Source organism: Actinosynnema sp. NPDC059797, from assembly GCF_042732085.1.
Lineage (GTDB): Bacteria > Actinomycetota > Actinomycetes > Mycobacteriales > Pseudonocardiaceae > Actinosynnema.
This window is the reverse complement of record NZ_JBHWIE010000040.1, coordinates 1-44,826: the sequence shown is the minus strand read 5'-3', so window position 1 is coordinate 44,826 and position 44,826 is coordinate 1. Positions and strand designations below refer to the sequence as shown.

Below are 44,826 nucleotides of genomic sequence, written 5' to 3'. Positions count from 1 at the left end.
GTTCACGTGCTCGTCCGCGCCGCCCCCTTCTCCCACCTCGCAGCGTGAGGGCGGGGTCCCCGCCGGGGACCCCGCCCCGTCACGGGCGCCTCAGCTGGTCGGGAAGTCGTCCGGCGTGCGCATCCGCTCGCGGATCCACTGGCCCGCGGGCTTCAGCACCGACGTGCCCGAGAACGAGTTGCCGGCGCAGGTGCCCTCCTTGAACACCGCGCCCGACCGGAAGTCGTCGGAGAAGTTCCAGTTCGTCCAGCCGATCTTGTTGGCCGCCAGGAAGTCCAGGTACTTCTGGCTGTACGCGAAGTCGTTGGCGCCGTCGCCGGTGTAGGTCTGGGTGCCGAACTCGGTCACGAAGATCGGCAGCCGGGCCGCCGCGCGGGACAGGGCGGCGAAGTACTCGTCCTGGTGCGACGCCGCGTAGAAGTGGAACGTGTACATGAAGTTCGTGGCGTTGATCGGGTTGTTGACGATGTCCTGCTCGGAGCGGCCGTCCGAGACGCCGAGCGAGCCCCAGCCGTGGGTGCCGACGAAGACCACGCCGTCCGGGTCCTGGGCGCGGATGACCGGGATCATCTGCTCCGCGTAGGACTTGATGGCCGACCACGGCACGCCGTTGGGCTCGTTGGCGATGTCGTAGATGATGTTGGTCTTGTCGCGGTGCCGCGAGGCGACCTCGGTGAAGAACGTGCGGGCCAGGGCGAGGTTGGCGTTCGGGTCGCCCGGCGAGAGCTGGTGCCAGTCCACCAGCGCGTACAAGCCGCGGCGGGTGGCCTCCTCGATGTAGCCGTGCACCAGGTCGGTGAACCGGCGCGGGTCGGTCTCGTAGCCGCCCTCCTGCACGTACATCGAGATCCGCAGGACGTCGGCGCCCCAGTCGGAGGCGAGGGCGTCCAGGGAGGCGGGCTTGACGCACTGCGCGTACCACTGGATGCCGTGCGTGCTCATGCCGCGGAGCTGGATCGGCTTGCCGTACTTGTTGCACAGCTTGGTCCCGCACACGCGCAGCTGCCCGTTCACGTCGGCGGGGCGGCCGGGCGCCGGGCTGCCGGCGGTGACGTCGAGCCGGTCGAGGTTGGGGCCGCCGGCGGCGGTGGTGGCGGTGACGCGGACGCGGTTCACGCCCGCCGCCAGGGTGACGGGCGCGGTCGCGGTGCGCCAGGTGCTCCACGCGCCGGTGCCGGGGAACGCCACGCCGACCGCCTGGGCCGTCCCGTTGACCGAGATGGTCATCGGGCGGTTGGTGGTGGTGCCGTTGGCGTACCGGAGGGCCAGGGTGGCGGGTCCGGCCTGCGCGGTGACGGTGAACTCGACATGGCCGCCGGACGCGTTGTCGTAGTTGACGAAGCCGCTGCCGGTGTAGCCGGCGTGGTTGGACTCGACCACGCCGTTGGAGATCGCCGCGGCTTCGGCCTGGTGCTCGGTGGTGGACAGGGCGATCGGGGCCGCCGGGGCTTGCGGAGCCGCCGGGGCGGCCTGGGCCCAGGGCGCCGGCACGGCCAGCAGGGCGGACGCGGCGACGGCCGCGAGCCATCGGGGACGGGGTGCCACGGTGGTGCCTCCCACGGGTCTCGGGGGTGAACACGGCGGCGGCGGATCAGTTAGGAAACTTTCCTATCTGTTGTCGGGGATCACAGCACCCCCGCGCGTCCCTGTCAACGGTCCCCGCAGGTCCCGTCCCCGTACCGGTCGGGACCGGTACCCGCGTCAGTAGTCGTCGCCCCCGAAGAAGGTCTCCTCCAATCGGTCCGCCGTGCCCGCGAGCAGCGCCAGGGGCTCGGTGAACTCGTGGATGTCCAGGTGCGAGAGTGGCAGCGAGTGCCGCAGCACGACGTGGTCGCCCATGACCGCCGCCCCGCACGCGATGGTCGAGTTGCCGACCTCGGTGAGGAACGCCAGCAGGTCCACGTCCGCGGCCAGGCCGATCGGCGAGGCGATCTGCACCCACTCGTGCTGCCGGTCGAGCACCTCGCGGACCAGGATGATCACCTGCGTGCGCTCGTCGTCCTCGTCGAACTGCTCGAAGTTGAACAGGATGCGGATCTCGTCCTCGTTCTCGGAGATCACGTCGTAGGTGTCGTGGACGTAAGCGGCGAGGTCGCCCCAAGTGGCCATGCGATCACCCTACGGGCGCGACGGCCCCCCACACCGCGTCCGCCACGAGACCGACCGAGGACCGCAGGTCGAAGCCGTGCAACAGGTACCGCCGGGCGCACTCGTGCGCGGGTCCCATCACCACCGGGTCCAGCGCCCACAGCGGCACCGCGCGCAGCTCGCCCGCCGCCATCCCGGCCGCGAACCGGCGCGCCACCGGCTCGAACGCCGCGAGCTTCACCGCGGGGTCCGCCGACTGCGGCGCGGCGTAGAGGAACCGGGCCCGCCCCGGGTTCCCGACCACCCAGTCCAGGTACCGCGCCACCACCGCGCGCACGGCCCCCTCCGCGTCCTCGATCTCCAGCGCGGGCGCCAGCGCGGCCATGCAGTGCGCGAAGCTCTCCCCGTACAGCACCGCGAACAGGCCCGCCCGGCTGCCGAAGTGGTGGTAGACGCTGCCGTTCGACACCCCCGAGCGGGCGGTCAGCGCGCTGATCGTGACCGCGTCCAGCCCTCCCTCGGCGACCAGCGCGAGGGCCGCGTCGAGCACGGCCTGCTGACTAGTCGATCTCACACGGGCTAGAGTACCGCTCTAGAGCGTCGCTCCAGAGGAGGACACCTTGGCCCGCTCCATCCCCGACCTGCTCCGCGAACGGGTGCGCGCCACCCCCGACCGCGAGGCCCTGCGCCGGCGCGACGGCGACACGTGGACCTCGATGACGTGGGCCGAGGTCGGCGAGGAGGTCCGCAGGCGCGCCCTGGGCTTCCGGCAGCTCGGCGTGCGCGACGAGGCCCGGGTGGCGATCATGGCCGCGACGAGCGTCGACTGGGTCCTGACCGACCTGGCCGTGCTCGCGGCGGGCGGCGTGACGACCACCATCTACCCGAGCAGCACGCGCGAGGTCGTCGCCCACATCGTCCGCGACTCCGGCAGCGCCCTGGTGGTGGCCGACCCCGAGCTGGTCGACCGGGTCGACGCCAAGGTGATCACCCCCGACTGGGTGCCGGACGGCGAGCCCGCCGGCGACTACGACGCCATGGTCGACGAGCTGACCCCCGACCGGCTGGCCACGCTCATCTACACCTCCGGCACCACGGGCACGCCCAAGGGCGTGGAGCTGACCCACGACAACTGGCTGCACACCGCCGAGGCGATCGACGAGCTGGGCGTCCTCGGCCCCGAGGAGCTGCACTTCCTGTGGCTGCCGATGTCCCACGCGTTCGGCAAGGTCCTCCAGGTCGGCATGATCGCCACCGGCACGCCCACCGCCGTCGACGGCGACGTGGACCGGATCGCGGCCAACCTCGCCGAGCTGCGCCCGACCGTGGTGGCCGCCGCGCCGCGCATCTTCGAGAAGATCCACCAGCGCGTGGTCGCGTCGATGCGCGAGGCCGGCGGCGTGAAGGCGAAGCTGTTCGAGTGGGCGCTCGACGTCGCCGAGCACCCGACGTGGGCGCTGCGCAACAAGGTCGCCGACAAGCTGGTGTTCGCCAAGCTCCGGGACCGCGTCGGCGGCCGGATCAAGTACTTCATCTCCGGCTCCGCGCCGCTGTCCCTGCCGGTCGCGGAGTTCTTCGCCAAGGCGGGCATCACGATCCTGGAGGGCTACGGCCTCACCGAGTCCTCCGCCGCGTCCTTCGTCAACCGGCCGGGGTCGAACAAGCTCGGCACGGTCGGCCGGCCCCTCGCGGGCACCGAGGTCCGCATCGCCGAGGACGGCGAGGTGCTCATCGGCGGGCGCGGGATCATGCGCGGCTACCACAACCTGCCCGAGGAGACCGCCGAGGCGCTGGACGACGGCTGGCTGCGCACCGGTGACGTCGGCGAGCTGGACGAGGAGGGCAGGCTCCGGCTCACCGACCGCAAGAAGGAGCTGATCAAGACCTCCGGCGGCAAGTACGTGGCGCCGCAGGCGGTGGAGGGCCTGATCAAGTCCAACAGCCCGTACATCGGCAACGTGCTGGTGCACGGCGACCAGCGCAACTACTGCGTCGCGCTGGTCACCATCGACCCCGACACCGCGCCCGCCGACCTGGACGCGGACGCCGAGGTCGGCCGCGCCGTGGAGGCCGCGAACGCCGGGCTGGCCCGGCACGAGACGGTCAAGCGGTTCGCCGTGCTGCCGGAGGACTTCAGCGTCGAGGACGGCACCCTCACCGCGAGCCTGAAGATGCGGCGCAAGGAGATCGAGAACCGCTACCGGGACGTCCTGGACGGGCTGTACTCGGGCTGAGTGGCGGCCTGGGGGGTGGGCTCAGTGGCGGGCTGGACGGCGGGCTGGACGGCGGGCGGCGGGGCCGGCCTGGTCGCCGCCGCGGCGCACGCGATCGCCCACACCCCGGCCACCAGCACCGCGACCACCTCGGTGAGCACCAGCACGCGCTCGACGTAGCCGAGGGGGAACACGCGCCACCACGACCTGCCGGTGACGGCGTTGACCAGGATGGCGTACAGCAGCGGGGTGAAGGTGAGCGCGGAGAGCAGGCCGAACCGGAACGTCCAGCGCGCGTGGGCGCCCCACGCGGCGTCGCGCACCCAGGGCCGGGCCAGCAGGACCATCGCGATCGGCAGGCTGATGAACGCCAGCAGGCTGCCGAAGCGGTGGATGCTGCCGCTCACGCTCGGGCCGATCGACCAGTCGTTCTTGGGGAAGACCACGACCAGCGCCAGGCCGACCGACCACGCGGCGAACGCCAGCGCGCCCACCGAGTGCCACCGGGCCACCCCCCTCCCGACCAGCACCGCGAGGATCGCCAGCGAGCCGAGCACCAGCAGCACCACCCCGGTGTCGAACACCCAGCGGTACGGCCCGAGGGCGTACTCGCTGATGGTGCGGCGCAGGTGGAAGGTGGACTCGGTCAGCCGGAACAGGTCGAGGCCGCCGATGAGGGCCACGGTCAGCACGACGGCGGCCGCGCCGGCGAGGGCGACGTAGCGGGCCGGGGAACGGGTCGGCGCGGGGTCAGCGGTCAGCACACCGGACGAAACGGACGGTTGCCGCCGGGTGTTCCGGTGTTCAGGGAATCGACAGCTTCGACAGGTAGTCGCCGCGCGACTCCTCGATGTCGCGGGTCAGCGCCAGCAGCCCGGCGTCGGCGCCCGCGTGCAGCTCCGCCCTGGCCACGGCGGCGGACTCCTCGAAGTGCTTGCGCAGCAGCACGCGGGCCTCGGCGTCGAACTCCGCGCCGGTCAGCCGGTCGGCCGCCCGGAACTCGTCCCGCGTGATCATGCCGGGCATGTCGTGGCCCTCGTGCTCGCCGAGGTAGGTCTGGCCGGCCCTGGTCAGCACGCCGTGCAGCCGGGTCAGCTCGCCGCGGTGCCCGACGCCCGCGCGGGCGGCCAGCTCGGCCAGCGCCGGGTCCGCCGAGCGCGCCCGCACCGCGTCCAGCAGCGGCAGCGCCGACTCGGCCTGCGGGATGGCCAGTTGCACGTAGGCGGCGTCGGTCGGGCTCAGGCCGCCGGTCGTCGACGGCGTGGTGGGCGTCGTCGTGGGGGGTGGCGGGGCCGTCGTCGGGGCCGGGTCCGCGCCGCACGCGCCCACCACCAGCAGGACTACCAGGGAGAACAGGACCATCAACCGACGCACGCGCACTCCTGGGAAGGTCGTGAGCGCGTGGACGGGTCAGCCGGACCGCCGGACCACCAGGGTCGGGGCGAACACGACGGAGCTGATCGGGCGGTCCGGTCGCTCGACGCGCTCCACGAGCAACCGGGCCATCTCGGCCGCCATGTCCTCCACGGGTTGCCGCACCGTGGTCAGGGGCGGGTCGCACTCGACCGCGGGGCTGCTGTCGTCGAACCCGACCACCTTCACGTCCTCCGGCACCCGCAGGCCCCGGTGGCGCAGCACCGGCAGCGCGCCCGTGGCCATCAGGTCGGAGGCGACGAACAGGCCGTCGAACCCCCGCTCCGGGTCCGCCACCAGCCGGTGGGCCGCCGCGGCGCCGCCCTCGCGGGAGAAGTCGCCCTCGACGACCAGGGGTTCGGGCAGGCCGTGCCGGGACACCGCCTCGCGGAAGCCGCGCAGCCGGTCCTGGCCGGCCGGCGCCTCCAGCGGGCCGGTGATGGTGGCCACCCGGCGGCACCCGCGCGCCACCAGGTGGTCCACTGCCAGCGCCGCGCCCGCGGCCTGGTCGACGTCGACGTAGGTGATCGACATCGGCCGGACCGGGCGCGCGGCCAGCACGACCGGCAGGTTCGACTCGGTCAGCAGGCGCGGCAGCGGGTCCGCGTCGTGCGTGTGGATCAGGATCACGCCGTCCAGCCTGCGCTGCCGGACGTCGTCGACCACTTCCTGGTGGCCGCCGGGATCGGTGGTGGTCAGCACCAGCTGCACGCCCAGCGGGCGAATCACCGGCAGCACGCCGCTGACCACCCGGCCGAAGTACGGGTCGTGCAGCGTGCGCCCCTCGTCCGGGAGGACGAGCCCGATCGCGCCCGCCCGCCGGGTGACGAGCGAGCGCGCCGCGCGGTTGGGGGCGTACCCGGTCGTGGAGATCGCCTTCTCCACCACCTGGCGCAGCTCCCGGTCCACCGTGGCGACCCCGTTGACGACCCGGGACACCGTGGCCCGGGAAACACCCGCGACCCGCGCGACCTCTTCCAACGTGACTGGTCTGCGGTCCACGCCAGCCTTTATACCCGGCGGTGCGGCCCCACCTCCGTGGAACCGCACCCCCGGCGTCACTGGTAGACGCGGACGTAGTCGACCAGCATGCGCTGCGGGAAGACCGTGCCGGCATCCGGCGGACCGGGCCAGTCACCGCCCACCGCGTTGTTGAGCAGGATGAAGAAGGGCTTGTCGAACACCCACGGCCCGCGGGTCGCCTCCACCGTCGCCTTGTCGATGGTGAGGACCGTCACGCCGTCGATGCTGAACGTGATGCCCCGGCTGTTCCAGTCGGCCCGGAACAGGTGGAACGCGTTCGCGTAGTCCTGGCCGATGTCGCGCACCTGGCCGATGCCGCCCCCGCCGGAGTAGGCCGGGCCGTGGATGGTCTGGTACGCGGTGTTCGGCTCGCGGCCGAGGTGCTCCATGATGTCGATCTCACCGCTCGCGGGCCACGGCGTGCCCTTGAAGATGTCGGTGCCGAGCATCCAGAACGCGGGCCACAGGCCCTTGGTGCCGGACACCTTGATCGACGCCTCGAAGCGCCCGTAGGTCCAGGACGCCCTGCCCTCGGTGATGATGCGCGCCGAGGTGTACTGGCACGTGCCGCTGCCGCTGACCGGGTCGACCGGGCACGCCGAACCCGGCGTGACCTCCCGCCTGGCCTCCAGCACCATGTTGCCGTTGCCGTCGGTGAAGGCGTTGCGGTTGTCGGTGTAGTACTGCAGCTCCGCGTTCTGCCCGGTGCCGACCTCCGGCCGCCACTTGGCCGCGTCCGGCCGCGTGCCCGCCGGCGCGTTGAACTCGTCGCTCCACACCAGGCGCAGCGGGTCGCCCGGGTCCGGCGCCCGCGGCGGTGGCGGCGTGGGGCTGCCGCCGGTGCCGTAGACCTGGAACTCCCACAGCGAGTACCCGTACGGGCCGCTGCGCTTGGTCAGGTTCACCCGGACGTAGCGGCCGGTGCCCGTGACGTCCAGGGTCTGCTTGAAACCCGTGCCCGTCGTGGTGGTGTGCACCGTCGTCCAGCCCGAGCCGTTCTCCGAGGTCTGGACCTGGAACCCGGTGGCGTGCGCCGGGTCCCACTGGAGCACGACCCTGGTGACGCGGGCGGTCGCGCCCAGGTCGACCTGGATCCAGCCCGGGTCGACCCAGCCGGTGGTGGGGCTGGTGGCCCACCGGGTGGCCGGGTTGAGGTCGGTCGCCTTCGACGGCGTGCACCCCGGGCACGCGCCGTCGTCCTGGAACGACGAGGCGGTGGCGGGCTTGTTGTACGACAGGAGCTGCTCGGAGCCGCCGGGAGGTCCGCCGTCCGTCTCGACGCGGACGGCGAGCTCCCACAGCGACACGCCGTACTGCGTGGCGCGGGCCGTGGCGTTCAGGCGGAGGTAGCGGCCGGTGCCGGTGAAGGAGAGGTGCTGCACCCCGCCCGTGCCGGTGGTGGTGGAGAACACCGTGGTCCAGGCGTTGCCGTCGGCGGAGACCTGGAGCTGGTAGGCCGTGGCGTGGGCGGCCTCCCAGTTCAGCGTCGCGCCGCAGACCTGGCGGGTGGCGCCCAGGTCCACCCGCAGCCACTGCGGGTCGGCGAACGCGCTGGACCAGCGGGTGCCCGGGTTCCCGTCCACCGCGGAGGCGGCGGTGAACGGGCTCCCGGCCTCCACCGACGACGCCGTCACCGGTGCGTTGAGCGCCGCGTTGGCCGTGCCGCACTCGGCCGCCCGCGCGGTGACCGGGACGAGCAGCGGCAGGGCCAGCGCGGCGACGGCGATGAGCCGCTTCACGACGGGCGGCCGTCCGCGCCGCACTTGATGATCGGGTTGATGCAGTCGCGCACCCGGCGGGCCAGCTCGGCCTCCGGCCACGCGTTGAAGAAGTCGCCGTGCATCGTGTAGCCGGGTCCCGAGGCCAGGCGGAAGCCGGCCGGGCTGCCGCTCACCGGGTAGCGCAGCACCTGGCGGAGCTTGGGCACCGGCACCGGGTGGGTGGACGGGCAGGCGCCGCCGACCGGGTAGGACATGTGGGACTTGTGGTCGGCGGAGTCCAGGTCACGGCCGTTCCAGCACTGCGGGAAGTCCAGGTAGGACTCCAGCATCGTGCCGGCGGGGCAGGTGACGAAGTCCTTGGACGAGCCGACGTGGCCCGCGTGCAGGCAGGACCACCGGGCGTTGGAGGTGGGGTCGTTCACGCCGGTGGCCTTGGCGTTGCCGGCGATCATGCGCAGGCCCAGCGGGAAGGGCTGGATGCGCGCGGTGACGTCCTCGCGGACGCCCTCGCCGAGGTAGTAGAACGTGGTGCCGGTCGGCTCCACGGGCTGGTTGTTCACGTACAGGGTGGGCACCCAGTACGAGGACAGGTCGATGCCGGGGTTGCAGCTGCTCGTGCTCGCGAGCAGGGAGTTGACGGTCGACCGGGCGTTGGTGCTCCGGTTGCCGAAGAAGCTGTGCATGTGGGAGGCGCCGGGCAGGTTGGGGAAGACGATCGGGTCGTCGGGCAGGCGGTGGGTGTACGGGCACTCCGCGAGGAACTCGGCGACCCGCACGACGTTGGCCCCGACCTCCCCCCGTGCCCCGGGCGCGGCGGACCCGGGCGCGGTGACGAGGGCGAGACCGCACACGGCGGCGGCTGAGGTGGCGACGACCGTGACCATGCGACGCCATCGGCGAATGGTGGGGATCACGACTCCCCTTTCGTAGAGTTACGAGCGGGTTTCGGGAGAGCGCTCTCACAACGGAACGTAAGCTCACCCCCAGCACCAGTCAAGGAAAGAACCCGTTTCCGGTCAGACCGTAACGCCCGCCGAGAGAGCGCTCTCCGCTCCCCGCACCACACACCCGCTCGGAACGCATGACTCGCCGGTTCCGAACGTACGACTCACCTGACCGGAACGTACGACTCGCGATGCCTGACCGGAGGACACGCGGGGTGGAAGCGCTCCCACCCGGCGTGTCATGCGTTCAGGACGCGCGTGTCATGCGTTCAGGACCGGTGAGTCGTACGTTCGAGGTGGGTGAGTCGTACGTTCAGGCGTGGCGAGTTGTTCACTCGCGAGTAGGGCTAGAGGGGGAGGGCGGCGGGCAGGGCCTCGGGTGAGGCGCTCGGCCAGGAGAGGGGGTCCGGGCCCAGGGTGTGCAGTTCGGCCACCTGGAGGGCGCACCACGGGGAGATCGGGCGGACGCCCGCGAGGACCGCCGGGGCGAAGTCCGACCAGGGGACCCACTCGAAGGAGTCGACCTCGTCGGAGTTGGGGACCGGGTCGGCGGTGACCCGGCCGCGCAGGACCGGGCACATCTCGTTCTCCACGACGCCGTTCTCCATGACCGCCCGGTAGCGGAACGCGGGCAGCACCAGGTCGAGCGAGACGTCCGCCAGGCCCAGTTCGTCGTGCAGGCGGCGGGTGACGGCGGACAGCAGCCCCTCCCCCGGCGCCGGGTGGCCGCAGCACGAGTTGGTCCACACGCCGGGCCACGTCTTCTTGTGCAGCGCGCGCCTGGTCAGCAGCAGCCGCCCGGCGTCGTCGAACAGGTAGGACGAGAACGCCAGGTGCAGCGGGGTGGACGCGTGGTGCACGGAGGCCTTGTCGGCGACGCCGATCCCGACCCCCTGCTCGTCCAGGAGCACGACTTGTTCCACGCGCCCACCCTGCCACACGGGCGATCACCCCGCGCTCGCGAGCACCTCCGTGGAGCCCGGAGGCGCCAAGAGGGAGCCCGGGGGCGGCCGGCGCCGCTCAGGACTCCTTGCAGAACTCGCCGATGGGGATGCCCACGTGCCGCTGCTCGGTCGCGATGTAGCCGAGCAGCTCGTCGCCGCGCTGCAGCTCGGTGACGTTGCGGACCTTCCCGCCGGGGCCGAGCACGCGCACGTGCCAGTCGTCCTGCACGGTCAGGCTCACCTCGACGCCCTCGGGCGAGTGCGCGGTGATGGTCAGGATCGGGCGCGATTCGAGCTTGGCCCGGCCGACGGTGAGCTTGCGGGTGCGGCCCTCGGAGTTCACCGCCAGCACCGTGCTGCCCGAGCGCAGCTCGGACAGGTAGTTGGTGCGGTTGTCCGGCCCGAGCACGTAGGAGTGCAGGGCGCCGGCGTTGACCCGGAACGGCCGGGTCGGCATGTACGGCAGCGGGTGGGTCTCGCTGCAGCAGAGGATGAAACCGGAGGAGAACGAGCCGACGAGGATGCCCTCGTCCTCCTGGAAGTGGGACGCGGTGTCCACACAGACCCGGTCGCCCAGGCCGTTGTGGGTGATGCCCTCGACGGTGAGGGTGGTCAGGTTCAGCGGCGGCGTGGTCGCCTCCAGCAGCCTGGCCAGCTGGAACACCTCGGTGGCGTCGCGCGGCGCCATGAGCACGCCGTCCGAGCCGTGCTCCAGCACGTCGAGCACGATGGCCGCCTCCTCCAGGTCGGCGACGACCGTGACCAGCTTGCCGGGCGCGCCGTCGGCGGCGGCGATGACGATCTCCAGCGGGATCTTCGTCGGGTCGGTGAACCCCACGATCGTGTGACCGAGCTTGACCGCGGCGCTGCACGCGAGCTTGAGCGTGCGGTCGTCGCGCACCTGCACGAACGCCGCGTCGACGGGGAGCGGTTCTCGCGGGTCCTGGTCGTCGACGACCACGGCGACCAGGTGCGGGCTCTCCACCGGCGCCTCGGTGACGAGGACCTTGGCGATCGTCGGTGGCAGGGTGTCCAGCAGGGCCGGGTCGTCGGACACGACGCCGGCGATGCGGGCGTGGACGGCGGCGTCGACGACTGCTTCGCGCTGCGCTTCGGGCACGGCGCGCAGGTCGATCCAGGCGAACTTCAACGGTGCTCCAAGGGGTGTCGGACCCGGGCGGCGCGGGGTCAGGACGAGGCCACGACGCCCGTCACGGCGCGGACCAGGTCCGCCCGGGGGTCCTCGTGGACGATCGAGGCCAGTTCCGCGACCAGCGTCATCGGCGTGGGCGAGGTGAACACGCGGCGGCCGACGGCCAGGCCCGCGCAGCCCACCGCCATCGCGGTGCGGGCGTGGTCGACCAGGCTGCCGCCGGTCGCCGGGCCGCCCGCCACGACCACGGGGATCGGGCAGCTGTCCACGACCTCGGCCATGCGCTCGGCGGGCAGCGCGAGGTTGGTCTTGACGATGTCGGCGCCCAGGTCGACCGCGATGTTGACCACGTGGGCGAGCAGCGCGGGCGCGTTCGGGTCGACGATGCGCGGCCCGCGCGGGTAGATCATGGCGATCAGGGGCAGGTTCCAGTGGTCGCACGCCTTGGCGACCACGCCGAAGTCGGCGAGCTGCCGCCCCTCGGTGTCCGAACCGATGTTGACGTGCACGCTGACCGCGTCCGCGCCCAGCCGGACCGCCTCCTCCACGTCGCCGACGAGCACCTTGGCGTTGGTGTCGGCCATGTGCGCGGTGCCCGCGCTCAGGTGGACGACCAGCGCGCACCCGCCCAGCACGGCCGGGTCGATGGTGCGCACTCGTCCTTTGTGGACGATGATGCCGTCCGCGCCGCCCACGACGACGGCGTCGACCAGGCCGTTCCACCGGTCGCGCGGCACCACCGGACCGTCGGAAACGCTGTGGTCGAGCGGGACGAAGAGGTACTTGTCGTCACGCGGGCGGGAAAGCCGTCGCAGTCGCAACGCTTTCCTCATGTCGCTCACACCTCCCGATTATTGCGGCGATGACCATGCAGCAGGGTGGTGTAGCCGGCGAGCGCGGCGGGAGGTGTGAACTGGCGATAACTCCTCAGTTATGCACCTGTTGGAGCAACGCCGTTCGGGCATCCTGAACAGAGCGTCATGCTCCGACACCCTCGCGGTCGGTGTTTGCCGTCATCCGATTGCCCTAGGCTGCGTCGGTGCACATGGAGATCAGGCACCTCCACGTCGTGCTGACCGTCGCGGAAGCGGGGAGCATCAGCCGGGCCGCTTCGCTGCTCAAGATCGCGCAGGCGGGCCTGACCGCCCAGCTGCGCCGCATCGAACGCGGGTTCGGTGGTCCGCTGTTCCTGCGCCGCACCGACGGGGTCGAGCTGACCGAGCTGGGCAGGCACGTCGTGCTGCGGTCGCGCGACCTGGTGGAACGCTTCGACGACCTGCTGGTCACGTCGCGCAAGCTGGCCGCCGAGCACGCCGGCACGGGCATCCGGCTCGGCGGGGTCGCCGGTTCGCTGACCCCGCTCCTGGTCGGCGTGGTGCGGTCGCTGTTGCCCACGCACCCGCAGACCACGCACATCGAGCGCAGCGCCGACGCGGTGCTGGAGCTGGTGCGCACGGCCAAGCTGGACCTGGCGCTGGTGACCGAGTTCCCCCAGGGCCCTCTGCGGATTCCCGAAGAGGTGGACTACCGCTCGGTGGTCTCCGAACCGATGTTGGTGGGCATCGCGAGCGGGCACCGGCTGTCCGGGCGGGGCGAGGTGCGGCTGTCCGAACTGGCCGACGAGGAGTGGGCCGTGCTCGACGAGTGCTACGGCGGCGGGCGGTTGAACCTCCAGCTCGCGTGCGAGGCCGCCGGTTTCACGCCGCGCTGCGCGCACTTCGGCGTCGACCCGGTGTCGGCCGCGGAGCTGGTGCGGTCCGCGCACACCGTGGCGTGCTTCTTCCCCACCGGCCACGACCTGCCCGGCGTGCTGCTGAAGCCGATCGTGGGCAACCCCGTGCACCGGCGCGTGATGCTGGTGTGGCAGCGGGACTGCGAGGCCGCCGAGTACGTCGAGGACGTCCACGCGGCGCTGCTGCGCGCCTACCAGGAGCGGACCTGGGGCCACGGGCGGTCGGCCAAGCTCGCCGCCACCGGGCTGACCGTGGCCGCCAGCTGACGCACGCGCCGGCTGTGCCCGAACCGGCTGTGCCCGAACCGGTGGGCACGGGGCGTAACGACCCGAGCGAGAATTCCGTTGCGGAAAACCGCACGGCGAACCCGGCGATTTCTTCCGGGTGTTAGCCCGAATGCCGCAGGACGCTTTCCACTTCGGCGCGGAAAGCGTCGACGCCGTCTTCTCCGCGTGGCGCGCCGTGGGCCTGGAGCACGTGGAGCAGCGCGACGCCGTCGGCGGAACGCCGCGACAGCTCCCGGAACGAGAACGCGGCTTCGCAGGCGGCGACCGCGCTCGCCAGGGCCGCCGCCGCGGTGGCCAGGAAAGCCCACCGGTCGCGGCGCGGCCCGTCCGCCACCGCGACCGCGCCGAGCGCGGCGGCCGCCGTGAACAGCAGCACGGTGACGGCGGTGGTCCAGCGGCGGGCGGTCGCGTAGCGGGCGCGGTCGCGCTCGAAGGCGGCGAGCCGGTCGCCCACCCGGTGGCGCAGGTAGGCGCGCAGGAACTGCTCGCGGTGGTCGTCGGGGGTGGTCGTCATGCCCGGTTCACCGGTTCGTGTCGGTAGCGCGCCACGGCCGCCGCCAGCTCGCGGGCGCGTTCCTCGCGCTCGGCGTCGTCGGCGGCGGGCGGTGCGGCCAGGTGGTCGAAGTACAGGGCGCGCAGCCGCTCGGCGCGCAGGTGGGCGTCGGGGTCCTCGCCGGTGCGGGCGACGACGGTCAGGACCGCCGCCACCGCGCCCGACGCGGCCAGCAGCACCCCGGGCCACGGCACGTCCCGCAACCAGGTCTGGAGGGCGGCGAACACCGTGGTGGCGAAACCGGCGGCGAGGGCGAGGGCGGTCCGGAGGCGGGCGCGCTCGCGGGTTCGGAGGGCGGCCACCTCGCACTCGTGCAGGGCCGGGGCGACCAGTTGGTCGGCGTCGTGGATCGCGTCGGCGAGCAGGGGGTAGTCGAGCACGTGGCCGGGGTCGACCACGGGGTGCGGCTCGGGCGGGCGGAAGCGCGGTCGCGGCCACACCGGGGCGGGCGGGGCGGTGGCGCGCAGGTCGGCACCGGGTCGGCCGGTCAGCACCCGGAGCAGGACGGCGACCACGTTGTCCGGGCCCTCGTCCACGTGGACGGCGGCCACGTGCCCGCTGCGGACCAGGACGGCCAGGTCGTCGGTGGCGGTCGCGGTCGCGGTGGCGGTGGCGGTGGCGGTGGCGGTGGCGGGCTGAGGCTCGGCGACCTCGGGCACGGTGACCTCGGGCACGGGAAGTCTCGCGTGTTCTCCGTGCTCCTCGTGTTCCCCGCCACCCGTGGTCAGGTGGCCGCGCACGATCTCGTCGGCCAGGCCGCCCGTGCCCGCGAGCACCAGCAGCGGCCGGTCCCGGCCCAGGTGCTCCACCAGCGCGGCGCGCGCCCGCTCGTCCCCGCCGACCAGCAGCGCGAGCGCCGGGCGCTTCGCACCGACCACGGCGTCCACCACCCGGAACAGCGCGGGCAGCTCCTCGCCCCACCGCGAGCCCGGCACCAGCACGGCCGTGTCGTGGTTGGCGTTCAGCCGGACCTCGTCGCCGGTCGGCTCGGCGTCCTCGGCGGCCACCCGGCCGGACGGCGCGACGCCCACCAGCCTCGGCCACCGCCCGTCCAGCGCCTCGGCGGCCAGCCCGACCAGGTGCGCCACCCCGGCGTCCGCGCCCGCCGTCACCACGACGGCGTCGGACCGGGCCGCGGCGGCGAGGACGGATCTGAGCACCGGCAGCACGGTCGCGGCCAGGTCGACGCCCGGGTCGTCCCCGGGGCCGAGCACCAGCAGCACGGGGCGGGCGCGGGGCAGGTGCAGGGCTCGCGCCCGGATGTCGGCGTCGGGGTGCGCCAACCGCCGCACCCGCGGACCAGCACCCGCTGTAGGCATGTCGGGCACCATAGCGCCGCTTCACGCGAAACTCACTCGTCCAGGTGGGATTTTTCGCGCGGGTAGAGTACTGCGCGTGTCGATTGACCCCGCTGAGCTGGAGATCGCCCTGAAGGTGCTCGCCCAGGTGGACGAACTGGACACCGAGCACCCCGACGCGGTCGCCGTCCGCCGGGCCACTGCCGGGATCTGGAAGAGCCTCCGCAAGCGCCGCAAGGCCGAGCGCCGCGCGTCCGTGTCCGCCGCCGACCGCGCGGTGATCGAGGCCACCGCGACCGGCTCGCCGTCCCGCATCGACGACGAGACCCGCGGCATCCTGCTCACCGAGCCCGAACCCGGCGCGAGGGCGGGCACCCTGCTGCGCGCCCGCTCCTGCTACACGTGCAAGGGCCGGTACACCGAGGTGGACGCGTTCTACCACCAGCTGTGCCCGGCCTGCGCGGCGCTCAACCGCGCCAAGCGCGACCAGCGCGCGGACCTGACCGGCAAGCGCGCCCTGCTCACCGGCGGCCGGGCCAAGATCGGCATGTACATCGCGCTGCGGCTGCTCCGCGACGGCGCGCACACCACCGTGACCACCCGGTTCCCGCACGACGCGGCGCGCCGGTTCGCGTCCATGCCCGACAGCGCCGACTGGCTGCACCGGCTGCGCGTGGTGGGCATCGACCTGCGCGACCCCGGCCAGGTGGTCCGGCTCGCCGACTCGGTGGCCGCCGCCGGCCCGCTGGACATCCTGATCAACAACGCCGCGCAGACCGTGCGCCGCTCGCCGGGCTCCTACGCGCCGCTGGCCGCCGCCGAGTCGATGCCCCTGCCGCCCGGTCCGATGCCCGAGCTGGTCTCGTTCGGCCGCACCGCCGAGGCGCACCCGGTCGCGCTCACCGCGGGCCTCGCCGAGGAGGTCGGGGCCACGCCCGCGGTGACCGCGCTGGCCCTGGTCGCCGGGTCGAAGGAGATCGACGCGGGCGGGCTCGTGCCGGACGAGGCCCCGGTCAACAGCTGGGTCCAGCGGGTCGAGGAGGTCGACCCGGTGGAGCTGCTGGAGGTGCAGCTCTGCAACAGCACCGCGCCGTTCATCCTGATCTCCCGCCTGCGCGCGGCGATGGCGGCCTCGACCGCGCGGCGCAAGTACGTGGTGAACGTGTCGGCGATGGAGGGCCAGTTCAGCCGCGCGTACAAGGGGCCGGGCCACCCGCACACGAACATGGCCAAGGCCGCGCTGAACATGCTCACCCGCACCAGCGCCGCCGAGATGCTGGAGACCGACGGCATCCTGATGACCGCCGTGGACACCGGCTGGATCACCGACGAGCGGCCGCACCCCACCAAGTTGCGCCTGGCCGCCGAGGGCTTCCACGCGCCGCTGGACCTGGTCGACGGCGCGGCCCGGGTGTACGACCCGATCGTGCGCGGCGAGCTGGGCGAGGACCTGCACGGGTGCTTCCTGAAGGACTACTCGCCCGCCCCGTGGTGACGCTGCGGCAGTGATCGGCCCCACGGTCACTCGTCACACTTCCGGCAGTAGCAACGCCGATGCGCCGTTCAGGTAGCGCGGTCGGTGAACGCGGCACGGTGTGCGACCGTGCGTCGGTATGGTGAAACTTTCGGCGGACCGCCGCGAGGGCGACGGGGGTGGGCATGGACGGCGATCGGGCCGGTCGAGCCTGCGCGCCGCCCGGACGCGCGGAACGTTCGCGGGAACGTGCGGGCCGCTCGCGCGAACGCGCCGGTCGGTTACCGGAACGGTCGGGCCGGTTACGAGGACCTGCCGGCCGGTCGTGGGAACGCGCGGGGCGCTCGTCGTGACCGCGCACCGCCGACAGGTCAACCCGTTCCCCCTGCCCGGCTGGGAGCACACGCCGATGCGGCCGCTGCGCCCGTTCGACCGGGAGGTCCACCGCGACTACTACGTGCCCGTGGACGGCAGCGAGCAGGCGTTCGAGGAGTTCCAGCACGAGATGGGCGACCTGACCGGCCTGCTGGAGGACGGCCGGTTGGTGCTGGTCACCGGCGAGTCGGGCTGCGGCAAGACCGCGCTGGTCAACCGGTGCGCGGACTGGGTGGTGCGGCGGCTGGCCGCGCAGGGGCTGCGCGGCGTCGTGCTGGACGTGACCGGCTGCCTGCCCACCGACCAGGAGCTGTCCATCGACCAGCGCATCACCGAGGTGTGCGACCAGCTGTTCGACCTGCTGGTGGACCACGCCGCGCTGCGCCCGGACGCCGAGGAGCAGCTCCGGGACGTCCGGGACGTGCCGCGCCGCGTCTTCCCCCGGCTCGGCCGGGCGCTGCGGGAGGACACCTCGCTGATCGTGCTCCTGCCGAGCCCGAACGAGCTGGTCGACGAGGTGATCCGCTACGCGCGCGTGCTGCGCAGCGCCAAGGTGCTGTTCCTGACCGAGTCCGCGTTCCTGAGCCCGGACGACGTGGCCGACGTGGTGCGCCAGCTGGAGACCTGGGTGCCGCCGGTGGCGCTGCGCGTCGGCCTGCTCGACGAGGGTGACGCGCGGCGATTCGCGGCGGACCGGCTCGACCGTCACGCGGAAGCGGGAAGTTATCCACGGATGAGTGATGATGCGGTCGAATTGGTGGCGAAGCTGTGCCAAACGGTCGCCATGCTCCAGAGATTTTTACACGGCACCTACGAGCACAAACTCGAATCGGGGCTAAGCTACACCGAAGCCGACCTGGTCTCCGTCGAGGACATCAGGGCGTTCTTCAACACGAGGTCCCGGAATGGACTGGGGATTGGGCCATGAGCGGCAGCAGCGAACTCCCGCCCCCGCGGAAGAACCCCTTCTCGCCGATGGCGGTCGCCCGGATCACCGAGTTCGACGCGACCCCCGACGCGATCGACGTGGCGATCACCACCGACGCGACCAGGCAGGCGCTCGCGCACCTCACCGCCTACCTCGACCAACGGCCCGCGCGCGGCGGTGACCGCACCGGCACCGTGGTGGCCGTGCTCGGCGACTACGGCACCGGCAAGACCCACCTCGCGGTCCGGCTCGTCCGGCACGCCCGGCAGGTGCTGGCCGACCCGACCCACGCCCTGTACCTCGACGCGACCGCGGACAGCTTCATCGAGCTGTACCGCCGGTTCATGCGCAAGCTCGGGCGGGAGGGCGTGCGGGCGCAGGTCAGCGAGTACTACGCGGACATCGTCGCGGACTCGCTCCAGTCCTCCGGCCTGACCAGCGACATGCTGGACTGGCTCGGCAGCAGGCAGCTGGAGCCGCAGGAGGTCGTGGAGCGGCTGGGCCTGATGGAGAGCGCGCTGCTGCGCAAGGTCCAGGACACGCTGCGCGAGGTCACCAACAACAAGGACTTCGGCACCGCCCTCACCCTGCTGCTGCGGCCCGGTTTCGAGCACTCGGTGTGGTCGTGGCTGCTCGGCGGCGCGCCGGACCAGGTGCTGGTGGAGCGCGGCATCACCACGCCCATCGACGACGAGGTGGCGGCGCTGGAGGCCATGGGCGTGTTCGCCCTGCTGTTCGGCGGCAGGCAGCGGCGGTTCGTGCTGGCGGTCGACGAGCTGGACAAGATCTTCTCCGCGGACAGCAGGCCGCAGAAGCGGACCATGGCGGCGTTCCAGACGCTGCTGCAGGTGTTCGCCAAGGCCGGCGCGTGCCTGGTGCTGTGCGGGCTGCCGGACTTCAAGTCGGTGCTGCCGCCCGCCGTGCGGCAGCGCATCCCCTACACCGTGGTGATGTCCGGGCTGAGCCAGGCGGAGGTGCGGGAGTTCGTCGAGCTGGCGCAGGAGCCGCTGTTCGGGCGGCGGCAGCTCGCGCCGTTCACCGCCCACGCGGTCCGCTACCTGCGCGACATCGCCCGCGGCAACGCGCGCAACGTGATCCGGCTGTGCCACCGGGTGTTCCGGGCGGCCGACGACGCCGAGCGCGCGGGCGGCGAGTTCCTGGTCACCGAGGACGCGGTGCGGCAGGCGGCGCGCGAGCTGTTCGGGTCGCTGAGCGCGGACGACGTCGAGGGCGTGGTGCGGCGGCTGCTGGACGCCAACGGGTTCGACCACCTGCACCGGCACGTGCTGGGCGTCGGCGAGGAGTCGCTGGCCGACTTCTGGGTCACCTTCCCCGACCGCACCGGCGGGTGCGCCGTGCTGCTGACCAGGTCGCTGCTGGACAACGCCGACCTGGACGCGGTGATGCGGCGGATCACCGCGGTCCGCGAGGCCGACCCGGGCGCCGAGCTGGTCCTGCTGGTCAACGGCGTGGTGGCGGACGCGGTGGCGATGCAGCTGCGCGAGCTGCTCGGGCGCGAGCCGCTGGTGTACGTGGACCGGACGTTCCCGGACGACTTCAAGGCGTTGATCGGCGCGGCGGGCAAGCGGCTGGGCGGCGAGGACGACCCGCTGACCGCGCTGCGGGTGCAGATGGAGCGGCTGACGCGGCAGCAGTCGAGCATCTACGGGTTCATCGAGCAGTTGGCGGAGCACGTGGACGGCGTGCGCACGTCGTCGGACCGGCAGCTCGGCGCGATCCAGCGCCAGTTGGGCGTGCTGGCGGGCGACGCGCCGCCCCGCGCCTCGGGTGGCCGGCTGCCCGGCGAGGTGGAGCGGCTGTTCCGGGACGCGGTGGACGCGTTGGAGGACCTGACGCAGGTCGACGCGATGTTCGCGGAGGCGTTCGACCACGCGCCGACCGCGACGCAGGAGGCGGTGCACCGGCGGCTGCGGGCGCCGGAGTTCACCAGGGCGGCGGCGCAGGCGCTGGTGATGCAGCGGGCGGTGCAGGCGTTCCGGGCGGCGGTGTCGCAGTGGTACCAGTCGGCGGGCGACCCGGACGCGGAGGACCGGCTGGAGGCGCTGTGCGTGATCTACGACGACATCGCCGAGTTCCTGCCGCTGTTCACCCTGGAGCCGCTGTTCAGCCTGCCGCCGTGGTCGGCGCGCGCGGGCAACCTCGTGACCGAGGTCAACCAGGGCACCCGGCGCACCCGCGTGCACCACGCCCTGCGCAACCTGAGCCCGCGCGTCCGCCGCGCCGTGGACCGCTCCACCTGACGACCCCGCACCCCCGACCGCATGACTCGCCGGCCTCGACCGCATGACACGCCCGACCGGACCGCATGACACGCCGGTCCTGAACGCATGACTCGCGGGTCCTGAACGTACGACACGCCGGTCCTGAACGTACGACACGCCCGACCGGAACGTACGACTCGCGATGCCTGAGTGGAGGACACGCGCGGGAAAGCGCTTTCACCTCGCGCGTGTCCTCCGGTCGGACACCGCGAGTCGTACGTTCAGGCATCGCGAGTCGTACGTTCGTGACCGGCGAGTCATGCGTTCAAGGCCCGCGTGTCATGCGTTCGGAAGCCGCGTGTCATGCGGTCAGGACCCGCGAGTCATGCGTTTGAGGCCCGCGTGTTGTGCGGTCAGGGGGTTGGGCGTGGGGTGGGGCGGGAGGTGGGGGTGGGGCGGCTGGTGGGGGTGGGGGGTGCTGGGGTGAGGGTTAGGTGGGGGTGCGGGCGTGGGGGTGGGGTTGGGCGTGGTGGGTGCAGGTGGTCGTAGAGGCCGTTGGCGGTGGCGTTGAGGAGGTTGATCACCACTACGGCGGGGGCCACCACGGCTATGGCGCCCGGGAAGGTCGGTTCCAGGAGGAGCGCCAGGATGACGGCGGTCAGGCCGTTCTGCTGGCCAAGGGCCAGGCGGGTGCGGTCGCCGCGCCAGCGGCGCGGGGTGGTGACGGCCAGGGCCACCACGGCCTGCGAGGCGTAGGCGGCGCAGCCCAGGACCGCGCCGACCAGGGCCAGGGGCCAGGTGAACTCGAAGGCCAGCACGAGGCCGACGGCGGCGGTGGCGGCGAACATGCCCGCCTCGGCCAGGCCGTCGACCCACCTGCCCAGGTTCGGGCGGAAGAACAGGCCCAGCAGGGCCAGCGCGAGCAGCAGGGAGTGCTGGACCGCGACGAAACCCAGGGCCAGCACGGCGGCGGCCATGGCCGCCCGCACCGGGTAGCGCACCAGCCGCCGGGCGCGTTCGGCCACCTCCACGCGCCGCCGCACCAGGCTCCACAGCGCGTACGCCACGCCGGCCAGCGCCAGGTTGAGCACCAGGTCCACCGCGAACGAGCCCACGCCGCCGACCGCGCCGCCGCGCAGCGCGTACGCCGTGATGTAGACCGTCAGCAGCACGGTGATCGGGTCGTCGAACGAGGCCCACGCCGCCAGCAGCGCCTTCGCCGAGTCCGACATCTTCGACTTGGCCCGCACGGCGGCCACCGACAGCGGGTCGATCTGGGCCACCGCGACCGCGAGCACCAGGTGCTCCGGCTCGCGGAACACGAAGAACACCGCGCCGAAGATGAGCGCGACCTTGGCGAGCACGCCCAGCGTCACCGCGACCACGACGGTGCGGAACTCGCGGCGGAATTCGCTGATGGCGATACCGCTGGTGCTCGCGTACAGGCCGAATCCCAACAAAGCGGTGATGAAAAACGCGTAAATCGGGGAACGGTCGACTTCACGAAGTCCGAACTGCCAGGCGGCGAGCCATCCCGCACCGAGGGCGGCCAGGAGCGCGGCCGAGCGGATCGCGGGCTTCACGCAATCACGGTAAAGAGGAACAGGGGCGCTTTCAAGGACCGAACGGAGTGAGTTCCGCGCTCAACCCGGACATTCGATCATCGGCCGAGCTGACCCGCGCCTGGTCGATCGTCACGCCCACCAGGTACTCGCCGGCGCGCTGCCGGTAGTAGTAGACCGCGCCCATCTCGACGTCGAGCACGAGCCGCACCAGCCGCCCGCCGACCACCGGGGCCACGGCCCGGTTCAGCTTGGTCGCCAGCGCGCCCAGCTCGGGCACGAACCCCTGGTAGAACCGCCGCCGCGCCTCGACCGTCACCTGCTTGAAGAACGGCGCCAGCGACGGGTCGCCCAGGCAGTCGACCATGACCCGCACCTCGCCGTCGACCACGTGCGCCACCAGGTGCAGGTCCCGCGCCCGCACCGCCGACAGGCACGACGTCAGCGGCCCCTCCCCCACCGTCACGTGCGGCTCCGCGTCGTCCACCGCGGGCAGCGCCGCCACGTCGTCCGCGGTCTCCCACCCGCCGGGGTTGAGCGAGCCCAGGCTCAGCTCGGCGCGCAGCCTGGTGGCGAGCCCGGCCACGGCCCGGTCCGCCTCGTCCACCGCCGGGTGCCCGAACAGCGGCCCCGCGCCCGCGTGGTCGAGCACCAGGCCGACCACGTGCTGGGTCGGCACGACGGAGTCGCAGAACAGCGCGCCCTCCTCGGTGTGCAGCACGACGCGGATCAGCCGGCCGGTGCGCACCTCCTGCAACGACCGGTCGAGCGCGGCGACCTGGAACGTGAGGTGCCTGCCGAGCCGCTTCAGCTCCTCGCGGCGGGTGCCGCCGGGCAGCGCGCCGGGCGGCGCGGGCGGGTCGCCGAGCGCGTCGACGCCGAAGTCGAACACGCCGCTGCTGTAGTGGGCGAGGTAGTGCAGCGCGGGGCTGGTGAGGATCGCCGCCCGGCAGGCGTGCCTGGTCGTGTCGAACTCGGGGCCGAGGTGCTCGGCCTCCTCCTCGTACAGCTCCACGCTGCCTCCTCCGGCGGGCTCAGGTGTGCGGGACGTCGACATCGCACTCCCGCCAGTCCTGGTCGGCGGGGTGCGGGGCCAGCCGCAGGTTGTGCGCCGCGACGGCGGTGTGCGGGTGGTCGGGGCCCAGGAACTCGACGCAGTCGGCGTGCGCCTCGGCGATCAGCTCGGCCGCGCGGTCCACCTCGCCCGCCGACAGCAGCACCCTGGCCTCGTCCACGGCCGCCGCCAGCGTCCACGGGTGCGTGTCGCCGAGCCGGTCGCGCAGGGTCGACGCGGCGGACGCGACGTGGCCCACCGCGCCGGCCGCGTCACCCGCCGCGCGCAGCGCGAGGCCGAGGCCCAGCTCGCACAGCGCCACGAACGGGTGGTTCTCGCGCAGCCCCACGTGCCGCAGGAAGCCGTCCAGCGCGGTCCGCGCCAGCTCGACGGCCAGCTCCGGGTCGCCGCCGACGCGCCGGTGGTCGGCGGCGAAGCTCAGCGCGCACCCCAGCGTGTACGGGTGGTGCGGGCCGATGACCTCGCGGTAGTCCCGCAACGCCTTGCCGGTGCGCTCCTTGGCGGCCCTGGTCCGGCCGACCAGGCGCAGCGCGATGGCGTAGTTCCGGTGCACGCCGATCTGGACCTGGTTCAGCTCCGGCCGCAGCGCCTGGAGCTGCTGGGAGGCGGTGAGCAGCGACTCCAGCGCCTCCGGGTAGCGGCCCAGCTCCCGCTGGTAGAGGCCGAGCTGGGCGAGCGTGGTCCAGGTCCGCGGGTCGTTCGGGCCGAACAGCCGACGCCGGCGGCGGTAGTTGTCCTCCTCCACGGCGAGCGCGCCCGCCGCGTCGCCGGACAGGTACATCGAGGCCGCCAGGTTGTTCGCCGCCCGGCGGGTGTCGGGGTGGTCGTCGCCGAGCACCGTGCGCAGGCCCTCCCAGGTGGCCTGGTCCTCGGCCAGCGCCTCGGCGAACAGGCCGAGCCCGCGCAGGTCGCCCGCGCGGCCCCGGGCGGTGATCAGGGGCTGCGGGTGGGTGAGGTCCAGCGCGCGCCGCTGCTGGGCCAGCGCCAGGTCGTCCAGGCGCAGCGCCTCGACCGGTTCGCCGAGCACGCGGTGGACGTTGGCGAGCTGCGCGGCCAGCCGGTTGCGCAGCGGGTCGGCCGCGCCGAACCGCTCGGTCCACGAGTCCAGCAGCTCGCGGCCGGGTCCCAGCGCCGCGCGCCGCACGCCCGCGCCGCCGTCGGTGAACAGGAACCGCACCTGGTTGACCAGCCAGCGGCGCACCGCCGGGTCGTCGCTGCCCAGCGCGCCGGACGGGAAGACGTGCCGCTGCAGCTCGGTGAACCGGGCGCGGCGGGTCGGCGAGTTGTCCTCCACCTCGGTCGGGGCGAGCGTGGCCAGCGCGCGGAGCACGTCCGCCTGCCGCGCGTCCCGCTCGGCCGGCGGCATCGCCTCGCGCAGCGCGCGCTGCACCACGCGGTGCATCCGCAGCGTGTACTGGTCGCCCCAGTCGACGCGGAACAGGCCGTGCCGGGCGCCGTGCCAGAGCACGCGGTCCACCTCGCCGGCGTCCAGCTCCAGCGGTTCGGCGTCCACCCCGCCCGCCGCGACCAGCCGGTCGAGGAACGCGCGCGAGCGCACCAGCCCGAGGTCCGCGCCCTCGGGCGAGAGGAACGAGCACAGCTGCGCGACCAGCACGGCGAGGCGACCGGTCGCGCTGTCCCGCAGCGAGTCCGCCACCACGCCGACGACCCGCGCCACACCGTCCACTTCGGACCGGTCGAGGTGCTCGAACAGGGTGCGGGTGGCCCACGCGGCGGCGTCGGCGTCGCGGGAGCCCGCGCCCAGCTCGGCCCGCGCGGTCTCGCCCAGCCACGACGACACCACGTCCAGCGACAGCGGCAGGTGGTCCACGGCGTCGGCGACGCGCCGCGCGTCCTCGACGGTCAGGCCGGGCACCCGGTCGAGCAGCAGCCGCGCGCTGTCGTCGGCGCGCATCCGCGCCAGCTCCAGCTCGGCGTCGCCGTCCGCCGCCGAGGTGACCAGCACGTGCCCGGTGGCGCCGGCCGGCAGCAGGTCGGAGATCAGGTCGAGGTCGTCGGCGTTGTCGTAGACCAGCAGGAACCGGGCATAGGCGGGGTCGCCGGCGAGCCGTTCCAGCGCGGCCAGCGTGCCGTAGTCGGTCGACCCGGGCTGGCGCAGCCGCGCCGCCAGCTCGGCCAGCGCGCCCAGCAGGGCCTGCCGGTCGTGCGCGGGCAGCCACCACACCGCCGAGTAGTCCGAGGAGAACCGGTAGGCGTACTCCAGCGCCAGCTCGCTCTTGCCGACGCCGGACACGCCGTTGACGGTGAGCACGGCGCGCTCGTCGCCCGCCGCGAGCAGGCGGTCGCGCAGCTCCTCCAGGTCCTCGTCGCGGCCGACGAACGCGGGATGGCGCGGCGGCAGCCCGAACGCGTGCGGGTGCGAGCCGGGCACCCTCATGCCGGGCTCGTGCTCGGTGCCGGGCCGGTCGATCAGGCCGAAGTGGCCCAGCAGCCGGGCGCTCAGCGCCTCCGGGGTGTGCTCGTGCACGGACAGGCCGTCGTCGACCGGGTCGTCCTCGGCCAGCGCCAGCCGCAGCACGGTCAGCGGCCGGTCGGGCAGCACCACCGGCCCCAGGTGCGGTGAGGACAGCACCACCACGCCCGGCGGTTCCGCGGCGGCCAGCCACGACCGCGCGTCGGCCAGCGGGCGGACCCGCGCGCCCGCGCGCTCCAACTGGCCGCGCACCCAGTCGAACCACGGGCGGTCGCGCGGCGCGTACGCGACCACGACCCGGTCCGGCTCGGCGTCCGACGCCAGGCCGAACACCCGCCGGTAGCGGGCGCGCAGCACCGGGGACACCGGCGGCGGCTCGGTGACCGCGCCACCGGTCACGGCCGCGGCGAGCCTGCCGTACTGGGTCTCCAGCACGCCGCTGCCCGGCTCCTCGACCAGGATCGCCAGCAGCGGGTCGAACGCGTCGTAGGGCCGGTAGGGGATCTCGACCGCGCCGCCGTCGGGCACCCGCTTCGGCTGCCCGGCCAGCAGCTCGGCGAACGCGGCGTGGATGGCCGAGCGGATGCGCCGGGCCCGGGACTGCTCGTCCGCGTCGTCGAACAGCGTCGCCACCGGCACCACGTCGATCCGGATCGGCGCGCGCTTGCGCAGCCGCGACGCGAGGTCCGCCGCGTCGGCGATGGCCCGCGGGCGGGGCCGGAAGCACACCACGGCCAGCTCGCACAGCGTGGCCACGAGGGTCAGGGACTCCTCGCCCGCGCCGGTCGGCGCGTCGATCAGCACCTGGTCGTAGTCCGACTCGGCCAGCCGGGCGCGCAGCTCGGCGATCGCGCCGGGGTCGCCGTGGCTGGTCTCCGGGCGCGGCCTGCCCGCCTGGTCCGTCGGCATCGGCGACACCACGTCGACGTGCCCGGCGGCACCGCCCTCGCCGGCGGGCGGCGCGAACCGCTCCACCGCGGGCAGCGGGTCCTCGTCACCCGGGGGTTCCGCCCGGTACGCGGCGAGCAGGCCGCGTCCCAGGGCGTCGGGTAAGCCCCGGCGGGACACCAGGAACGGCTCCAGGTACTCGCGGACGCGCGGCACCTCCGAGCCCCAGTCGACCACCAGCACCCGGCGGCCGGCGGTGGCCAGCACCCAGGCCAGGTTGGCCACCGCGCTGGTGCGCCCCGTGCCGCCGGTCGCCGACAGGAAGGCGGTGACCGCGGTGTGGGGCGGGGTGTTGCGCGGGCTGCTCATGCGTTGCTCCAGGGCGGCGGAGGACTTGGGGATACCGGGATCGCGGGCGCCGCGCCCGCCCTTCAACCGCGGTTCACCCGAACGGCCGCGCGCACCGCCGACACCGCCGTGGCGGCGGTCGTGCCGGTGGTGTTCACAGCGAGCTCTCGAACGCGGCGAACCTGGTGGGCAGCTCGGCGTTCTCCGCGAGGATCCGGTGCAGCGCGGCGCGCAGCGCGGTGTCCGGCAGGTCGGCCAGTCGGGCCAGGTCCAGACCCGTGACGTCCAGGAGCTCGGACTCCAGGACGGGTTCCTCAGCCATCTCCGGCACACCCCCCTCACCGCAATGCTGCGGTTTTGCCCGCTGCTCACCCGATTGCCGGTTCGACCAACGGGCGCGGTTCCATCGTAGTGAAGTGCGGGGGAAAGCGGCGTGAATCCTCCGATCGGCGGAAGTAGTGGGCGGTGGGCTGTGTTTGATTGCTCTCGGGGAGGCCGGAATCGGGGGGTTGATGAAAGCGCTGCCGTTCCGCCAGTTCGTGGTGAAGGTGCACGGTCGGTGCAACCTGGCGTGCGACTACTGCTACGTCTACGAACTGGCCGACCAGAGGTGGCGGTCGCGCCCGCGGGCGATGTCGCCGGAAGTCGTCGCGCACACCGCCGAACGGGTGGCGGAACACGTGCGGGCGCACGGGTTGGCCGAAGTGGAAGTCGTGCTGCACGGCGGGGAACCGCTGCTCGCGGGGCGCGCCGCGATCGCCGCGCTGGTGACCCGGTTCCGCACCGAGGTGCCCGCGGAGGTGCGGTTCACCGCGCAGACGAACGGCACGCTGCTGGACCGGGAATTCGCGCGGTTGTTCGACTCGCTGGGCGTTCGGGTCGGGGTGAGCGTGGACGGCTCGCCGGAAGCGCACGACCGGCACCGCACGCGACCGGACGGCGCCGGCAGTTGGGCGGCGGTGCGTTCGGCGCTGGAGTTGCTGCGCGGGTTTCCCGGGGTGTACGGCGGTCTGCTGTGCGTGGTGGACGTGCGCAACGACCCGGTGCGCACCTACGAGTCGCTGGTGGAATTCTCGCCGCCCGCCATCGATTTCCTGTTGCCGCACGGCAACTGGTCCGTTCCGCCGCCGGGGCGCGCGGCGGGGTCGCCCGGGACGCCTTATGCGGATTGGCTGATCGCGGTGTTCGACCGCTGGTACGAGCGGCCGGTGACGGGGGTGCGGCTGTTCGAGGAGCTGCTGAACGTGCTGCTGGGCGGCAGGTCCGGGGTGGAGGGCATCGGGCTGAACCCGTCCGCCCAGGTGGTCGTCGAGACCGACGGCTCGATCGAGGTCTCGGACATCCTGGCGTCCTCGTCACCGGCCGCGGCGGCGACCGGGTTGAACGTGGCGCGGGACCCGTTCGACGCGGCGGCGGACCTGCCGCCGGTGCGGGCCGCGCGGGAGGGGTTGGCGGGGTTGTCGGCGGTGTGCCGGAGGTGCCCGGTGGTGCGGGTGTGCGGTGGCGGGCTGCGGGCGCACCGGTACCTGGAGGGCGCGGGCTTCGACCGGCCCTCGGTGTACTGCCCGGACCTGGCGCGGTTGATCGGGCACGTGCGGTCGCGGGTGGCGGCGGACCTGGCGGAGCTGGCGTGACCGCCGGGGCGCCGAACAGCGGCCCGGCCGGCGGCTCTCCCGCCGTCACGCCCTTTCGCTTGTCCGAGGCCGATTTCGTCGCGCTCGCCAGGGGCGGTGGCGGTGCGGCGGTGCGGGTGTTGCGGCTGGCCCGGCGCAGCCGGACCCTGCTGCTGATCAGGTCGATCGCGTCCGACCCCGAGGCGCGCCCCGCCTACGAGCTGCTGTGCGAGGCGCGCCGGGCGGCTCCCGGCGCGGTGGACCGGGTCCTCGACCACCCCTCGGTCGGGGCGTGGGCCACCCGGACGGCGGCCGGGCGCGGGCGGCCCGGTGAGCTGGTGTTCACCGCGGCCGCCGCGGCGGTGCGCGCGGGGGTGCCGGTGGACCTGGGGTTCCCGCCGGCCGAGGTGGTCTCGCTGCCGTCGCTGGGGGTCGTGGTGGGGCCGGGACCGGTGTGGGAGCCGTTGCCCGAGGTCGCGTTGGGGTCCGGGGTGCTCCAGGTGGACGTGTGGGCGGGTGGCGGCGTGCCCGACGAGCTGCCGGTGGACACCGCGCCGGACCTGGCGCGGCTGCGGGAGCAGGTCGGGGCGGCGTGGGAGCTGCTGGCGCGGGACCACCCGGCGGTCGCCGAGGAGGTGGCCGAGGTCGTGCGGGTGCTGACGCCGATGCCCGCCTCGGCCTCGGGGACGAGCAGCGCGACCCTGGCGGACGCCTACGGCTGCGTGTTCCTGTCCCCCGCGCCGGACGCCGAGACCGTGGCGGTGACGTTGGCGCACGAGGCCCAGCACAACAAGCTGGCGGCGCTGATGGACCTGTTCGCGCTGGTCGAACCCGATCGGCGGGCGCTGTTCTACGCGCCGTGGCGGGAGGACCCGCGGCCCGCGGCCGGGCTGCTGCACGGGACTTACGCGCACCTGGGCGTGGCGGGTTTCTGGCGGGACCGGCCGGGCGCGGCGGCGCGCGCGGAGTACGCCCGGTGGCGGTCGGCCGCCCTGGGCACCGCCGAGGCGCTGCTGGCCGGCGGCGTGCTGACGCCGACCGGCGTGCGGTTCACGGCGGAGATGGCGGACGTGCTGCGGGCGTGGTGCGCCGAGCCGCTGCCCGCCGACGCGCTGGCCGAGGCGGAGGCCGAGGCCGCCGCCCACCGGGCCCGCTGGCAGGCCGCCCACGCCGGCTGACGGGAACGGCGCGACCCGGGTGGCGCTCAACGCGCTCCGGCCCGAGTGGCGTTCACCGCCCTCCGACCCGAGTGGCGCTCACCGCACTCCGCGACGCGCCGGGCGTGATCCACGGCCTCCGGGCGCTCGGCGGCGATACTGCGCGCCATGCTCAACGCCGACGGCCACCTGGTGCACTCCCCGGCGGACCTGGTGGACCTGTTGGAGTGCGAGCACCGCAGCAGGCTGTCGCTGGCCCTCGCGCGCGGGGTGCCCGGCGCCCCCGTGCCGGAGGAGCAGCGGAACGCCCTGGCCACCCGGCACGGCCTGGCGCACGAGCAGGCCGTGCTGGCCCGGTTCCGGGAGCGGACCGAGGTGGTCGAGATCCCCCAGCCCGCGCCCACCCACGAGGCGCTGACCGCCGCCGCCGAGGCGACCGCCGCCGCCCTCGCCGACCGGGTCCCGGTGATCTACCAGGCCGTCTTCTACGCCGACGGCTTCCACGGGCGCGCGGACTTCCTCGTCGCCGGCGAGCACGGCTACGAGCCGCACGACGCCAAGCTCGCCCGCCACGCCACCCCGGCCGCCGTGGTGCAGCTGACCGCCTACGCCGACGCCCTGGGCCCGCACGCCGGTCCCCGGATGCACCTGCTGCTCGGCGACGGCACCGCCCGCGCGTTCCGGGTGGCCGACTTCCTGCCGCTGGTCCGCGACCTCACCGACCGGCTCCGGGTCCGCCTGGCCGGGCCGGCGGCCCTGCCCGACCGGCTGTGGGACGACGAGCGGCCCGCCTGCGCGACCTGCCGGTTCGCCCGCCACTGCGCCACCGGGCGCGAACGGGACCGGGACCTGTCGCTGGTCGCGGGCATCCGCGCGGACCAGCGCCGCAAGCTCGCGGCGGCCGGGCTGGGCACGATCGACGCCCTCGCGGGCGCCACGCAGGCCGACCGGCCCGCCACCATGTCGGCCGCGACCTTCGCCGGGCTGCGCGCCCAGGCCGCGCTCCAGGTGGTGCAGGACCGCTCCCGCACCGACGCGAACCCGACCGGCGAGGTGGCCTTCGAGGTGGTCGCGCCCGAGGCGCTGGCCGCGCTGCCCGTGCCCGACCCCGGCGACCTGTTCTTCGACATGGAGGGCGACCCGTTCGCGCTCGACGGCGAGGGGCTGGAGTACCTGTTCGGCGTGGTCGACGCCGAGGAGGCGTTCACGCCGTTCTGGGCGCACAGCCGCCGGCGGGAGAAGCTCGCGTTCGAGCGGTTCGTCGACTTCGTGGTGGAGCGGCTGGAGGCCAACCCCGGCGCGCACGTCTACCACTACGCGCCCTACGAGGTGAACGCCCTCAAGAAGCTGGCCGCGCTGCACGGCACCCGCGAGGAGGCCGTCGACCACCTGCTGCGCTCCGGCGCGCTAGTGGACCTGTACTCGGTGGTGCGCAAGGCGTTGCGGGTGTCGCAGCGGTCGTACTCGATCAAGTACCTGGAACCGCTCTACATGCCCGCGCGGACCGGCGAGGTCACCAACGCCGTCTCCAGCATCGAGGCCTACGAGCAGTACCTGGCGCTGCGCGACGCGGACCCGGGGCGCGCCGAGGAGGTCCTGGCCGGCATCGCCGACTACAACGCCGCCGACTGCATCTCCACGCTGCGGCTGTACCGGTTCCTGCTGGGCGTCCGCGACGAAGCCGGTGTCCGGCCCCACGTGCCGGAGCCGTCGTTCACCCAGGAGATCGAGGACGAGCTGGCCGCGCAGCGCCGGGCCGAGCGGGCGGCGCGCCTGGCCGCCGTGGTCGACCCGCTGCTGGAGGGGCTGCCGGACAACCCGGCCGAGGCCACGGAGGACGAGCGGGCGCGGGCGCTGCTGGCCGCCGCGGTCGGCTACCACCGCCGCGAGACCAACCCGGCGTGGTGGGACTTCTTCCGGCAGATGGGCGCGCCGCTGTCGGAGCTGGAGTCCGACAGCGCGTGCGCGGTGCCGGTGTCGGTGCGCGCCGAGGACTGGGTGATGCCGTCCGGGCGGGTGCGCAAGGCCAAGCGGGAGGTGCGCGCGTGGTGCGACCCGGAGCGCCCGCACCCGTTCGCGGCGGGCGACCAGGTGCGGCTGCTCTACAAGGGCGCGCCCAACCGCAGCCGGGACGCCGTGGTGCTCGCCGAGTCGGCCGAGGACATCGTGCTCCAGGAGAGCACCTCGCCGGACGACGTGGACGGCGAGGCGCCGATCGCGGTGCTGCCCGGCAGCCCGGTGCGGCCCACGCCCAAGGACGAGGCGGTCTACGACCTGGCCGCGATGGTCGTGGACGCCCTGCCCGAGCTGCCGCCGCACCCCGGCGTGGACCTGGTGCGGCGCACGCCGCCGCGGTTGCGCACCGGGTCGTTGCCGCGCTCCGACGACCTGATCGCCGACGTGATCGCGGCCGTGGACGCGCTGGACGGTTCCGCGCTGGCCGTGCAGGGGCCGCCGGGCGCGGGCAAGACGTACCTGGCGGGCAGGCTGATCGCGCACCTCATCCGGGGCGGTCGCAGCGTCGGCGTGACGTCCACCAGCCACAAGGCCGTGGAGAACGTGCTCTCGGCGGCCCTGGCGGCGGGTCGCGAGCTGGGCGTGCCGATCCCGACGGCGAAGCGGGCGAAGGGCGCGCCGGCGAAGGGCTGCGCCTGGGAGCAGCCGCGGGACAACCCGTCGCTGGTGCGGTGGCGCGACGACCAGGGCGGTGGTCACCTGGTCGGCGGCACGGCGTGGACGTTCGCCAACACCGCGCTGCGCGAGCAGCCGTTCGACGTGCTGATCGTGGACGAGGCCGGGCAGTTCGCGCTGGCCGACGCGCTGGCCGTGTCGACGTGCGCGCGCAACCTCGTGCTGCTGGGCGACCCGCAGCAGCTCCCGCAGGTCGTGCAGGGCACGCACCCGGCGGGCGCGGAGGCGTCGGCGCTGGGGCACCTGATCGGCGACGCGGACGTGATCCCGCCCGAGCTGGGCTACTTCCTGGACCAGACGCGGCGGCTGCACCCGGCGGTGTGCGAGCCGGTGTCGAACCTGTCCTACGCCGGGTTGCTGCGGTCCCACCCCAGCGCCGCGGAACGCGGGGTGGCGGGCGTGCGGCCCGGCGTGTACCTGCGCTCGGTCGAGCACTCGGGCAACACCACGTCGTCGGCGGAGGAGGCGGCGGCCGTGGTGGACGTGGTGCGGTCGCTGATGGGCCGGCTGTGGACCGACGGGCCGGGCGCGCGGGCGCTGGACGAGGACGACTTCCTGGTCGTGGCGCCGTACAACCTGCAGGTGCGGCTGGTGCGGCGGGAGCTGGAGAAGCACGGGTACGGGCACGTGCGGGTCGGCACGGTGGACCGGTTCCAGGGCCAGGAGGCGCCGGTGGTGGTCACCACCATGACGTCGTCGGCGGCCGTGGACCTGCCGCGCGGCCTGGACTTCCTGCTGTCGCGCAACCGGCTGAACGTGGCGCTGTCCCGGGCGCAGGCCGTGGCGGTGGTGGTGTGCTCGCCGAGGCTGGTCGAGGCCGACGTGCGAGACGTCGACCAGCTCCGGCTGGTGTCGGGGATGGTGGGGCTGATGGCCGACGCGGTCCGGTGGGACATCGACGGCGTCTATGGCCAAGAGCTATGACGCTCGCCGTTCAACCGCTCTTAATGTCGTAACCCGCGAGAACCTTCCCACCCTGCACCGAAGGAGATCGTGTGGTCGACAAGTTCGCGCGCCCCTTGACGGGCGCGCTGTTGGGCGCGCTCGCACTGGTGGCGACGGTCCTGACCGGAACGGCGTCGGCGGCCGGCGCGCCGCCGACGGCGATGGCCCGGACCGTCTACTACAGCGCCTCCGGCTACTCGGCGGAAGCCGACCAGGCCGCGCAGATCTGGAACTCCCGCGTGCCCAACCTGCGGCTCGTCCGCGGGGGCAGCGCCACGATCCGGGTCTACGCGACCACCGGCGGCGGTTCCCGGGCCTACCCCTGCGGGCTCGGGTGCGCCACGATCTACATCGACACGCGCGACGTGGCGGCGGGCAACTCGTCGCTGCGGATCGTGGCCCACGAGATCGGGCACGGTCTCGGCCTGCCCGACACGTACAACGGCATCTGCTCGTACCTGATGTCGGGCGGCAGCGCGGGCACGTCCTGCCGCAACCCCTACCCGAACCCCCAGGAGGCGAACCGGGTGAACCAGCTGTTCGCGGGCGCCCTGACCGCTACGGCGGTCGAGTCGGGCGTGTACGCGAGGGGCTGACGCGCGGAGCCGGGGCGGCGGCGGGCACCGGTTCTCCCCCGCCGCCGCCCCGGTGCGCGGGTCACCGGCGCCCGCTCCGACCACCACGCGGGGAGGCCCGCACCGGGCGAGCGGTGCGGACCCCTCCGCCGAGCGCGCTCAGGACGTCTTCGGCAGCCCCGGCGGGTTGATCTCGGACTTCTCCACCGCCTCGCCCGCCAGCCCCCACCGGTCCAGCACCTCGGCGTACTTGCCGGTCTTGATCAGGTGGTCGATGGCCTCCGCGACGGGCTCCACGAGGCCGCTGCCCTTCTTCGTGGTCGCCGCGATCTTGCCCTGCAGGTCGCCGCCGCCGGAGAAGGTGCCGATCACCTCCGTCGTGCCCGAGGTGGCCACGTGGTACGCCGAGGTCGGGTTCGGGCCCAGGTAGGCGTCGATCCGGCCGGACTCCAGGGCCAGGTAGTAGTCGGAGGCGTTCTGGTAGTACTTGATGTCCGTGGCGGGCAGGCCCTTGGCCTCGTTGGCCTTGCTCCAGTCGACCAGGATCTTCTCCTGGTTGGTGCCCGACCCGACCGCGATGACCTTCCCGGCCACGTCCTCGGGCTTCTCCACCCGCCACGAGCCGCCCTTCTTGGCCTCGAACGCGAGCGTGTCCAGCCGGTAGGTGGCGAAGTCGTACTTCTCCTTGCGCTCCTCGGTCACGGTGATGTTCGACAGCCCCAGCGGGTACTGGCCGCTGTCCAGGCCGACGAACAGGTTCTCCCAGGAAGCGACCTCCAGCTGCGGCTCCAGGCCGAGCACGCCGGCGATGAGCACGGCGATGTCGGTCTCCACGCCGATGGGCGTCTTGTCGTCGGTGGCGTAGAAGCGCAGCGGCGGGTTGGTGCCGGCCGAGCCGCCGATGGCGATCCGGCCCTCCTCGCGGAACCTCTCGGGCACCTTGGCGGCGATCGAGTCGACCTTCTCGGCGGTGACGCGGTTCTGGTCGGGGCCGAGGTTGATGACCTTGCCGCCGCTGACGACCTGGTCCTCGGACGCCGCGCCGTCGGCGCCCGCGCAGGCGGTCAGCGCCAGGGCGGCGGCGGTGAGGAGGGCGGCGGTTCTGGAGCGGGACAACGGATCCCCTTTCAGAGCACTTTGGACAGGAACGCGCGGGTGCGCGGGTGTTGCGGGTCGTCGAGCACCCGCGAGGGCGGGCCCTGCTCGACGACGACGCCGCCGTCCAGGAACACGACGGTGTCGGCGACCTCCCTGGCGAAGCCGACCTCGTGCGTGACGACGACCATCGTGGTGCCGGAGCGCGCCAGGTCCTTGATCACGTCCAGCACCTCGCCGACCAGCTCGGGGTCGAGCGCCGACGTGGGTTCGTCGAACAGCAGCACCTTGGGCTCCAGCGCGAGGGCGCGGGCGATGGCGACGCGCTGCTGCTGGCCGCCGGACAGGTGCCGGGGGTACGCGGACTCCTTCTCCGACAGCCCGACCCTGGCCAGCAGCGCCCGTGCCCGCTCCCGGGCCTGCGCGACCGGCCGGCCCTGCGCGGACACCGGCGCCTCGACGATGTTCTCCAGCACGGTCAGGTGCGGGAACAGGTTGAAGTTCTGGAACACGAAGCCGATGTGCGTGCGCTGCCGCAGCACTTCGCGTTCCCGCAGCTCGTAGAGCCGGTCGCCGCGGCGGCGGTAGCCGACCAGCTCGCCGTCGACGGAGACCAGCCCGGCGTCCACCTTCTCCAGGTGGTTGATCGTGCGCAGCAGCGTCGACTTGCCGGACCCGGACGGCCCGAGCACCACGACGACCTCGCCGGTGCGGACCTCCAGGTCCACGCCGCGCAGCACCTCGTTGTCCCCGAAACTCTTGCGGACACCCTGGAGGTGAACCATCACCTCGCCCATTTCCAGCCCTCCTGACCGCGGGTCGCGCCCTTGGCGTAGTGCTTCTCGACGTAGTGCTGCGCGATCGACAGCAGGGTGGTCAGCGCGATGTACCAGGCGGTGGCGACCATGAGCAGGGCGACGACCCGCGCGTTGCGCCCGTAGATCACCTGCACCTGGTAGAACAGCTCGCCGATGGCCACCACGGACACCACCGAGGTGCCCTTGAAGAGGCTGATGACCTCGTTGGTCGCGTTGGGCAGGATCGAGCGCATGGCCTGCGGCAGGACGATCCGCCGGAACTGGCGGGCCCGCGGCACGCCCAGCGCCGCGGCGGCCTCCAGCTGGCCGTGGTCGACCGAGATGATGCCCGAGCGCACGATCTCCGCCGCGTACGCCGCCTGGTGCAGGGCGAGGCCGAGCACCGCCGCGCCCATGGGGCTGATCAGGTCCTTGGTGTCGAAGCCGACGAACGTCGGCCCGAACGGGATGCCCAGCCTCAGCTCCTGGTACAGGTAGGAGATGTTGAACCAGAACAGCAGCTGCACGATCAGCGGGATGGACCGGAACGCCCAGGTGTAGGTCCAGCTCACGGCCGCCAGGAACCGGCTGCGGGACAGCCTCATCAGGGCGAGCACGATGCCCAGGGCGAAGCCGATCGCGGTGCCGTAGAGGGTCAGCTCCAGGGTGACCAGCACCGCCCTGAGGATGGACTCCGCGGTGATGAACCGGGCGAACGTGGCCCAGTCCCAACCGGGGTTGGTGACCAGGCCGTTGACGAACTGGGCGACGAGCACCAGCACGGCGACGATGCCGACCCACCGCCACGGGTGGCGGACGGGCACGACCTTGAGCACGGGTGGTTCTTCGGGCGCGTGCAGGCGCGGTTGGGCGGACACGCTCATGGTGGGTCCTTCGAGGGGGACGGTGAGGGCCCGCGGCGGGAGCGCCCGCGGGTGCGGCGGAGGGTGGTGCGCTGGGTGGTGCGCTGGTGGTGCGCTGGTGGTGCGCTGGTGGTGCGCGGAGCTGGTGCTCGGGGTGGTGCGCGGCGGGTCTAGCGACAGGCGGCGCTGGAGACCCGGCCGTAGTCGACGTGCCGGCGGGAGCGGAGGAAGGTCATCGCGCGGCCCCTTTCACTCGGCTTCGCCCGGCCTCGTTCGGCTGATCGGACGGCTGGTCCACGTGGGTGGCGCGAAAGTAGCCACTTCGCCGCGACCCGAACAAGGGAGACCACCTGCTGAACCACCGGGTGCCGGCCATTGACAAGGAGCGGTTTCACCCGGATCGGTCAGCGCCCGGGGTGAACGCCGAGCCGTGCCGACCGCCGGGCTGACCGGGTACGACGGCGGGCGGCCCAACGCGGTCGAGGTGTCCGACGGCGCCGGTAACGATTCCGCCAAAAAACGAAGAACCGCCCATCACGACTTCGACCACAGTGGAAATGACCTCGGTCATTCCGCCGCGGTTGACCTGCCGCCTTCCTCCCACGACGGCGAAGTTCCTGCTCAGAGCCGCCGAACAGGCCGAATTGGAGCGTCCGGGAGCACGAGGGGCGTCCCGTTGGGACTCGGTGCCCTGGTGCTCCTGGGCGGCGTCGTCGCGCTGGTCATCCTCAGGAGACGGTTGCGGAGGTAGATGCGGAAAGTAATCACCTATCCCCCAGTCGAGTGGTTGCCGTTCCCCGTATATGGTGACCGCCGTCTCTCCTCAGCCCTTCCCTCAGGAGCTCCCACATGAAGCTCGCCAGAGCCGGTGCTTTTGTCGGCACCCTCGCCGTCGCGACCACTGCCTCCGTCTTCTTCGCCGCTCCCGCCTTCGCGCACACGCCGATCCTCCAGGGCGGCTGCGAGGGTGAGAAGAGCTACCTGACCGTCGAGCTGCGGGACTACGTCAAGCGGGACGGGAAGAAGAACTCGGTCACCGTCACCATGGACGGCGAGGTGGTCGAGAACACGGAGTTCGACAAGAACTTCCCCAGGAAGACCTACTCCAAGTCGAGCGCCGAGAAGGTGGTCTTCAAGGTCGACATCAAGGCTTGGGACGACCCGGACGGCTCGAAGCGCTACACCCGGACCGAGATCCGCGAGATCGACTCCTGCGTCGAGGAGCAGCCCCCCGCCGAGGAGCCGCCCGCGGAGGAGCCCCCCGCCGAGGAGCCCCCGGCCGAGCAGCCGCCCGCCGAGGAGCCCCCGGCCGAGTCCAGCAGCGTGGCCGTGTCCCCGACCACGACGGCCGCCCCGACCTCGGTCGCGCCGATCGCCGCCGAGGAGACCCCGCTGGCCAACACCGGCGCCAGCATCGCGATCCCGCTGGTCATCGGCGTGGTCCTGCTGGGCGGCGGCGCGGCCCTGCTGATCATGCAGCGCAAGCGGGCCGCTCGCGACTGACCGCGTGCCGAAGGCCCGGTCACCCCGCTGCCGCCGGGGTGGCCGGGCCTTCGCCGTACCCGGGCCCGGCTACGGCAGGACCTGGATCTTGCGCCCCCGACCCGCCCGGAACGCCTCCAGCGCCGACGCGTAGTCGGCCAGCGGCAGGCGGTCGCTGATGAACACCGCCGGGTCGAGCACGCCGGTGGCGAACAGGTCCGCCGCCCGCTCGAACGAGTGCAGCACCGCCATCGACCCGGTGATGGTGATCTCCTGGTTGTAGATCCGGTACGGCTCGATGGTGACCCGCGCCGCGTAGTCGGAGACGCCGAACTGGAGGAACGTGCCGCCCTTCGCGACCCGGCCGAGGCCGTCCTGGATGGCCTTCTCGTTGCCGGTGGCGTCGATGACCACGTCCCAGCCGCCCGGCCGGTCCAGCTCGTCGGGGTTCGCGGCGGTGGCCGTGACGCCCAGCAGCTCGGCGGTCGCCAGGCGGTCCGGGTTGAGGTCGACGACCTCGATCGACACCGCGCCGGTGAGCTTGCCCAGCTGGAGCATCATCAGCCCCATCGTGCCCGAGCCGTAGATGAGCACCCGGCTCCCCATCCGCGACCGCAGCACGTCGTAGCCGCGCACCGCGCACGACAGGGGCTCGATCAGCGCGGCGTCCTCGGTGCGCACGTGGTCGGGCAGCTTCACGCAGTTCGCCACCGGGGCCACCGCGTACTCCGCCGCGCCCCCGCCGGTGGTCACGCCGATGGCCGCCCACCGCTCGCACAGGTTGGCGCGCCCGGCCCGGCACATGCGGCACTCGTGGCAGTACAGCGACGGGTCCACCGCGACCCGGTCGCCCACCCGGACCTCGGTCACGTCCGCGCCGACCTCGACGACCACGCCGGCGAACTCGTGGCCCGGCACCACCGGCAGGGTCGGCGCGAACTCGCCCTGCAGGATGTGCAGGTCGGTGCCGCACAGGCCGCACGCCGCGACGTCCACGACGACCTGCCGCGGGCCCGGCGCCGGGTCGGGCACCTCGGCGACCTCGACCCGGCCGACCCCGCTGATCACGGCTGCTCTCACTTGACTGCTCCCAGAGAAAGGCCCTGGACCAGCTTGTCCTGGGCGGCGAACCCGGCGACGAGCACCGGCAACGACACCACCGTGGCGGCGGCGCACACCTTGGCCAGGAACAGGCCCTGGCTGGTGACGAACCCGGTAAGGTAGACCGGCGCGGTGCCGGCCACCACGCCGGTCAGCACGCGGGCGAACAGCAGCTCGTTCCAGCTGAAGATGAAGCAGATCAGCGAGGTCGCCGCGATGCCGGGCATGGCGACCGGCGCGACGACCCGCCGCAGCGTGGTGACCAGGCCCGCGCCGTCGAGCGCGGCGGCCTCCAGGATCTCGCCCGGCACCTCGGCCAGGAACGACCGCATCAGCCACACCGCGATCGGCAGGTTCATCGACGTGTAGAGCACGACCAGGAACGAGATGTTGTCCAGCAGCCCCGTGTGCTGGGCGACCAGGTAGATCGGCAGCAACCCGGCCACGACCGGCAGCATCTTGGTGGACAGGAAGAAGAACAGCACGTCCGACCACTTCTCGACCCTCTTGATCGAGAGCGCGTACGCCGCCGGGACCGCCAGCAGCAGCACGAGCAGGGTGGAGCCGATCGACGCGCTCATCGAGTTGATCAGCGGCGGCCACGGGTTCGAGTCGAAGAACTCGAGGTAGCCGTCGAGGGTCAGCGGCGCGGCGAGCGACGGCGGGTTGGTCGCCGCGTCCGGCTCGCTGTGCAGCGAGGTCAGCACCATCCACGCCACCGGCGCGAAGAACAGCAGCCCGGAGAACCAGGCCAGCACGCCCCAGACCCGCTTCACGCGCGCACCTCCTCGCGCAGCAGGGACGACACCACGCGCAGCGCGAACGTGGCGATGACGATCGACCCGAGCACCACGACGACGCCGGCCGCGGACGCCTGGCCGTAGTCGTGCGCCTGGTAGAAGGTCTGGTAGATCGTGTAGGGCAGGTTGGCCGTGCCCAGGCCGCCCGAGGTGATGGTGAAGACGGCGTCGAAGTTCTGCACGATGTAGATCGACCCGAGCAGCGCGCCCAGCTCCAGGTACTGCCGCAGGTGCGGCAGGGTCAGGTAGCGGAACACCTGCCACGGCGTCGCGCCGTCGATGCGCGCGGCCTCGACCGCGTCGTGCGGGCGGCTCTGCAACCCCGCCAGCAGGATCAGCATCATGAACGGCGTCCACTGCCACACCAGCGACGCCTGCACGGCCGTCAGCGGCATCCCGCTGATCCACTCCGGCTGCGGGGCGTCCGCGCCGAACAGCCACGTGAGCACGCCGTTGAACAGGCCGTACTCCGGGTTGTAGAGCGCGTGCTTCCACAGCAGGGCGGCGGCGACCGGCACCACCAGGAACGGCGCGATGAGCATCGTGCGCACGATCCCGCGCCCGGCGAACCTCCGGTCCAGCAGCAGCGCCAGGCCCAGCCCGAGCAGCAGGCTGACCAGCACCACCACGACGGTCAGCACGACCGTGACGCCGATGGCCGAGCGCAGGTCCGGGTCGGTGAACACGGCGGCGTAGTTGTCGAGCCCGGCGAACCCGCGGTTGTCCGGGTCCAGCGAGTTCCACCGCATCAGCGAGATCACCAGCGTCGCGACGAAGGGGAGCTGGGTGACCGCGATGGTGAAGATCAGCGCGGGCAGGAGGGGCGCGCGCCGCGCCCAGCGGGCGGCCGCCGTCACGACGCCCTCCCCACCGGCGTGGGGTTGGCCACCGGGGTGTTCGCCATCAGTTGCCCCGGTGCTTCTTCGCGACGGCCTCGGCCAGCTCCTGGGCCTCGTCGAGCGCGGCGTCCACGGACGTCGACCCGGCGATCGCGGCGCTGATCTTCTGCGACACCTGCGTGCCCAGGTCGGTGAACTCGGGGATGCCGACGAACTGGATGCCGCTCGCGGGCCGCGGCTGCACGCCCGGGTCGGTCGGCTTGGCGCCCGCGATGGCCGCCTCCGCCTGCGCGGCGAACGAGCCGCTCGCGGCCAGGTACTCGGGGCGCTCGTAGGTCGAGGCGCGCTTGCCGTCGGGGACCCTCGACCAGCCGAGGCTGTTGCCGACCAGCTCCTCGTAGCCCTTGCCGGACGCCCAGGAGATGAACTTCCACGCGTTGTCGGCCTTCTTGCTGGCCTTCTGGATGCCGAACGCCCAGGTGTAGAGCCACGCGGACGACTCGGTCTTCACCACGGGCGCCTGGGCGAAGCCCAGCTTGCCCTTGACCGGCGAGTCGTCGGCTTCGAGGAGGCCGGCGGCGACCGTGGCGTCGTACCACATGGCGACCTTGCCCTGGGTCATGTTGTTCAGGCACTCGGCGAACCCGGCCTGCGGCGCGCCCGCCTCGCCGTGCGCGCGGACCAGGTCCACGTAGAACTTCGTGGCCTCCTTGAACTCCGGCGCGTTGACCCGCGCCTGCCAGTCCTCGGTGAACCAGGTGCCGCCGAAGGTGTTGACCACGGTGGTCAGCGGCGCCACGAGCTGGCCCCAGCCGGGCTGGCCGCGCAGGCAGATGCCCTTCATGCCGGGCTCCGCGCCGTCGACCCGCGCGGCGATGTCCGCGACCTGCTGCCACGTCGGCCTCTCGGGCATGGTGACGCCCTTGGCGTCCAGCACGTCCTTGCGGTACATGAGGAACGACGACTCGCCGTAGAACGGCTGGGCGTAGACCTTGCCGTCGGCGGCGGTGAGCGACTGGCGGATCGGCTCCAGGACGTCGCCCTGGTCGAACCCGGCGTCCTTCGCGACGAAGTCGTCCAGCGGCGTGAGCCAGCCGTTCTTCGCGTAGATGGGCGTCTCGTAGTTGCTGATCGTGGCCACGTCGTACTGGCCGGCCTGGCTGGAGAAGTCCTGGCTGATCTTGTCGCGGACGTCGTTCTCGGGCAGGACGGTGAAGTTGACCGCGATGCCGGTGTCCTTGGTGAAGTTGTCGGCGGTCAGCTCCTGGAGGTCCTGCATCTGCGGGTTGTTGACCATGAGGACGTTGATCGAGTTCTCGGCGCCGCCACCACCGCCGCCCGCGCCGGCGCACGCGGTCGTCGCCAGGAGCACCGCGGCCAGCAGGCCGCCATACCGGAGTGACTTCATCGTCTGCCTTCCTCGGGCGTGCGTTGACGGACCCGCGGCGGCGCCGGGGTCTCGTGGGGATCGGTGTCGTGCCTAGGCCCGGAAGACCTTCGGGCCGAGCAGGGAGTAGCGGTGCGCCTCGCCCGCGGGCAGCACCGAGTCGGTGACGATCGCCTCCAGGTCCGCGACGTTCGCGAACCGGTGGAAGCTCGACACGCCGAACTTGGTGTGCACGCCGACGAAGACCCGCCTGCGCGCCGACGCCAGCGCCTGCGCCTTGACCGCGCCCACCGCCGGGTCGGGCGTGGTGAGGCCGTGCTCGCGCGAGATGCCGTTCGCCCCGATGTAGGCGAGGTCGATCACCATCTCCGCGAGCATCCGGGTGGTCCAGTGGTCCACGGTGGCCAGGGTCCGGCCCCGCACCCGGCCGCCGAGCAGCAGGACCGTGGTGGAGGGCACCTCGGAGAGGGCCGCCGCGGTGGGCAGCGACGCGGTGACCACGGTCAGCGGCCGGCCCGTCGGCAGGCTCTCGGCGACGAGCTGGGGTGTGTAGCCCTCGTCGATGAAGACCGTCTCCGCGTCGCCGAGCCGGTCCGCGGCGGCCCGCGCGATCCGCCTCTTCTCCGGCACCATCGAGTGGGACCGGAACTTCAGGCCGGTCTCGTAGCCGGCGCTCTCCACCGGGAACGCGCCGCCGTGCGTGCGGCGGACCAGGCCGTGCTCGTCGAGGACCCGCAGGTCGCGGCGGACGGTCTCCTGCGCCACCTGCAGCTCCACCGCGATCTCCGCGACGTCGACCCGGCCGTCGGCCCGCGCCCGGGCCAGGATGCGGCGCTTGCGCTCGTCGGCTCGCACGTCCCACCTCCTGTTGCCCGGTCGGGCCACCTCTGCCCGGTCGGGCTGCGCATAAGGTCTAACACCACCGTGAGAGCGTGACCAGCGACACAGGGTGACTGGTGATGCCCGGCTTTCGCCCGGTTTTCGAGACCGAACCCACAGGAATGGGTGGATTCCTGCCCGATTGGGGGTGGGTTCGTGCCCGTTCCGGCCCCGGAAAAAGGCGAGGCCCGCTCACCGGGTGAAGGTGAGGGGGCCTCGCGACTTCGGGTTCCCGGCGTTCGGGCCTTCAGGCGGTGGGCGCCAGGGCCGGGTAGTCGGTGTAGCCCTTCTCGGTGCCGCCGAAGAAGGTCGACTGGTCCGGGGTGTTGAACGGGCCGCCGCGCGCCAGGCGGGCCGGCAGGTCCGGGTTGGCCAGGAACAGGGCGCCGAACGCCAGGGCGTCCGCCGTGCCGTCCTCCAGCAGGCGCAGCTCGTCCACGCCGGTCACGCCGTCCGGGGTGTGCGGGTTGAGGATCAGCGCGCCGGTGAAGCGCTCGCGCAACTCCAGGGTCAGCGCGCGCTGGTCCTGCTCGGCGATGTGCAGGTAGGCCAGGCCCAGCGGGTTGATCGCGTCGACCAGCGCCGGGTAGAGCTGCCCGTGGTCGTCCTCGGCGATGTCGTTGTACCGGTTCGCCGGGGAGATGCGCAGGCCGACGCGGTGCGCGCCGATGGCGTCGGCGGTCGCGCGGGCCACCTCGACGACGAAGCGGATCCGGTTCGCCACCGGGCCGCCCCACTCGTCGGTGCGCCGGTTGCTGTTGCCGGCCAGGAACTGGTGCAGCAGGTAGCCGTTGGCGCCGTGCAGCTCGACGCCGTCGAACCCGGCCGCCACGGCGTTGCGGGCGGCGGCGGCGAAGTCGGCGACGGTGGCCTCGACCTCGGCGCCGGTCAGCTCGACCGGCGTGGGGAACTCCTCCAGGCCGGCGCCGGTGAACAGCTTGCCCGCGGGCCGCACGGCGGAGGCGCCCACCGGGTGCAGGTCGCCGGGCAGCACGCTCGGGTGGCCGATGCGGCCGGCGTGCATGAGCTGGGCGAAGATCCGGCCGCCCGCCTCGTGCACCGCGTCGGTGACGACCCGCCAGGCCGCCACCTGCTCGTCGCTGTGCAGGCCCGGGGTGTCCGGGTAGCCCTGGCCCACCGGGGAGGGTTGGACGCCCTCGGTGATGATCAGGCCGGCGCTCGCGCGCTGCGCGTAGTACTCGGCGGTGGCGGGGGTCGGCAGGGTGCCGTGCGCCCGGCTGCGGGTCATCGGCGCCATCACGACGCGGTTGGCGAGCTTGGTGCCGGCCAGGTCCAACGGCTCGAACGCGATGCTCATCGCGGTCCCTCCAGGTATCCGATTTACCTGTCCGAACAGCTAAGTAACCGAAGTGTATTCCCCACTACGTCATGTGACAGCGGTCACGAGTTCGGCGGAGTATCCTGGCAACATGGCCGGGAACGAGAAAAAGCCCACGTCAATCCCCGTGCCGGAGACGGCGGACGGCGGTCGGATCAGCCACTCGATCTTCCGCGTGGCCCGCCTGCACCGCATGCTCGCGGGTCAGCTGTTCAGGCAGGCAGGACTGCACCCAGGGCAGGAGCTGGTGATGATGCACCTGTGGGACTGCGGCCCGCGGCGGCAGTCCGACCTGTGCTACGTGCTGGACACCGACTCGGCCACCATGACGCGGACCGTGCAGCGGCTGGAGCGCTCCGGGTTCGTGCGCCGCACCCCCGACCCGAACGACGGCCGCGCCACGATCGTGGAGCCGACGGTGGCGAGCCAGGCGCTGCGCCGTGAGGTCGAGCGGATGTGGCGGGAGCTGGAGGAGGCGACCGTCGACGGCCTGGACGAGGAGGAGCTGGCCGAGACCGCGCGGGTGCTCGGCCGGCTGGAGTGCAACCTGGCGAGGAGGACCGGGAAGGCCGGTCCGGGGACGGACG

At 73.0% G+C, this 44,826-nt stretch carries 37 protein-coding genes; 11 read left to right on the top strand and 26 right to left on the bottom strand.

Annotated elements, in window-relative coordinates:
- Positions 1-90: 90 nt before the first annotated feature.
- The 3 genes from ACFV4N_RS13745 to ACFV4N_RS13735 form a co-directional block, all read right to left on the bottom strand.
- Positions 91-1,545: a cellulase family glycosylhydrolase gene (locus tag ACFV4N_RS13745; RefSeq protein ID WP_499672849.1), complete on the bottom strand. Its 1,455-nt coding sequence runs from the start codon at positions 1,543-1,545 to the stop codon at positions 91-93.
- A gap of 156 nt (positions 1,546-1,701) precedes the next feature.
- On the bottom strand, positions 1,702-2,109 hold the full coding sequence (locus ACFV4N_RS13740; protein ID WP_499672848.1) for a type III secretion system chaperone family protein: 408 nt from the start codon (positions 2,107-2,109) through the stop codon (positions 1,702-1,704).
- Between the two features lie 4 nt (positions 2,110-2,113).
- On the bottom strand, positions 2,114-2,662 hold the full coding sequence (locus tag ACFV4N_RS13735) for a TetR/AcrR family transcriptional regulator (protein WP_499672847.1): 549 nt from the start codon (positions 2,660-2,662) through the stop codon (positions 2,114-2,116).
- A 46-nt stretch (positions 2,663-2,708) separates the two neighbouring features.
- On the opposite strand from ACFV4N_RS13735, the gene ACFV4N_RS13730 reads away from it, so the two are divergent.
- Positions 2,709-4,322 (top strand): AMP-dependent synthetase/ligase, encoded by a 1,614-nt coding sequence (locus ACFV4N_RS13730; RefSeq protein WP_499672846.1) that lies wholly within the window; start codon positions 2,709-2,711, stop codon positions 4,320-4,322.
- Here the strand turns inward: ACFV4N_RS13730 and ACFV4N_RS13725 are convergent.
- The 8 genes from ACFV4N_RS13725 to ACFV4N_RS13690 form a co-directional block, all read right to left on the bottom strand.
- Positions 4,286-5,065 (bottom strand): DUF998 domain-containing protein, encoded by a 780-nt coding sequence (locus ACFV4N_RS13725; RefSeq protein WP_499672845.1) that lies wholly within the window; start codon positions 5,063-5,065, stop codon positions 4,286-4,288. The genes ACFV4N_RS13730 and ACFV4N_RS13725 overlap by 37 nt on opposite strands.
- Positions 5,066-5,105: 40 nt before the next feature.
- Entirely contained in the window at positions 5,106-5,675 is a 570-nt protein-coding gene (locus ACFV4N_RS13720) for a DUF305 domain-containing protein (protein ID WP_499672844.1), read from the bottom strand.
- Positions 5,676-5,711: 36 nt separating this feature from the next.
- A complete protein-coding gene (locus ACFV4N_RS13715) occupies positions 5,712-6,716 on the bottom strand; it encodes a LacI family DNA-binding transcriptional regulator (protein WP_499672843.1) in 1,005 nt (334 codons plus the stop codon).
- 56 nt (positions 6,717-6,772) lie between these two features.
- Complete coding sequence (locus ACFV4N_RS13710) at positions 6,773-8,476, bottom strand: discoidin domain-containing protein (RefSeq protein WP_499672842.1); 1,704 nt, start codon at positions 8,474-8,476, stop codon at positions 6,773-6,775.
- Positions 8,473-9,342 carry a DUF1996 domain-containing protein gene (locus ACFV4N_RS13705; protein ID WP_499672841.1) on the bottom strand — a complete coding sequence of 290 codons (870 nt, stop codon included), beginning with the start codon at positions 9,340-9,342 and terminating at the stop codon, positions 8,473-8,475. Before ACFV4N_RS13705 ends, ACFV4N_RS13710 begins: the two co-directional genes overlap by 4 nt.
- 407 nt (positions 9,343-9,749) lie before the next feature.
- Entirely contained in the window at positions 9,750-10,325 is a 576-nt protein-coding gene (gene idi / locus ACFV4N_RS13700) for an isopentenyl-diphosphate Delta-isomerase (protein ID WP_499672840.1), read from the bottom strand.
- 97 nt (positions 10,326-10,422) lie between these two features.
- A complete protein-coding gene (locus tag ACFV4N_RS13695; RefSeq protein WP_499672839.1) occupies positions 10,423-11,496 on the bottom strand; it encodes a 3-dehydroquinate synthase II family protein in 1,074 nt (357 codons plus the stop codon).
- Between the two features lie 38 nt (positions 11,497-11,534).
- A complete protein-coding gene (locus tag ACFV4N_RS13690; protein ID WP_499672838.1) occupies positions 11,535-12,332 on the bottom strand; it encodes a 2-amino-3,7-dideoxy-D-threo-hept-6-ulosonate synthase in 798 nt (265 codons plus the stop codon).
- Between the two features lie 212 nt (positions 12,333-12,544).
- On the opposite strand from ACFV4N_RS13690, the gene ACFV4N_RS13685 reads away from it, so the two are divergent.
- Entirely contained in the window at positions 12,545-13,498 is a 954-nt protein-coding gene (locus ACFV4N_RS13685; RefSeq protein ID WP_499672850.1) for a LysR family transcriptional regulator, read from the top strand.
- A gap of 121 nt (positions 13,499-13,619) precedes the next feature.
- On the opposite strand, the gene ACFV4N_RS13680 is transcribed toward ACFV4N_RS13685, so the two are convergent.
- Both ACFV4N_RS13680 and ACFV4N_RS13675 read right to left on the bottom strand, forming a co-directional pair.
- Positions 13,620-14,033 (bottom strand): SLATT domain-containing protein, encoded by a 414-nt coding sequence (locus ACFV4N_RS13680; RefSeq protein ID WP_499672837.1) that lies wholly within the window; start codon positions 14,031-14,033, stop codon positions 13,620-13,622.
- Positions 14,030-15,391 carry a hypothetical protein gene (locus tag ACFV4N_RS13675; RefSeq protein WP_499672836.1) on the bottom strand — a complete coding sequence of 454 codons (1,362 nt, stop codon included), beginning with the start codon at positions 15,389-15,391 and terminating at the stop codon, positions 14,030-14,032. Before ACFV4N_RS13675 ends, ACFV4N_RS13680 begins: the two co-directional genes overlap by 4 nt.
- 76 nt (positions 15,392-15,467) lie before the next feature.
- Here ACFV4N_RS13675 and ACFV4N_RS13670 point away from each other — a divergent pair, with 76 nt between their 5' ends.
- The 3 genes from ACFV4N_RS13670 to ACFV4N_RS13660 all read left to right on the top strand — a co-directional run bounded on the left by ACFV4N_RS13670 (position 15,468) and on the right by ACFV4N_RS13660 (position 20,408).
- Positions 15,468-16,865, top strand: a complete 1,398-nt coding sequence (locus ACFV4N_RS13670) for an SDR family NAD(P)-dependent oxidoreductase (RefSeq protein WP_499672835.1) — start codon at positions 15,468-15,470, stop codon at positions 16,863-16,865.
- Positions 16,866-17,169: 304 nt separating this feature from the next.
- A complete protein-coding gene (locus ACFV4N_RS13665) occupies positions 17,170-18,147 on the top strand; it encodes a P-loop NTPase family protein (protein ID WP_499672834.1) in 978 nt (325 codons plus the stop codon).
- On the top strand, positions 18,144-20,408 hold the full coding sequence (locus ACFV4N_RS13660) for a hypothetical protein (RefSeq protein ID WP_499672833.1): 2,265 nt from the start codon (positions 18,144-18,146) through the stop codon (positions 20,406-20,408). Before ACFV4N_RS13665 ends, ACFV4N_RS13660 begins: the two co-directional genes overlap by 4 nt.
- A 374-nt stretch (positions 20,409-20,782) precedes the next feature.
- Here the strand turns inward: ACFV4N_RS13660 and ACFV4N_RS13655 are convergent, their stop codons facing one another.
- The 4 genes from ACFV4N_RS13655 to fxsA form a co-directional block, all read right to left on the bottom strand.
- On the bottom strand, positions 20,783-21,826 hold the full coding sequence (locus ACFV4N_RS13655) for a hypothetical protein (RefSeq protein ID WP_499672832.1): 1,044 nt from the start codon (positions 21,824-21,826) through the stop codon (positions 20,783-20,785).
- 157 nt (positions 21,827-21,983) lie between these two features.
- Complete coding sequence (locus tag ACFV4N_RS13650) at positions 21,984-22,946, bottom strand: hypothetical protein (RefSeq protein ID WP_499672831.1); 963 nt, start codon at positions 22,944-22,946, stop codon at positions 21,984-21,986.
- A gap of 19 nt (positions 22,947-22,965) precedes the next feature.
- Positions 22,966-26,697, bottom strand: coding sequence for an FxSxx-COOH system tetratricopeptide repeat protein (gene fxsT, locus ACFV4N_RS13645; protein WP_499672830.1), 3,732 nt, complete (start codon positions 26,695-26,697; stop codon positions 22,966-22,968).
- Positions 26,698-26,830: 133 nt separating this feature from the next.
- Positions 26,831-26,998: an FxSxx-COOH cyclophane-containing RiPP peptide gene (gene fxsA, locus ACFV4N_RS13640; protein WP_499672829.1), complete on the bottom strand. Its 168-nt coding sequence runs from the start codon at positions 26,996-26,998 to the stop codon at positions 26,831-26,833.
- 190 nt (positions 26,999-27,188) lie between these two features.
- On the opposite strand from fxsA, the gene ACFV4N_RS13635 reads away from it, so the two are divergent.
- The 4 genes from ACFV4N_RS13635 (at position 27,189) to ACFV4N_RS13620 (ending at position 33,678) form a co-directional block, all read left to right on the top strand.
- Positions 27,189-28,310 (top strand): FxsB family cyclophane-forming radical SAM/SPASM peptide maturase, encoded by a 1,122-nt coding sequence (locus ACFV4N_RS13635; protein ID WP_499672828.1) that lies wholly within the window; start codon positions 27,189-27,191, stop codon positions 28,308-28,310.
- A gap of 59 nt (positions 28,311-28,369) precedes the next feature.
- Positions 28,370-29,467 (top strand): aKG-HExxH-type peptide beta-hydroxylase, encoded by a 1,098-nt coding sequence (locus tag ACFV4N_RS13630; RefSeq protein WP_499672827.1) that lies wholly within the window; start codon positions 28,370-28,372, stop codon positions 29,465-29,467.
- Between the two features lie 147 nt (positions 29,468-29,614).
- Complete coding sequence (locus tag ACFV4N_RS13625) at positions 29,615-33,061, top strand: TM0106 family RecB-like putative nuclease (RefSeq protein ID WP_499672826.1); 3,447 nt, start codon at positions 29,615-29,617, stop codon at positions 33,059-33,061.
- A gap of 71 nt (positions 33,062-33,132) precedes the next feature.
- Positions 33,133-33,678 carry a snapalysin family zinc-dependent metalloprotease gene (locus ACFV4N_RS13620; protein ID WP_499672825.1) on the top strand — a complete coding sequence of 182 codons (546 nt, stop codon included), beginning with the start codon at positions 33,133-33,135 and terminating at the stop codon, positions 33,676-33,678.
- Positions 33,679-33,816: 138 nt separating this feature from the next.
- Here ACFV4N_RS13620 and ACFV4N_RS13615 read toward each other — a convergent pair whose 3' ends face one another.
- Genes ACFV4N_RS13615 through ACFV4N_RS13605 form a run of 3 tightly spaced genes read right to left on the bottom strand, consistent with a single transcriptional unit; the run spans position 33,817 to position 36,433 of the window.
- Positions 33,817-34,773, bottom strand: a complete 957-nt coding sequence (locus ACFV4N_RS13615) for an ABC transporter substrate-binding protein (protein ID WP_499672824.1) — start codon at positions 34,771-34,773, stop codon at positions 33,817-33,819.
- A gap of 11 nt (positions 34,774-34,784) precedes the next feature.
- Positions 34,785-35,549 carry an amino acid ABC transporter ATP-binding protein gene (locus ACFV4N_RS13610; protein WP_499672823.1) on the bottom strand — a complete coding sequence of 255 codons (765 nt, stop codon included), beginning with the start codon at positions 35,547-35,549 and terminating at the stop codon, positions 34,785-34,787.
- A complete protein-coding gene (locus ACFV4N_RS13605) occupies positions 35,537-36,433 on the bottom strand; it encodes an amino acid ABC transporter permease (protein ID WP_499672822.1) in 897 nt (298 codons plus the stop codon). Before ACFV4N_RS13605 ends, ACFV4N_RS13610 begins: the two co-directional genes overlap by 13 nt.
- 828 nt (positions 36,434-37,261) lie before the next feature.
- On the opposite strand from ACFV4N_RS13605, the gene ACFV4N_RS13600 reads away from it, so the two are divergent.
- Entirely contained in the window at positions 37,262-37,915 is a 654-nt protein-coding gene (locus ACFV4N_RS13600) for an LAVTG motif-containing sortase-dependent surface protein (RefSeq protein ID WP_499672821.1), read from the top strand.
- A 69-nt stretch (positions 37,916-37,984) separates the two neighbouring features.
- On the opposite strand, the gene ACFV4N_RS13595 is transcribed toward ACFV4N_RS13600, so the two are convergent.
- The 6 genes from ACFV4N_RS13595 to ACFV4N_RS13570 form a co-directional block, all read right to left on the bottom strand.
- Positions 37,985-38,974 (bottom strand): zinc-dependent alcohol dehydrogenase family protein, encoded by a 990-nt coding sequence (locus tag ACFV4N_RS13595; protein WP_499672820.1) that lies wholly within the window; start codon positions 38,972-38,974, stop codon positions 37,985-37,987.
- Positions 38,971-39,771: a carbohydrate ABC transporter permease gene (locus ACFV4N_RS13590; RefSeq protein ID WP_499672819.1), complete on the bottom strand. Its 801-nt coding sequence runs from the start codon at positions 39,769-39,771 to the stop codon at positions 38,971-38,973. The genes ACFV4N_RS13595 and ACFV4N_RS13590 overlap by 4 nt, the downstream gene beginning before the upstream one ends.
- On the bottom strand, positions 39,768-40,652 hold the full coding sequence (locus ACFV4N_RS13585; protein WP_499672818.1) for a carbohydrate ABC transporter permease: 885 nt from the start codon (positions 40,650-40,652) through the stop codon (positions 39,768-39,770). Before ACFV4N_RS13585 ends, ACFV4N_RS13590 begins: the two co-directional genes overlap by 4 nt.
- Positions 40,653-40,698: 46 nt before the next feature.
- Positions 40,699-42,042 (bottom strand): ABC transporter substrate-binding protein, encoded by a 1,344-nt coding sequence (locus ACFV4N_RS13580; RefSeq protein ID WP_499672817.1) that lies wholly within the window; start codon positions 42,040-42,042, stop codon positions 40,699-40,701.
- Between the two features lie 72 nt (positions 42,043-42,114).
- Positions 42,115-42,876: a DeoR/GlpR family DNA-binding transcription regulator gene (locus ACFV4N_RS13575; protein ID WP_499672816.1), complete on the bottom strand. Its 762-nt coding sequence runs from the start codon at positions 42,874-42,876 to the stop codon at positions 42,115-42,117.
- A 271-nt stretch (positions 42,877-43,147) separates the two neighbouring features.
- The gene (locus tag ACFV4N_RS13570; protein WP_499672815.1) at positions 43,148-44,218 is read right to left on the bottom strand and encodes an alkene reductase; all 1,071 of its coding nucleotides are present in this window, start codon (positions 44,216-44,218) and stop codon (positions 43,148-43,150) included.
- A 112-nt stretch (positions 44,219-44,330) separates the two neighbouring features.
- Here ACFV4N_RS13570 and ACFV4N_RS13565 point away from each other — a divergent pair.
- Positions 44,331-44,826 (top strand): MarR family winged helix-turn-helix transcriptional regulator (locus tag ACFV4N_RS13565; protein WP_499672814.1); only part of this gene is annotated, 496 nt, incomplete at its 3' end.

Coding starts and splice junctions, on each gene's coding strand:
- fxsT (WP_499672830.1), bottom strand. CDS start 26,697: ATGAGCAGCCCGCGCAACACCCCGCCCCACACCGCGGTCACCGCCTTC.
- ACFV4N_RS13660 (WP_499672833.1), top strand. CDS start 18,144: ATGAGCGGCAGCAGCGAACTCCCGCCCCCGCGGAAGAACCCCTTCTCG.
- ACFV4N_RS13570 (WP_499672815.1), bottom strand. CDS start 44,218: ATGAGCATCGCGTTCGAGCCGTTGGACCTGGCCGGCACCAAGCTCGCC.
- ACFV4N_RS13705 (WP_499672841.1), bottom strand. CDS start 9,342: ATGGTCACGGTCGTCGCCACCTCAGCCGCCGCCGTGTGCGGTCTCGCC.
- ACFV4N_RS13625 (WP_499672826.1), top strand. CDS start 29,615: ATGCTCAACGCCGACGGCCACCTGGTGCACTCCCCGGCGGACCTGGTG.
- ACFV4N_RS13685 (WP_499672850.1), top strand. CDS start 12,545: ATGGAGATCAGGCACCTCCACGTCGTGCTGACCGTCGCGGAAGCGGGG.
- ACFV4N_RS13635 (WP_499672828.1), top strand. CDS start 27,189: ATGAAAGCGCTGCCGTTCCGCCAGTTCGTGGTGAAGGTGCACGGTCGG.
- fxsA (WP_499672829.1), bottom strand. CDS start 26,998: ATGGCTGAGGAACCCGTCCTGGAGTCCGAGCTCCTGGACGTCACGGGT.
- ACFV4N_RS13600 (WP_499672821.1), top strand. CDS start 37,262: ATGAAGCTCGCCAGAGCCGGTGCTTTTGTCGGCACCCTCGCCGTCGCG.
- ACFV4N_RS13580 (WP_499672817.1), bottom strand. CDS start 42,042: ATGAAGTCACTCCGGTATGGCGGCCTGCTGGCCGCGGTGCTCCTGGCG.
- ACFV4N_RS13610 (WP_499672823.1), bottom strand. CDS start 35,549: ATGGGCGAGGTGATGGTTCACCTCCAGGGTGTCCGCAAGAGTTTCGGG.
- ACFV4N_RS13605 (WP_499672822.1), bottom strand. CDS start 36,433: ATGAGCGTGTCCGCCCAACCGCGCCTGCACGCGCCCGAAGAACCACCC.
- ACFV4N_RS13675 (WP_499672836.1), bottom strand. CDS start 15,391: ATGCCTACAGCGGGTGCTGGTCCGCGGGTGCGGCGGTTGGCGCACCCC.
- ACFV4N_RS13680 (WP_499672837.1), bottom strand. CDS start 14,033: ATGACGACCACCCCCGACGACCACCGCGAGCAGTTCCTGCGCGCCTAC.
- ACFV4N_RS13690 (WP_499672838.1), bottom strand. CDS start 12,332: ATGAGGAAAGCGTTGCGACTGCGACGGCTTTCCCGCCCGCGTGACGAC.
- ACFV4N_RS13740 (WP_499672848.1), bottom strand. CDS start 2,109: ATGGCCACTTGGGGCGACCTCGCCGCTTACGTCCACGACACCTACGAC.